The sequence below is a fragment of the Pseudodesulfovibrio sp. S3 genome, from assembly GCF_004025585.1.
Lineage (GTDB): Bacteria > Desulfobacterota > Desulfovibrionia > Desulfovibrionales > Desulfovibrionaceae > Pseudodesulfovibrio.
In genome coordinates this window covers 114,844-170,541 of record NZ_QTZO01000001.1, presented here as the reverse complement: position 1 = coordinate 170,541, position 55,698 = coordinate 114,844, and the positions used below count along the sequence as shown (strand labels likewise).

The following is a 55,698-nucleotide window of genomic DNA, read 5'->3' as shown; positions in this document are numbered from 1 at the left end:
GACCTGGTTGATCCTGGCAATGAGGTCATCAATCTGAATGGGTTTTATCAGGTAATTGCATCCGGCCGCACAACCGGCCTTGAAATCCGCCTCGGAACCATGACCGGAAAGGAATATGAACTTCATGTCCGGGTGTTGGGAAGAAAGGCGCTCCATGAGATCCAATCCACTCAATCGAGGCATTTTCATGTCGAGCACCGCAACGGCGTAGTCGGTCCGGGAAGCCATTTCCAGGGCCGCCTCGCCGTTGTCCGTCCAATCCGCATCCACCCCGCGAAATTCGAGGCGTTCCGCCATTGCGGAAACCAGTTCCACTTCGTCGTCAACCAGAAGTACTTTCATATCGCTCAAGCCTCTTTAGAACCCTTCAGGGGCATTGTGATGGTAAAAACCGTTCCTTTGCCTACTTCGCTCTCAACGGCCATGGTACCGCCCAGCTCTTCGACCAGCCCATAGGTGATGGAAAGGCCGAGGCCTGTACCACCACTCTTTTTCTTGGTGGAAAAGAACGGATCGAATATACGCTTGATATCCGCTTCCGGTATGCCGCACCCGTCATCCTGCACAGCAAAAACCAGCTTGCCGTCGGTGACTTCACGAGCGGAGATGTAGAGATGTCCACCGTCACTCATGGCCTGAAACGCATTGTTGACCAAGTTGAGAAATATCTGTTGCAACTTGCCCCGATCAGAGACGAACGCGGGCAGATTCTCCGGAATATCCATAGTGATGGCAATGCTGCGATACTCCGCTTCCTTGCGCAAAAAATCCACGACCTCGTTCGCCAACTCCTTGAATTCGATGGAATCCATTTCTACGTCGATATGACGGGCAAAACTCAGAAGCCGCTTGGTGATCTTGCCGCAACGGGAAACCGAATTGATGATGGACCGGATGTTTGCCAGCAGCCGCTCGTCGTGGGCGTACTCCTGCTTGTAGACAAACAGATCATTTATGAGCCCGGCCTTTTCATTGATAATGGCCAGCGGGTTGTTGATCTCATGAGCCACACCAGCCGCCAATCGCCCGATGGAGGCCATGCGGTTGGTGTGCTCCATCCGATGCAGGGTCCGCGCCCTGGTCTGGTCGGCGATATAAATCTTGTTGACCATGTATGTGGCCACCCCGACAATCACAACCAGGATAAGTGCGATGCTGACCAGCATGATCCACAGCAACTCCATCCTGATTGTTTGCAGAGGCTTCATCAATTCCTCTGTATCCTTGACCACGAGGACGATATACGGAGTGTCCTTTATATAGGCGTATCCAACGGTATAATCAGTACCGCCATTGCCCGGCACCTGCTGGACGCTGGTTTTTTCCGAATAAGACGGGATAGCCAGGTCCACCTTGGTCAACAGCGTACCGTGCTGTTTTGACGGGGTCTGGATGATACCGTTTCGATCCACCATGAAGGCATCGCCACCGCCCGGCAGATCTATTGAAGTGAGCATGGAATTGAACTGCCCGGTATCCAGCGTTGCCCTGAGCACGAAATCCTGACCTGTCCGCGCGTCAAGAACCTTTCGGGCAACGATCAGATGCGGCTCGTCCCGGAAACCGAGAAAAACGCTGCTGATATACGTACCGTGCTCCAGGGAATCCCGAAACCACTCCTGCTCGCTGTAGTCGCGCCCCAGAAGGTCGTAAGGTCCGATATAGGCGATCTGCTGCCCATGGTCATTGATAATCCCGATGTCCACAAATCCCCCGAAACTGGTTTTCAGGGAAGCCAGGATATTGGTGAGATTATCGGAATCATGCAAGCCCTCGATGCCCTCGTGCTCAGCCAGAAATTCCAGTGCCTTGGTCCGCTCTTCCAAATAGTACGCAACCGATCGGCGCGTGTTGGACGTGGTACGAGCCGTGCGCAGAAGATTTTCCGACTCAAGGGAATGCCGGGTGACGTTGTAATCGATGAAAGCCATCACCGTCAGCGGAATCAATGCCACCACAGCCAGCAGGGCTATGGCGAGACGCCAGATGCGATGATAGTTGAACAGGTCTTTGCCTGTAGCGCCGTTGGATTCGGTGTCCCAAAACTGCGGCCTGATCTTTTCCATTAACGACATGACGTCACCCGGCTTCCGTACTTACGAGTTGGAGCGGATTTTTTCGTTGGCATCCTTGAGCGCCTTGCTCAGGACGTCGATATCCACAGGCTTGTGCAGGTAGGCAAATGCGCCGAGATCCATACACACCTTGCGATCTTCTTCCGAACCGTGACCGGTCAGAATGATAACCTCGATATTCGGATGCTCGCTCTTGACCCTGCGCAGAACCTCGATACCGTCGATACCGGGCATCTTGAGGTCGAGGATCATCACTTCAGGTTCGTCATCCCGCACCAGATTCAGAGCGGACTCTCCATCGTAGACCACGGCGGAACCCATGTCACGCATCATCAAACGCTCTGACAGGGTCTGGACGAATTCACGCTCGTCATCCACCAGCAAGACCTTGGACGGGATGTCGAAGTCCATTTTGCGGTAGATGTCATTTTGGTGGAATCCTTTGCCCACGCCGGTCTTCACCTCAAGGACGCCATCGATACCGGCCACGATATCGGCCAGATCCTTCTCCAGCTTTTCCAGCAGGAGCACGTGCTTGTTGATGGTCAAGGTGACAGTGCCCTTTTTGGCGGAGACCACCACATTGTGCCCCTCACCGGCCAGAACCGTCCCGACCCTGGCGGCCAGGAGAAAGTCCTGAACCTTGGCACGGGATGCATCGGTCACCTGCACGGCGGTGTTGGCGAGCTGCTCGATGATAAGGTCGGCGCTCTTCTCCACACCTGAGCTGCCCACGGGGACAATGAGGTCATAGAGCTTCCTGGCCCAGGGGTCCTTTTCCCCCTTCAGGGCGGCAACCCAGACGGAACGATCCTCGTCATCCTTGTGGATGATCTTGAGGGCATGCTTTTCGGCATAGCCTTCGGTCTTTTCCGCCACGGCCAGACGCTCTTTCATGCTGGAGATGAGGCAGACCTTGAGGATGTGATCGATATCAGGAGAAGGCAGCTGCGAAGCAAAACCGGAAAACAGCAGCTTATCCTGATCAACAAGCTTCCGGGCCATGGCCAGACGCAGCCAGGCAATGGCCCTTTCCTTGTCATGGCTGAACGTGTTGAAAACAGAGGTCTTGGCCTGGAAGGCACGAGCAATTTTCGATTCGGCAAGGCCTGAGAGTGCCGCGGCATCGGCCACGATTTCCTGATCAGTGACCAGCCGGTACCCCGTGGAATCCAGGACGCGCTTGACGACTACTCCTGCTTCGGAAAACAGGCCGTTGAATATGGTGATTACAGACATGATTACTCCCTATCTACGCCCTAAGCGAGGCGGCAAACAGTGGTAAGAGGACAATTATCTTCCTCGCCGTCCTTGTGTGCGCTCTCATGAGTGGCACAAATGGCGGCCTCCATTGTCGGGTAGATGTGATCCCGACCGATCTTCTCCAGCAGGTGGGTGCGTTCGAGCACAGCCATGACCGACTCATTCACGCCACACAGGGATATGTCAAGCCCGCTGGAACGAACCCGGTCCACGATCAGGGACAGGGCTTCCTCGCCCGAAGCATCCATGTCGTTGATACCGCTGGCCACAAGAATGATGTGCCGGAGCTTGTCGTTACCCATCATCCGCTCGGTGATCTTGTCTTCCAGGAAGCTCGCATTGGCAAAGAACAACGGTCCGTCAAAACGAACCAGAGCCACATGCTGGCACTCTTTCATTCCGAAGGCCGTTGCATCGCGCAGGGACTGGTCGGCGGTTCTGGACAGATTGGCGATACGGGGACGCATTGACTTGTACAGGAACACGGCCAGGGAAAGCGCCACACCAACCATGATACCCTTGTCCAGATGCGGCGCAAAGGCCAACGTGCAGATAAAGGAAAGTATGGAAATGGCACCGTCATACCACTGGGCCTTCCAGGCATGGATGAAACCGGAAGCGTTGATCAGACCTATGACGGCCATCATGATGACGGCGGCGAGTACGGCCTGGGGCAAATGGTAGAGCAGCGGCGTGAAGAACATCAGGACGATGACCACCATGAGCGAAGTGAAAACGCTGGACAGGCCGGTGACGGCACCCGCCTGGAGGTTGACCGCCGAACGGGAAAACGAACCGGATGCAGGATAGCTCTTGCCGCAGGCGCCGAGCATGTTGGCCAAACCCTGACCAATGAGTTCCTGGTTGGGATCGAGGCGCTGCCCGGTCTTGGCTGCCATGGCCTTGGCAATGGAAATGGCCTCCATGAAACCAAGCAAGGAGATGATCGCGGCGAACGGGAGCAGATGGAGCATTACCTTGAAATCAAGGGGAGGAGCGGAAATGGCAGGGATGCCTGAAGGCACCGTTCCCACCACGGCCCCGCCGCCCATCATCTTCAAGGCAGAGGTGTCGATCCGTGCATTCCCGACCTTCAAGCGCCAGGTCCGGCCATCGGTGCTCATGCCTGCCGGGACCATGCCCGATTCATAAAATGCCAGATTGCCGTCGGACTGTTCCACTCCCTCGAACAGGATGTCACGGAGTTGCGAGCGCAGGTCATGGGCCTGCAATTTGAGCCGGGCAATCTTGACGTTGACGACGCTGAGGTCGTGCTGCACGTCGAGTACACCCACGGCGTCCTTGGCGGACTTGACCTCTTCCATCTGCTTGCCGAGGGCGGCACGTTCAATGCCCATTTCGTCAATACCCGTGATGGTGCTGTTGAAAGCGGCAATGGTCTCATGCACGACCGGAGAATGGATGGCATCCAACACGACCTTGGCGTCGTGGTTGAAGCCAAAGCCCCATGACAGCGAAGTGGTCACGACCACGGCCACCAACACGTTGGGAATCCGGGGATTGATACGTTTGAGCACGATCATGATGCCGAAGGCGAGTACCCCCATGCCCAGCGAAGGCCAGTGGGTATAGTGCATCGCACTCTCGACCACACGCATGATGGTCTCATAATGATGCTCCGCGCTGTCCACGTACACGCCGAACATCTTGGAGAACTGGGACGAAGCAATGATGATGGCGGCCGCGTTGGTGAAGCCGTTGACCACCGGATGGGACAGGAAATTGACAACCAGGCCGAGCTTGAGCACGCCGAGCAGGAACTGGAACATTCCCACCATGAGCGCAAGCAGGATGGCATACGCGATGTACCCTTCACTGCCGGCGGTGGCCAGAGGCTCCAGGGAGGCAGCGGTCATGAGCGACACCACTGCCACCGGACCGGTGGCCAACTGACGGCTGGAGCCGAACAGCGCGGCTACGAGAGGGGGAAGAAACGACGCATACAGACCGTAGTAAGCGGGCATTCCGGCCAACTGTGCGTACGCCATTGATTGCGGGATGAGCACAAGGGCAACGGTCAGCCCCGAAATGGCGTCAGCACGAAGTGCCGCCCCATTGTACCCCTTGAACCAGTCAATGAAAGGGAATATTTTTGAAAGCATCCAACCTCTTCCTTCATGGAGCCTGCAACATTTTGCGGCACATCTGCATCAAATCGTTGAACAGTGCACCAGCATCGTACAGATTGTAGTTTTTGAACCGAACCAAACCATCTGCCATGGTAAACAGGATGAGCGCCGATTTCCGGGGATGAATGTTCGCATCAATGGAACCGTCTTTCTGCCCTGCCACAACCGCCTTCTCGAAATTATCCACGAGGCAGTTGTAGATGTCCTCCAGGTTATCTCTGAACTCCGGATTCGATTCGGAGAACTTGTAGAGAAAGTGCCTTTGCAGGAGCAGGAACTTGTCTTCCATCAAGCCGGCCAGGTAGAGATAGAATGAGATGACCTCCTCCGCCATCTCAAGACCTGAATTGAACGGCCTGTTCTCGAAGAACCGTTCGAACTGGTCCACTATATCGTCCCTGGTCTTTTCCAGTATCGCCAGCAGGAGCCCTTCCTTGCTCTTGAAGTGATAGAAAATCGTCCCCTCGGCCGCCCCGGTGAGCCGGGCCAATTCCTGCCCGGATGTCTCCGCAAACCCCTTATGCGCAAACATAAACGAGGCAACCTTGAGTATGGAATCCTTCTTCTTCATGCTGACAATCCTTCATTTCCGAAAACCGAGTACTCACTCAGTTTTCTTGCTTATAATTGCTAATAGGCTTTAATGTCAAAATAAACCGTAAAACTGAGTGTATACTCAGTTTTTTCATCGATCAATATATAATTATTGAAAAAATGCAGTCAGCTGACCACGGTTGAGAAAGAAAAAATGAAAAAAAAGCCCTGTCCGGTCGAGACCGGACAGGGCGCTGAAGTGGAACATGTCAAAACCTAGCTCAACCAGTCGTCATCCTCCTCAATGGGGGCAAAACCACGGCGAATGGTGTTTTCACAGACCAACCGGGGGTCAAGGAACTGGAGCAGGTAATCCGGGCCACCGGCCTTGGAACCCACACCGGACATCTTGAAACCGCCGAAGGCATGTCGTTCGACCAAGGCACCCACAGAAGGCTTGTTCAGGTAGAGGTTACCCACCCGGAATTCCTTGTAGGCCCGTTCAAGATGATGCGGGCTGCGGGAATAAATGGCCCCGGTCAGGGCGAACTTGGTGGAGTTGGCGATATCGAGTGCCTCATCCATATCACTGGCACGCATGACAACGAGCACCGGACCGAACACTTCTTCCTGAGCGATACGGTGCTCTTTGGTGATGCCGTCCACAATGGTCAAAGGCACGAAGCAGCCGCCCGTGGCCTTGAGATCGTCGGACACCTCGCGCTTGACCAGCAGGTTGCCCTCTTCCTCGGCAATCTTGACGTAGCGCATGACGTTTTCCTGGGCCGCCCTGTCCACCACCGGCCCCATGTAGTTGGCCGGGTTCTCGGAAGGTCCGAGCTTGACCGACTTGGCAGCCTCGGTCAGTCTATCGACAAAACGGTCGTAAATGGAATCGAGAACGATGACCCGCGAACAGGCCGAGCACTTCTGTCCCTGGAAACCGAAAGCGGCATACAACACGCCGAGTACGGCTTCGTCGAGATCGGCATCGTCATCGATAATGGTGGCGTTCTTGCCTCCCATCTCGGCAATGACCTGCTTGCACTGCATCTGACCCGGCTGCACCTTGGCGGCACGTTCCTGAATGCGCAGGCCCACTTCCATGGAGCCGGTGAACGCAATGACCGAGACATCCGGGTGATCCACGAGATGATCACCCATGACCGCCCCCCGGCCCGGACAGTAGTTAAACACGCCGTCAGGCAGCCCAGCGGCCTTCCACATGTCCACCATCCCGCGTCCAACGCAGGAGGAAATGCCCGCGGGCTTGTAAACCACAGGGCAGCCGGAAACAATGGCGGCGGAAACCATGCCCACGGAAATGGCCAGGGGGAAGTTCCACGGGGCGATGACCGCGGCCACGCCCTTGCCCTGGTAGAAGAGCTGACTCATCTCGCCGGGAGCACGGCCCATGCGGCGGGGAGCACCCAGCCGGATCATCTCGCGGGCATAGTATTCCAGGAAATCAATGGCCTCGGCCACGTCGGCGTGGGCCTGGTCCCACTGCTTGCCCACTTCCAACACCTGGAGCGCGGACAAATCGTATATGTTGTCTTTAAGATATTGGGACGCCTTGAGCAGGGCCTCGGCACGCTCCCGAGGTGCAACGTCGCGCCAGGAGAGATAGGCTTCCGACGCCGCCTCTATGGCCCGGTCCACCTCACCCACACCCGCCTGACACACGGAACCGACAATCTCTGACGGGTCGGCCGGATTGTAGGAATCCAAAGTGTCGCCGGTGACGACATCCCGGCCGTTGATGAACAAAGGAATCTGTCCGCCCATGGCAGCACGGACCTTGGCGATGGATGCGGGAAAAGCCTGGCGTTCGGCCTCGATGGTGAAATCAACGGCCGGGAAGTTGGAAAAACGGGGCAGCCCGTCCGTCTTTGCCTCTTCAGGCACACACTTGCCTTCCAACTGCCGCCTGAGAGTGATCTCGGGGTTCTCCAAAAGGCGATCCATATCCGCCTCATCGGCAAAGGTTTGCTTGAGGAAGGACTCGTTGGCCGTATTCTCAAGCAAGCGGCGGACAAGATAGGCCATGCCGGGCAGCAGGTCGCCATAGGGGCAGTAGAGCCGGACGCGCTTGGCCACGTTCTTGAGCCCCTTGCGCACGGGTTCGGCCATGCCGTAAAGCACCTGGAACTCATACCGCTCCTCAGGCACGTTCAGGGCCGCAGCCGTTTCCATGACCGCAGCGATGGTGCGGATGTTATGCGAGGCGCAGGCGAAATGGCAGATATCCGAATTTTCGAGGATGTACCTGGAAACCCGCTCATAGGCCATGTCGGATTCGGGTTTGTGCGTCCAGACCGGCACGGACCAATCGTTCTGCTTGGCAATGACGGTCTCGTAGTCCCAGTACGCCCCCTTGACCAGACGGATTGACACCGGAAGGCTCTTCTCCCGGGCCCAGGAGATGAAATCGTGAACATCGTCATCCACGCTGCGCAGATAGGCCTGGAACACGATGCCCAAATGAGGATAGTCGGGATATTTCGTGCGCAGTCGTTTGTACAACTCGACAGTGGCTTCCTTGTACTTGAGTGACTCCATGTCGATGCACATGAACCCGCCCATCTCCATAACCTTCTTATATATGGGTTCGATGCTGGCCAGCATGCCTGTGGCCGTACCGTCCAGGTCAACGGGCTTGGACTGGGAATAGAATGCGGACGGCTTGACCGCCACATTGACCTTGGGCGCATGGCCCCAGTCCAGTTCGTTGGCCCCATCATCGAGCGGCTTCCACTTGCCCATTTCGTTCTGTATGGCGTCCAAGACCTCAAGATAGCCATCCCGGTAGGCGGCCGATTCCACCTCGGACACCGTGGCTTCACCCAGAAGGTCGAGAACGAAAGAGAACCCTTCCTTACGTAACTTCTTGATTCCCTTGACAGCTTCTTTGGCCTCTTGGCCGATAATGAACTGACGGGCCATGGATTCGATGTTGGAACGGATGGTCCTGTTCAGAACCTTGGCCACCAGTCCGCCGCCTATTTTGGTCTTGGTGGCTCCCCATTTCAGGACATCCGGGATGTTGGAATCCTCTGTTGCGAAATATTCTTCGATATGGCGGGAAAGTGATTCCGATGTATTAAGGTACGGAAGAACATCAACGAATCTGAACATTTGGACCTTGAAATCATCGTTTTTCATGGCCCAATCCATGACTTTCCCAGTCCACCAGCCTTTATTGAAAACCGAAGGAGATTCGCCGGAAATGGACGTAAAAAACTCCCTGCCCCGAGTTATGATGCTCGGGTCCAGGGAGGTCGTGTTTGTGGACATCTGTGACTCCTTTAATTCTATTCGTTTTCGTGGGGTAGAGGTATGACCCGTGATTCCTTCACCGTGGTCAACACTATGGTGGAATTGGTATCCCGGACCGGCCCGATGGTCCCAAATCTTGCCAGAGTCGCCTGCAGGGCTTCCGTGTCTTCAACTCGGACCTTCACAAGATAGGAATCCCGCCCTGCCGTGTAATGCACTTCAAGAACTTCCGGGAATTCAGCCAACTTCTGTCCGACTTCGGTGGCCCCAACGCCTTCCTCCACCCGAATGGATGTGAAGGCGGTCAGCCCCCTGCCCAAAGCTTTATGGTTGACAATACACTCATAGCCTTTGATGATGTCGGTCTTCTTCAGCTTGCGCACGCGTTCCAGCACCGCCGAAGGAGCCTTGCCGACTTTTCGGGCCACTTCTGCATTGGAAACCTTGCCGTCTTCCTGAAGTATCTTCAGGATTTCCAAGTCCAACTTGTCAATCTTTCTGTTATTCATGGAATAAAGAAATAATATTCTTTTTCAATTCTGTCAACCACCGCCGGCATCAATGTGAGAAACCCGCACAAGCTCCTTTTCATTTCTCAAATCCTCAGATAATCTGACAATTCGACGAGTTTTGGCCAAGAGCCACACAAAGCCTGATAAAACTCCTATTGAAGGGCCACAAACAGACCGGTCAAATGACAGACGCACAAATATCCATTTCGCCCCAGGGCAACAGCCTGCACGTGGCCCTTTCCGGCCGCCTGGACGCAGCAGGCACGGCCGCCATATGGTCCGCTGCGGTCAAAGGCGTCAGTGCAGCCCCGTTCACTGCCCTTACGGCCGATTGTAGCGGCGTCACCTACATGGACGGTTCCGGAGTGGCCCTGCTCGTCAAGCTCAGAAAAATGGCCGCGCAAAAGAACTCGGCCATGACCCTGGCCAACCTGCGCGAAAAAGACAGTCAACTTGTCGGCCTGACATGGAATATCGATCTGCCTGAGTGGCAGACCTCCAAAGAGCGGCGAGGATTGGCAACGGCCTTGGGCGAAATGACCAACGAACTGTGGCTGGGCATTCGTGCCATGGTCGCCTTTGTGGGCGAATCCACACTCCTGCTGGGTCAGGCGCTGCTACATCCGGGTCAGGTGCGCTGGAAGGACGTTGTGCTCTCCTGCATCAACGTGGGAGTCGAGTCCCTGTTCATCATCGCCCTGATCGGATTTCTCATGGGATTGATCATGTCCTTTCAATCCGCCATCAGCCTGCAGCGGTTCGGCGGCGAAATTTTCGTACCCAACATGCTCGGTCTGGTCATGTTCCGCGAAATGGGCCCCCTTGTGACTTCAATTCTCCTGGCCGCGCGGTCCGGTTCCGCCTTTGCCGCCGAAATCGGCACCATGAAGATCAACGAGGAACTGGACGCCCTGACCACCATGGGGCTGTCCCCCATGCGTTTTCTGGTAGTGCCGAAACTCCTGGCCACCATGATGGTCATTCCGCTGATGACCATGTTCTTCAATCTGGCCAGCCTGGTCGGCGGAGCCGTGGTCATGCTCTCCCTGGGATATCCGCTGGTCACCTTCACTTCGCGCGTTTTCTCCTACCTCACCCTGACTGATTTCTGGGGCGGCATGGCCAAGGCACTGGTCTTCAGCTTCCTGGTGGCCGGAGTCGGCTGCCTTCGCGGGATGCAGACCCGATCAGGAGCCAGCGCAGTCGGCCTGTCCACCACCAGCGCCGTTGTTTCGGGCATCATCCTCATCGCCTTTGCCGATGGCTTATTTGCCATGGCTTTCTATTATATAGGGATATAAAGGCAAAGAGGCATGACAAACACCACCCCCATCATAAGCGTGAGAAACCTCACCTGCGGCTACGACGACACCGTGGTGGTGGAGGACGTCAGCTTCGACGTCCACAGGGGTGAGGTCTTCATCATCCTTGGCGGTTCCGGCTGCGGAAAATCCACCCTGCTCAAGAACATGATCGGCCTGATACAACCCATGGCGGGACAGGTCTTCTTCGGCACGGAAGACCTGACCATGGCCGATGGCAGACAGCGGAACGATATCATCAGGCAATTCGGAGTCATGTATCAGATGGGTGCCCTGTTCGGGTCCATGTCCCTGCTGCAAAACGTCATGCTGCCGCTGGAAGAGTTCACCAACCTGCCCAAAGAAGCCATGTCCATCATAGCCAAATCCAAATTGGCCATGGTGGATCTGGAAAACGCCGCCTACAAGATGCCTTCGGCCCTTTCCGGGGGCATGAAGAAGCGGGCAGCCATCGCCCGAGCCATGGCCCTGGATCCCGACATTCTCTTCCTGGACGAACCGGGTGCAGGTCTGGACCCCATATCCAGCGCAGCACTCGATGAACTGATTCTCGACCTGGCCAAGAATCTGGGCATCACGTTTGTCATCGTCACCCATGAATTGGAAAGCATTTACAAAATAGCGGATCGGGTTATCATGCTCGACAAGGAAGTCAAATCCATCGTAGCCGAAGGCGACCCCCTTGAACTCAGGGATACTTCGGACAACCTGTTTGTCAGGCGATTCTTCCTCCGCCAGCCGAACATCGGGAAGCCGGGCTTTGACCAGGACGGACAGCCGACAACGTAAGGATTTTGAATGATAAGAAAAAATGATTATTTCAAATTAGGCGCCTTCATTATCCTGGGTACTTCCATGCTCCTGGCGGTCATCGTCATCCTCGGTGCAGGGCGATTTTTCGAAACCACCTATCCTCTGGAAACCTACTTTGACGAATCCGTCAACGGCTTGGCCGTGGGATCTCCGGTCAAGCTGCGCGGCGTTGCAGTGGGCCGGGTGGCGGAAATCAACTTCGTGTCCAACATATACCACCAGGCCAAAAGCGACGAAGCCCGCTATGTTTATGTCAGATGCGAAATCACCCCGAACCTTTTCGAGAACATCGCGGAAAAGACTTTTGGCGCTCACGTTGAGAACGAAGTAAAACGAGGCCTGCGTATGCGCCCCACTTCGCTGGGACTCACGGGCCAACTCTTTCTGAATACCGTATACGAAGACCCGAATACCAACCCGCCGCTGCCCATAGATTGGAAACCGAAATCAGCCTATATCCCATCAGTGCCCTCCACCTTGAGCCGTGTGGAGGCAGCCATCACCACCATCAGCAAGACCCTGAGCGGCCTGAAACAGGAAGACCTCGAATCCATCATCTCCGATGTGAAGGACATCGTTAACACCATCAACGGCTTCATGAAGACCGAAGGTGGCCGCGAAGCAGGAGACCGCCTGATCGGCATACTTGGGGAGACCCGCACGCTCCTGGCAAGAACCAACCAACTCCTTGCCGACCCGGCAACGGAACGGATCATCCCGGAAACAGCCTCAGCCATAGCGACCGTCAACCGCATCGCCACGGAATCGGAAAGCGACATCATCGCTGCAATACGAGAGACCAAAGAGGCCATGACCAGCTTCAAGCAGGCCTCGGAAGTCCTCGGCAGGACTCTGGCAGATCCGCGCATGGACAAGGCCCTGGGGGAAATCGCCCCCACCCTGGAAAACATATCCAAAGCATCTGCTGACCTGACCGCCGCCGTGGCCAAAGTCCACAACCTGGCCAACCGCCTGAACGGCGTTGTGGCATCCGAAGAGGCGAACATCCACTCCATTATCGAGGATACCCGCGAAGTCATGCAGAATGTCAAGGAACTCACGGGCGATGCCAAACGGTATCCATCCGGCATGCTTTTCGGCACTCCGCCGACCAAACCCAGTCCCGAAACCAGGTAGCGGGGTCATCCACCATGAAACGACAACACATCCTCATAGCAATCCTGACCGTGGCATTGAGCACTGCTGCCTGCGTCAAGTTGGGCGGAAAACCTCTGGATAAACGATATTTCCAGATTACCCCCGTGCGCACGGCCGAAAAAAACACCGTTCCCGAGGACTTCGTGCTCAAGGTCCGCCGACTCTCCATCTCCGACATCTACAACACTCGCGAGCTGGTCTACCGAGGGCCTGAGGGGCGCATCGATTCAGACTTCTACAACATGTTCTTTGTCACCCCCGGCAACATGCTGACCACGGAACTGCGCACCTGGCTTCGCGATTCCGGTCTCTTCTCGCACATTATCGAACCGGGCAGCATGATCGTGCCTGACCTGACCCTGGAGGGGGTGGTCAACGCCCTGTACGGCGACTACTCCGGCCCTGCCCCGACAGCCGTGGTGGAAATGCAGTTCTTCGCGGTGGATGAATCCACTGCTGAAAACGTCATCGTCTTCTCCAACACCTATTCAAAACGCATCCCCATTGCCGAACCTGACCCCCAATCCCTGGTCCAGGCCATGACCCAAGGCGTCCAGGCCATCTTCACAGAACTCGAAAACGATCTGGCCACAGCGCCACTCAGGAAATAATGGTCAAGAAGAACAGTACATACCATCCGGCTGAATTCGACGAGGTGGACGAGCGCCCCAGCCGCTCCCAACTCAAACGCGATATGCATGAACTGCAAAAGCTCGGAACCGATCTGGCGAATCTGGGCGATGCCGTCGTCAAAGATGCGAACCTGCCCCCTGAAGTGGAAAAGGCTCTGCTGCTCATAAAAAAGATCACCAAACACGAGGCTGCTCGGCGGCACATGCAATACGTGGGCAAGCTCATGCGCACCTTCGACACCAGTCATGTCCGGGAAATTGTGGAGGCCGCCCAACAGGGGCATTCCCTCAAGACCGCCGAATTCCACCGTCTCGAAATCATTCGTGACAGGCTGGTTAACGGCGATGACGATCTGTTGCAGGAATTGTTCGAAGCCAACCCGGAGGAAGGCCAGCGCATAAGACAGCTCACCCTGAATGCTCGGCGGGAAAAAGCCGGCAACAAGCCCTCCAAGAGCGCCCGCGCCCTTTTCAAACTGCTCCGCTACCTGCCTCCCATTCCGGAAAAATAATCGCCCAGCCCCTTGACGTGGGCGACAAGGGAATTATCTTCAGGACCACCATATATAAACGACGGCCTGCCGCTGGCCCCAAGGAGATACAATGGTTATTCATGAATACGCCGGAATTGTCACGGAACTGCCGGACAGAAACTGCCCTCATTGCAACCAGGTCATGGATGCGTGGCTCACGCCCCCCGAGACCTGCTGGGGCGTCATTCTGGTCTGCAACAACAACAACTGCCCGCACTATCTCGGTTCGGAACAGGACATCATAAACAAACGGGATGATTCCCATCTGGGCTGCCGCTACGCAGAAGACCCGGGCAACGGTTTCAAACCCGTCAACATCCTTGCCGTCTGTCCCCACTAGAAGGGATATTTCATAGAACACCGTAAAGAGGGTTCCGCAAAAGCGGAACCCTCTTTACGTATGCGGCACCGGCACGGCAAATCAACTTCATCCAATTATATGATGCCATATGCAGTTCCCATGCAGACTGAACGGTGTTAGACAGGCCAAGACGTTTACAAAGGAAACCCGCATGGCATTGGTTGAAGGAAAAACAAAGGCATTACTGGCGCTTTGGGCTGCTGTCCTGCTCTGGTCCAGCTCGTTCATAGCGCTCAAATTCGCCTTTCAGAAATTCGACCCCATGGTGGTCATCTTCGGACGCATGTTCGTGGCCAGCCTCGGCTTCATGCTCGTCTTCAAGACCCTGAGACACATCGACTACCGGCCCGGCGACTGGAAGCTGCTCGCCTTCATGGGCATCTGCGAACCGGGCTTCTACTTCATTTTCGAGGCCCTCTCCCTCTCTTACACTGACGCATCCCAAGCCGGCATGATCTGCGCCCTGCTGCCGCTCATGGTGGCGGTGGCCGCCCGCCTGACCCTGAATGAGCCACTGACCAAGCGCACGGTCGCCGGTTTCGGACTGGCCATCGTGGGGGCGGTCGTACTGTCCGCCGTAGCTGAATCCACGGAAACCGCCTCCAACCCCGTGCTCGGCAACTTCCTCGAATTTCTGGCCATGATCTGTGCCTGCGGCTACATGATCGCCTTCAAGAAGCTCTCACCGCGCTATAATCCGTGGTTTCTGACCATGATCCAGGCGTTCATAGGAGCCGTGTTCTACTTCCCGCTGCTCTTCCTGCCATCCACCACGCTGCCGACCACGATCGATCTGGCCGGTCTGGCCACCATATTCTATCTGGGCATCTTCGTGACCATCTTCGCATACGGCATGTACAACTACGGCATGTCCAAGATCTCCGCCGGACAGGCCTCTTCCTTCATCAACCTCATCCCGGTGATCACCCTGATCATGGGGATGGTCATACTTGGCGAGAGGCTCAACTGGATGCAGTACGCCGCCTCCGCCCTGGTGATCGCCGGGGTATTCATCAGCCAAGACAGAGCGCCCAGGAAAAGACAACCCGCCTAAAGAGTAATAAAGATGTCTTTGCGGGTACACCCTGCCTCGGACAAAAGCCCCATCACGGCTTCGACCCCAGCATCTCCCACATCCAGGCTGTAGTCGGTGACGAACGTCTCGATGTGCCTGCGAATAACCGCTTCATCCATCTCCTGGGCATGTTTTCGGACATACTCCCGCCCAAGACCGGGATTGGCGCGGGCCGCCAGCAAACTTTGACGGATGGCCTTGTTCATGCTCCTGGCAACGTCCTCGCCCAGAGAACGTTTGACCGCAATGGCACCCAGCGGAAGCGGCAAACCGGTATACGCCTCCCACCACGCCCCGAGATCCAGGATTCGGACCAACCCGCTTTCCCCAAAGGTAAACCGCCCTTCATGGATGACCACGCCCGCTCCTGCCGCACCGGCTTCAACAGCGGGCATGACCTGGTCAAAGACCATTTCCACCGTGTCCACAGTGATTCCGGCCTCGCGACAGCACATTCCAAACAACAGGTTTGCCGTGGTCCTGCGACCGGGGATAGCCACTTTTCCGCCATCCAGGGATTCCAGGGAGCGCTGCTCCCCAGCCACCAGGATCGGCCCTACGCCGTAGCCCATGGCCCCGCCCGCCCGCAAAAGCACATAGTCGTCCAGAATGCCCGCAGCGGCGGCCACGGACACCTTGACCACGTCCAGAGCGCCGGAACCGGCCATGGCATTGAGTTCCTCCACATCGGCCAGGGTGACGGACAGCCCTCCGGGCCAGTCCACCAGGCCAGAAGCCAGAGCATGAAATATGAAGGTGTCGTTGGGACAGGGAGAATAACCGAGGGTGAGCGTATCTGACATTATATCTCTCTATAATATTTATCTTTCAGCACCAGCTTGACAGGAAGACAAAGCGGCTATAAACATGGTGACCACCTGGTCACCACTAACGGAACCAGCTACAAAGAGCAAGCCCGTACCATGACGCACAACAACAAGACCTTCGAAAACCTGCCCGAGGAAAAACAGCAACGCGTCCTGGCCGAGGCCACACGGGAATTTGCAGACCACGGGTATCACCAGGCGAGCGTCAACCGCATTGTCGACCGCCTCGGCATCGCCAAGGGATCGCTGTTCAAGTATTTCGGCAACAAGCAGGGATTGTTCGAGCACATCTTCGGCCACGCCGTGGCCCAATTCAAGAAACCTCTCAAGGAAATCCGCGACACGCCGGGGCACGATTTTTTTGAACGCATTGAACAGAGCTTTATCGCCGGCTGCAAGTTCGTGGACGCGCATCCGCACATCTATCGCATCTACCTGAAAATGCTGTTCAACGAAAACTTCCCTTTACGCGAACGCTTCCTCGGCGAAATCCGAGGGGCGCTGGCCAGATTTCTCCGGCAACTCGTCGAAGACGGCATCAAGGCAGGGCATCTGCCAGAAGGCCTGAATGTTGATATGGCCGTCTTCAACCTGCATGCCATCCTGGACCGGTTTCTCCAGGGGCACGCCGTTCCCTCACTGGACCCGGGCCTGGAACCCGCCCATCTTTCACTCTCGGAAAAAGCCCTTGGCCTGACGAATTTCCTTCGACACGGCCTGACCGAAGCATCCTGTTAGGAGATCTTCCATGAATCTGTTCAAAAGCGACTATTTCGACAACATGGGTCTGGCAGACATCCGCGCCAAGGTCGAAACCGGCGAGCGGCTGTCTTTCGAAGACGGCGTACGACTCTTTGAATGCCCCGAGCCGCTGGCGGTGGGCGCGCTGGCCCATCGGATGCGTGCCCGGCTTCACGGCGACAAGGCATTCTATGTGATCAACCAGCACGTCAACTATACCAACATCTGCGTCAACGGCTGCACCTTCTGCGCCTACCAGCGCGAGGACGGTCAGGACGGCGGTTTCGTGCTCGAAGCGGACGACGTCATCGCCAAGATCGATTCGACCTCCCTGACCCCACGGGAAATCCACATCGTGGGCGGCTGTCACCCCCGGCTGGGCCTGGACTATTTCGAACACCTCATGCAGGCCGTCAAGAAACGCCTGCCCGAAGTGGTGCTCAAATGCTTTACCGCCGTGGAAATCGCCCATTTCGCCCGCCTGGAGGGAGTGCCCACCAAGGAAGTCCTGACCCGGCTGAACCAGTCCGGCCTGGACATGCTGCCCGGTGGCGGCGCAGAAATATTCAATCCCGAGATACGAAAGCAGATATGTCCGCGCAAATCCACGGCCGATGAATGGCTGGCCGTACACGAAGAGGCACATGCTCTCGGCATGAAGACCAACTGCACCATGCTCTTCGGCCACATCGAATCCATCCGGGACCGCGTCGATCACCTGATCCGGCTGCGCGAATCCCAGGATCGGGGGCACGGATACACCTGTTTCATCCCCCTGCCCTTTCTGACCGAAAACAGTCGGCTGGCCATCGAAAATCCGCTGACGGGCCTGGAAAAGCTGCAAACCATAGCCATAAGCCGCCTCATGCTCGACAACATCCCGCACATCAAGGCGTATTGGGTGATGCTCGGCGTCAAGCTGGCTCAGGCCGCCCTCAAATTCGGCGCCGATGATTTCGACGGCACCGTGGTGGAGGAAAAGATCGGTCACGAGGCCGGGGCCACCTCGGATCAGGGCATGACCCGCAACGATCTCAAGGAAATGATCCGCGGCTGCGGTTGCACCCCGATTGAACGCGACGGCTTTTTCAACGAGATGTAAAGAATCCCGCAGCCCCCATCCCCTTCTTCTCCTGAACTTTTCAGGCCGCATTATCGCGGATGGGCAGACGATCACGAAATGAACCAGACGAGTAGCACATGAGTAAGCTTGATACAATTTTTTCAAAGATTCTGGATGGCGGGCGCATTGATTTTGAAGAAGCCATGACCGTCTATGCCGAAGCTGAATTCCATGATCTCGGCCATCTCGCACACCAGGTCCGCCTGCAAAAACACCCGGAGCCGGTAGTCACCTACGTGGTGGACAGGAACATCAACTATTCCAACATATGCGTGTGCTGCTGCAAATTTTGCGCGTTCTACCGGGAACCCGGCCAGGCTGAAGGCTATGTCCTCAGCTTCGAGGAGATCGGCCGGAAAATCCAAGAGACCCTCTCGCTGGGCGGCACCCAGATCCTCATGCAGGGCGGCCATCACCCCGACCTTCCCCTGACCTGGTACGAAGACCTGCTCCGATTCATCAAGACCAATTACCCGATCCACATCCACGCTTTTTCTCCGCCGGAAGTTGTTTTCTGGAGCGAAAAGGAACGTATCCCGGTTTCCGAGGTCTTGGAACGGTTGCGCGCCGCAGGTCTGGATTCCATTCCCGGCGGTGGAGCGGAAATCCTGGTGGACGCGGTCCGCACCGAGGTGGCACCCAACAAATGTCCCACCGCCCAATGGCTGGGCGTTATGGAAGAAGCGCACCGCCAGGGCATGCGGACCACGGCGACAATGATGTTCGGACACGTGGAGACACCGGCCCAACGCCTGGAACACTTGTTCCGCGTTCGAGACGTCCAGGACCGCACCGGCGGATTCACGGCCTTCATACCCTGGACCTTCCAGCCAGACCACACCGAATTGCCCCATTGCCGCAAACTGACCAGCGTGGAATACCTGCGAACCCTGGCCGTATCGCGACTGGTACTGGACAACGTGGACAACATCCAGGTCTCCTGGGTGACCATGGGACCGGAAATCGCCCAGTTGGCCCTCTATTTCGGCGGCAACGACTTCGGATCCACCATGATCGAGGAAAACGTGGTCAAGGCCGCTGGCGTAGCCTTCCGGCTGTCACGCGAGGATATCCATCGGCTGGTCAAAACCGCCGGTTTCACTCCCAGACAACGAACCATGAACTATACGCTTATGGAGGCGGAATAATGCCCCTTCGCCTTGGGAAAATAGGGTATCTCAACGTGTTGCCCATTTATCATCCGCTGGAAACAGGCCTCATAGAGAACGATTTCGCAATTTCATCCGGTCCGCCCTCGGAACTCAACCGGCTCATGGATGACGGTCTGCTCGATCTGTCTGCCGCTTCCAGTATCGAATATGCTCGCCACCCGGAAAAATATTACCTCATTCCCGACATAGCTATCGGCAGTCGGGGGCCGGTGCAAAGCGTACTCCTTCTGTGCCGCCGTCCCATGGAAAAACTGTCGGGCACGACCATCCTGGTCAGCGCACAGACGCATACCTCTGCGGCCCTGCTCCGAATTTTACTGACAAAGCACTGGAAAATACGAACAGATTTCACCACAGGAAACGCATCCCTTGCCCTGAAAAACGGCGAACGCCCCGAAGCCATCCTGGCCATCGGCGACGAAGCGCTGAACCTGCGCTACCATCCCGATTATCCGCACCGGATAGATCTGGGAGAAGCGTGGCGGGAATTGACCGGACTGCCATTCATCTTCGGCGTCTGGCTTGTACAGCGAAATAGCTGGATCAGGAACCGGGCTGCACTTGAAAAAGGAGTTTGCCAACTTCAGCAAGGCAAGCGATGGGGCGTGGATCACATGAGCGAAGTCTGTGTCATGGCAGCGGAAGAAAGCTGCCTGAACGATGAGGAGATGTGCTCCTACTTCGACGGATTGGTCTATGATTTCGGTGAAGAAGAACAAAGGGGATTGAAGGTTTTCTATGAAAACCTCCTTGAGTCCGGACTCATCAAGCAAGTGCCCAGACTCGAATTCATCCCCTGATCAGAACGCCTACTGGTGGAACCCGATAAAGGCCTTGAGGGCCGGGAACATGTACCGTCCGCCGTGATGAATGAGATAGAACTGGCGATCCCCTTCCAAAGCAGGAACATTCAACTGTTTCACCTCACCGCTGGACAAAAGAGGCTGTGCGGCCAACCGAGAGGTAAAGCAGACACCAACCTTGTTGGCGGCATGGGCCAGACTTTCGCAGGTGCCTTCCACTCGACAGCGGATATTAAGGCTTTGCAAGGAATGCCCGGCCAGAGCGAGTTCTCTCTCCAACACCAGACGCGTTGCCGAACCTTTTATTCGCATGACCCAAGGCAGTTGAATGAGTTTATCCAACTCAATGGGGTCATCTCCGACCGGTAGCCACGACGCGTCAGGCGCCGCCACCACGATGGTCTTGTCTTTGACAAGCAGCTTGGAAACCAACTCATCTTCTTCCGGCTTCTTGCCGACAATGCCCACCGGCCAGTCGCCACAGGCAACACGTTTTATCACTTCAGCCGAGTCAGCGGTATGCACCGTAAAGGACACATCAGGATATCGCGTGGAAAAATCAGCCAAAAGCGCGGGCAAAATGCTGTGCGAGGGAATAGTACTGCACCCTATCTGCAACTCTCCCACGACCCGATCCCTGAGCATCTCAATGGATGCCTTGGCCTGTTCAAGGTTACGGAATATAGTGACCATGCTCTTGTACAGGACTTCTCCGGCTTGGGTAGGCAGAACCTTGCGTCCCAATCGATCAAAGAGCCTCACTCCCAATTCATCTTCAAGATTGGCGACATGAGAACTGATAGTGGGCTGCGAAAGGAACATGGCTTCGCCTGCTTTGGAAAAACTCTGCAGTTCAAATACCTTGCAAAACGCTTCAAGCTTTCTGATGTCCATAAGACCAATCCATTAGATTTATTTTTTCAATAGATAAAGCCAAAAAAAGGGCAGGCTCAAGGCCTGCCCTTTTCAATTTATTCTGCGTCGGTTTCGCTCTTGGGAGCAGCCTTCTTGGCAGGTTTCTTTTCTGCCTCGTCAGCCTTCTCAACGGCTTTCTTGGCAGGAGCCTTCTTGGCAGGCTTCTTGTCATCCTTCTTGGCTTCGGCCTTCTTGGGAGTGTCCTTCTTGGACTCTTCCTTAGCCGGAGCTTCAGGTGCGACGACCTCGGAGGCCTTCTTGGTCAACTCTATGATGACCATGGGAGCGCAGTCACCCTTACGGGGCAGTGCCAGCTTGATGATGCGGGTGTAGCCACCCTGGCCGCCCTCGAAACGGGGACCAATTTCATCAAAAAGACGCTGTACCATCTGGTGGCTGCCAAGAACCTTGTAAGCCTGACGGCGTGTATGCAGATCGTTGCGCAGAGCCAGGGTAATCAGCTTGTCGACAATGCGACGGAGTTCCTTGGCTTTGGGCTCGGTGGTGCGAATCTGTTCGTAGGTCAGGAGCGCGCGGGCCATGTTCTTGAACATGGCGGCACGGTGAGTATTGGACCGATTCAATTTACGGCCGGACTTTCTATGCCTCATTTTTCTCTTTCCTCTTCAACCATTCCTGGTATTTCTTGTCAAAATCCTCGATAGTCATACCAAACTTGAGAGTCATGCTGTCCAAAACGCGACGAATTTCGTCCAGGGACTTGCGACCAAAATTCTTGGTCTTGAGCATGGTCTGCTCGGTCCGCTGTACAAGTTCGCCCACCAATTGGATATTGGCCGCCTTCAAGCAGTTGGTAGCGCGAACAGAGAGTTCGAGCTCATCAATGGACTTGAAAAGATTCGGGTTCAGATCGATGGAGTCGTCTTCTTCTTCCATGGTCTGGGAAGAAAGCTCATCAAAGTTGATGAACACCGAAAGCTGTTCTTTCAGGATTTTGGCGCTGTATGCACAGGCATCCTCAGGGGTGACAGAACCATCGGTCCACACCTCGAGAATGAGTTTATCATAGTTCGTCATCTGGCCAACACGCGCCTGTTCGACGGAATATGCGACCTTCTTGACAGGGGAATAGCTGGCGTCAAGGATCATGGAGCCGATTTCATCGGTCAGTCCCTCATGCATGTCGGCCGGGACGTATCCCTTGCCCATACGGACTTCCAATTCCATCTTCAAAGTGCGGTTCTCAGTCAGCGTGGCAATGAGTTGATCCTTGTTCAGAATGGTAACATTCTGATTTTCCTGAATCATGCCCGCAGTAACCTGCCCCTTCTTGTTGGCTTCGAGGACCAAGCGTTGTGGCTCGTCCGTGGTCATTGCCATGCGAACCTGCTTCAGGTTCAGCACAACTTCGGTCATGTCCTCAAGAACACCAGGCAGCGTGGTGAATTCATGCTGCACTCCTTCAACAGAGGCGGACACGATGGCACAGCCCTGCATGGAGGAGAGAAGAACCCGACGCATGGCGTTGCCGATGGTGGTGGCATAGCCGCGCTCCAAGGGTTCGCAGATGAACTTGCCGTACATTCTGGAGGACTTGGAGTCGCGCACGAGGGACTCGGGCTTGACCAGTTCGCTCCAGTTGCGGGTGTTGATGAGTTTGTCGCCGTTCTCAATAAGCATGTAGTCCCCTATTTACTTGGAGTACAATTCGACAATCAGCTGCTCGTTGATCGGGAACTGGATGTCGTCCCGGCTCGGCATGGCCTTGACCGTGCCCTTGAAGTTGGCGCCGTCGGACTCGAGCCACTCAGGGCAACCGCGGCGGGCGATGACTTCCTGGGCTTCGTTAATCACAGGAACCTTGCGGGCTTCTTCGCGAACTTCGATGACATCCTCGGCCTTGACCTGCATGGACGGAATGTTCACACGACGACCGTTGAGCTTGAAAATACCGTGCAGCACCAGCTGACGAGCCTGGTTGCGCGAGTTGGCAAAGCCAAGACGGTAAATGACGTTATCAAGACGGCGTTCAAGAAGAATCAACAGGTTGTGACCGGTGACACCCTTCATGCCGTCGGCACGCTGGTAGTACATGCGGAACTGGCCTTCGAGCACGCCGTACATGCGGCGGACCTTCTGCTTTTCACGCAGCTGGATGGCGTAATCGGACATCTTGTGACGCATCCGACCGGAATGTCCCGGGGGGTAGGGACGCTTTTCGTAAGCGCACTTATCAGTGTAGCAGCGATCACCTTTGAGGAAGAGCTTTTCTCCCTCGCGGCGGCACAGCTTGCATTTTGCTTGAGTATATCTTGCCACGATAAATCTCCTTAATTAGACCCTGCGGCGTTTAGGCGGACGGCAACCATTGTGGGGAATCGGGGTGATATCCCTGATGAAGGTGACCTTGAAGCCTACATTGTTGATGGCGCGCATGGCGGCCTCACGTCCGGACCCGGGGCCCTTGACGTAAATGCCGACGGTACGCATGCCGGAATCCTGAGCGCGCTTGGCAGCGGACTCAGCAGCCATCTGTGCCGCGAAAGGAGTGGACTTGCGGGAACCCTTGAAGTGAGCGCCTGCAGAAGCCCAACTGACGACATTGCCCTTAACATCCGTGAAAGTCACGATCGTATTATTGAACGTGGCCTTGACATGAGCAATACCGACGGGAATGTTTTTCTTCTCTTTCTTCTTCCCAGAGCGACGGGGTTTAGCCATTGCCTTAATCTCCGTTGAATAAAAGTCTTATAAAACGCCTACGCGCTCACAGGCGCGCCAGCGATAGTCGCGTATCGAACTTATTTCTTCTTACGACCCATAACCGAACGGCGGGGACCCTTGCGGGTACGGGCGTTGGTCTTGGATTTCTGACCGCGAACGGGCAGACCGCGACGATGACGCAGGCCGCGGTAGCAGCCGATGTCCATCAGACGTTTGATGTTGGTGGTGATCTCACGACGGAGGTCACCCTCAACCTTGTAATTGTTTTCGATCTCGAGACGAATCTGGCTGACTTCATCGGCAGTAAGATCGTCGCTGTTCGTCGTCCAATTCACATTGGTCGTTTCGAGAATCTGCAGGGCCATGGTCCGGCCGATGCCGTAAATGTAGGTCAGCGCAACATCGATGCGCTTGTTCTTCGGCAGATCAACACCAGCAATACGTGCCATAGTTTTTACCCTCTATCCTTGACGCTGCTTATGCCTGGGGTTCTCACAGATCACCCGCAGGACGCCGTTGCGCCTGATTACTTTGCACTTGGAACACATTTTCTTAACAGAAGGTCTGACTTTCATGACCATCTCCAATTTCTAAATAACAATAATGCCCAGACCCCCTACTCGGGGGTGGCCTTTTAAACGAAGCTGTGTTTAATACAGCGTTTCCCGACAAAGAGCAAGTCCAAATATGCCATCTCCGTGGCGCACTATTCAGACAGACTCAATATCCTCGGTCCGTCGGAGGTAATGGCAATGGTGTGCTCAAAGTGAGCAGACAGCTTCCTGTCCTTTGTCACCGCTGTCCATTTGTCCTCCAGGACTTCAACTTCGTAGCTCCCAACCGTGACCATCGGCTCAATGGCAAGCACCATGCCGGCTTTAAGAGGAATGCCGGGAATGCCCTTGGGGACGAAGTTTGGGATCTCCGGTTTCTCATGAAGATGAGAACCTATCCCGTGCCCTACAAAACGACGAACTATACCGAAGCCGAACCCTTCAACGTATGACTGTATTGCCGCGGAGATGTCATACAGGTTGTTACCGGGTTTGGCCTGTTCGATACCCTTATACAGAGACTCACGGGTCACATCCATGAGTTTTCTTGCTTCATCGGAAACCTCTCCTACACCAAAGGTGCGGGCGGAGTCACCATAAAAACCGTTATACACGACACCCATGTCAAAACTGACGATATCGCCCTTTTCCAGAATGCGCTCCTTGGAGGGAAAGCCGTGCACAATCTCTTCATTCACAGAACAACACAGGGCAAAGGGAAATCCCTGATACCCGAGAAATGCCGGACGCACATCGTACTCGTCGCACCGGGCCCGGCAGATCTCCTCGAAAAGCATGGTCGATACGCCTGGTTTGACGCTGGCTCCGAGCTCATCGAGTATTCGAGAAACAATACGATTGGCCTCACGTATGAGGCCAATCTCTTTATCGTTCTTAAGGAAGACGCCCCTGAACTTTTTCAAGACTAGCGCCTGCCTTTCAGCTTGTTGCCTTTGCCCATCAAGCCCTCGTACTGACGAGAGATCATGTAGGACTCGATCTGTCCCATGAAGTCCATGGCAACGCCGACAACGATCAGCAACGAAGTGCCGCCGAAGTAAAACGGTACGCTGAACTTGCTGATCAGAATCATGGGCAGCACACAGACCGCAGACACATAGAAGGCGCCCCACAGGGTGATGCGGGCCAGAACCTTATCAATGTATTCGCGGGTGCTGTTGCCCGGACGGATGCCCGGGATGAAGCCGCCCTGCTTCTGAATATTCTCCGCAATTCCCTTGGGATCAAACATGATCGCCGTGTAGAAATAGCAGAAGAAGATAATGATACCTATGAACAATATATTGTACAAAATGGTATCAGGACTCATCATGGACGAGAAGTCCTGCAGATACTCGTTGTTCGAGAACTGAGCGAGCGTTGCAGGGAACATCAGGATGCTTGATGCAAAGATCGGCGGAATAACACCGGCGGTGTTGATCTTGAGCGGCAGATGTGTGGTCTGCCCGCCGAACATGCGTCGGCCCTGCTGACGCTTGGCATAATGGATCGGAATCCGACGCTGCCCCCGCTCCATGAACACGATAAACGCCAGGGTGGCGACCATCACGATAAGGAGAAAGAGCAGGATGAACAGGGTGATCTCGCCCACGGTCATCAGCTGCACTGTGTTGATCACGGCAGCGGGAAGGCCTGCGATGATACCTGCGTAGATGATGAGCGAGATACCGTTTCCGATCCCTTTTTCAGTCATTTGTTCGCCCAGCCACATCAGGAAGACGGTTCCGGCGGTCAGGGTCAAGATGGTCATCACCTTGAATCCTATGCCGGAGAACAGCACCATGGGCGCGCCCGTGGGGCTGCTCATGGACTCAAGACCCGTGGCAATGGCAAAGCCCTGCACGATGGTAATGAGCACTGTCCCGTACCTGGTGTACTGGGTGATCTTCTTGCGTCCGGCCTCGCCTTCTTCTTTCTGAAGACGTTTCAGCTCAGGGCTGACCACAGTCAGAAGCTGAAGGATGATCGAGGCCGATATGTACGGCATGATACCCAGAGCGAAGATGGACATTTTGCTGAGTCCACCGCCCGAGAACATGTCAAATACGCCGAAGAGGGTGTTTTGCGCCTGAGCAAAAAACTCAGTAAGCGCAGCACTATCGACGCCGGGAATAGGTATGTGAATGCCCATCCGGTAGACAGCGAGCAGTGCGAACGTCCAGAGCAGCTTGTTACGCAACTCCGGCAACCGGGCAATATTATCAACTCCTGACATCGTCTAAGTACCCTTCCGAACTATAGAGAGTTAAGCCTCAAGGGCCTTGGCGGTACCACCGGCCTTAGCAATCTTGTCAGCAGCGGTCACACTGAAGCGATGCGCTTCGATGGTCACAGCCTTCAAGACATCACCAGTACCGAGGATCTTGACCGCAGCGCCTTTCTTGACAACGCCACGATCATACATGTCGGCCAGGGTGATTTCGTCCTTGCCTTCAAACATGGCAATCAGACGACCCACGTTCACGGCTTCGTATTCTTCGCGGAAGAGGTTCTTGAAACCGCGCTTGGGCAGACGACGGGCAAGGGGCATCTGGCCACCCTCGAAACCGGGGCGGACCCCGCCACCGGCACGGGCGTTCTGCCCCTTATGACCCTTACCGGCGGTCTTGCCGGTGCCGGAGCCGGAGCCACGGCCTATGCGCTTGCGATTCTTGTATTCTTCCGGGAAGGCGTAGAGTTCATGAAGTCTCATGATTCGATAACCTCCACCAGGTGTCTGACCTTATAGATCATGCCACGGATGACAGGATTGTCATCGTGCTCTTTAACATGATTGATCTTGTGCAGACCCAGAGCTGCCAGGGTCTTGACCTGGTCGGGCTTGCACGCAATCTTGCTTTTTATCTGTTTTACTTTAATCACGGCGATATCCTTTACTTTCTGGGAGTGGAAACCGGAACGCCACGCAGGGCGGACACTTGTTCTGCACTCCGCAGGGATTCCAGACCAGCCATGGTGGCACGCAGCACGTTGTGCGGATTATTGGTGCCGATAGCTTTGGTCAGGATGTCATGGACGCCTACGGCTTCCATGATCGCACGAACGGGACCACCGGCGATAATACCGGTACCACGGCTTGCAGGCTTGAGCATGACGCGGCCTGCACCGAAGTGCCCCAGAACCTCATACGGAAGGGTTCCATCCAGCAGAGGAACATTGATCATGTTCTTCTTGGCGCGCTCGGACGCCTTGCGAATGGCTTCAGGCACTTCATTGGCCTTGCCCAGCCCGTATCCGACTCCACCTTCACCGTCACCGACGACCACCAGGCAGCTGAAGCTGAAACGGCGGCCACCTTTGACAACCTTGGCGACGCGATTGAGGTAGACGATTTTTTCAATCAATCCACTTTCATTTTGTTCCATTTTACTTTCCTAGCTGACTAGAATTTCAGCCCGCCTTCGCGGGCGCCGTCGGCAAGGGCTTTGACCTTGCCGTGATAGATGTATCCATTACGATCGAAGACGCAGGTCTCGATCTTCTTGGCCAGGGCGACTTCGGCAATAGCCTTGCCCACCTTGGTTGCAGAGTCCTTGTTTGCCTTCAGAGTCTCGCCGTCCTTATTCAGCACCTGAGTGCTGGCGGAAGCGAGAGTCACTCCGTTCACATCATCGACCAACTGTGCATAGAGATGCTGGTTGGAACGATACACCACCAGGCGGGGCCTGGCTTCTGTGCCGGAGATCTTTTTCCTGATGCGGGGCTTGCGACGAAGCCTCTGTTCATTCTTGCTTTTGCTCATGACATATACCCCTACTTACCGGACTTACCAGCCTTGCGGCGGATCAATTCGTCAATGTACTTGATGCCTTTGCCCTTGTAGGGTTCCGGCGGACGTACGCGGCGAATCTGAGCCGCAATTTCACCGACAAGCTGTTTGTCGATGCCTTCGATAGTCAGCTTGGAGCCTTCTGCCTTGGCCGCGAGGCCAGCGGGCAGATCGAACTCTACCGGGTGGGAGAACCCGACGTTGAGCACAACTTTCTGGCCCTGAACGGACACCTTGTATCCAACACCGATGACTTCCAGGGTCTTTGCAAACCCCTTGGTTACGCCGTCGACGCAGTTGGCGAGCAGAGACCTACGGAGGCCATGCTGACCGCGTGCTTCGCGGGAGTCATCAACACGGGAAACATACACCTTGCCATCCTCAATCTTATACTCGACGGCCGGATCGACCGGAGTATTCAAGGTCCCCTTGGGGCCCTTGACCTGGATTTCGGAGGCTCCGACAGACACCTCAACCCCCGAAGGGATATCGATGGGATTCTTTCCTATACGAGACATAACGGAACCTCTTTACCAGATTTCGCAGAGCAGCTCGCCGCCGACGTTGGCCTCTTTGGCCTTGGCGCCTTCGAGCAGCCCTTTGGAGGTGGACACGATACAAATACCGATGCCGTTCTGGACTCGGGGGATATCAGAAGCACCTACATACACGCGGCGACCGGGCTTGCTGACCTTTTTCAGGCCAGTAACGATCGGTTTTCCGTCAGTGTACTTGAGTGTAATACTGATGTCCCTGTCCTCGACAGCGTAGTCGGTGATATAACCTTCTTCCTTCAGGATACCCGCGATGGAAGATTTCATCTTGGAAACAGGCACGGCGACATCTGTGTGATAAGCACCATACGCATTCCGAATGCGGGTCAACATGTCGGCTACAGGATCAACAACAGCCATTTCAATTCTCCTTAATTACCAGCTCGCCTTGCGGACGCCAGGAAGTTCCCCGGCGAGAGCCTTGTTACGGAAGCAAATACGACAAATGCCGTAGTGCCTCAGAAAAGCCCGAGGACGGCCACAAATCGGACAACGATTGTAACCACGTACCTTGAACTTGGGTGTGCGGCGTGCCTTAACACGTAAGCTTGTTTTGGCCACTTTCCGTCCTCCTACTTTTTAAAGGGCATGCCAAGGAGATCAAGCAGGGTCTTGCCTTCCTTGTCGGTCTTGGCAGTGGTGCATACGGTCACGTTCATGCCCTTCACTAACTCAACCTTATCGATGTCAAGCTCAGGGAAGATGGTGTGTTCCTTGATGCCCATGGTGAAGTTGCCACGACCGTCGAAACCGCGATCGGGAACTCCGCGAAAGTCGCGGACACGGGGCAGAGCGAAACTCACGAGCTTGTCATAAAAGTCCCACATTGCATCGCCGCGCAAGGTAACACGGGTACCGACAGGCATGCCTTCGCGCAGCTTGAACTGGGCGATGGACTTCTTTGCCAGGGTGACGACGGCCTTCTGGCCGGCGATGGCGGTCAATTCCGCGGCAGCGGCATCGATGAGCTTGCTATTCTGGCTAGCTTCACCGAGTCCGATGTTCAGGGAGATCTTCACCAGTCTGGGAATCTCCATGGACGAGGAATAGCCGTACTCCTTCTGGAGTTCGGGGACAACCTTTTCATTATATTCTTTTTCGAGACGTGTCATACTGATACCTATTTGAAGGTTTCGTTGCACTTCTTGCAGAAGCGCACCTTCTTGCCGTCTTCAGTCTTCTTGTACCCTACCCGCGTGGGCTTGGTGCATGCATCGCATACTACGGCCACATTGGATACATGGATAGGGGCTTCCTTCTCGATAATACCGCCGGGCTGCTGGGCGTAGGGGTTGGCTTTGGTGTGGCGCTGGACCATGTTCACCTTCTCAACCAGGACTTTGTCCTGCTTCTTGAGAATCTTCAACACCTTACCGATCTTACCCTTGTCTTTCCCGGCGATGACCATGACCTTGTCGTCTTTGCGAATTTTAGTCTTCATCATCTAATCCTTACAGGACCTCGGGAGCGAGGGATACGATCTTCATAAAACCGGCAGCACGCAACTCACGAGCGACGGGACCGAAGATACGGGTACCGACAGGCTCCATGTTGTTGTTAAGCAGCACGGCGGAATTGTTGTCGAACTTGATGAAAGAACCGTCGGGACGACCGAGTTCCTTCTTGGTGCGAACGACAACCGCCTTCATAACCGAACCCTTCTTCACTTTGGAATGGGGCATGGCTTCTTTGATGGACACTACGATAATATCTCCGACGCTGGCATAACGGCGCTTGGAACCACCAAGAACCTTGATGCACAGGACCTGCTTGGCCCCGGAGTTGTCAGCCACGTCGAGTCTGGATTCAACTTGTATCATGTTTCCTCCTAACCCTTAAACGGCCTTTTCGAGGATCTGAACCAGATGCCAGCGCTTGCGCCGGGAAATGGGCCTCGATTCGACAATCTGCACCTTATCGCCAACACCGCAATCGTTGGCCGGATCATGGGCCATGAACTTCTTGCGGCGGCGGATGTACTTCTTCAGCAGCGGATGCTTCACCAGGGTCTCGACGCGGACGACAATAGTCTTGTCAGCCTTGTCGGAGATCACCAGGCCGGTGAGCACGCGCTTGTTGCCTTGGTATTTAAACTCAGCCATTTCTTACGCTCCCTGTCGTTCCCGCTGAATAGTCAGGATACGGGCGATGGTCTTTTTGACGCCGGAGAGGGCCGTGGTATTCTCGAGCTGAGCAGTCGCATGCTTAAAACGCATGGAGAACAGCTCTTTCTGAGACTCGGACAGCTTCTCTGTCAGCTTGGCGTCATCCAGTTCACGAAGTTCCTTGGAAGTCATCTTAGAGACCCTCCTTCACAACGATGGATGTTTTGATCGGCAGCTTGTAGGAGGCACGCTTGAGGGCTTCCTTTGCAAGCTCGATGTCAACACCCTTGACTTCGTACATGATACGACCCGGTTTCACCGGTGCAACCCAGCCGTCGGGTGCACCTTTACCCTTACCCATGCGGACTTCCGCGGGCTTGGAGGTGACGGGGAAATCAGGGAAGATGCGAATCCAGACCTTTCCGCCGCGCTTGATGTGACGCATGATGGCGACACGAGCGGACTCAATCTGCTGGTTTGTGATCTTTCCGTGCTCCAATGCCTTCAAGCCGATATCGCCGAAGGACACTATGTTACCCCGTTGGGCCTTGCCTCTGAGGCGGCCTTTCTGCCGCTTTCTGAATTTTACTCTTTTTGGAGCAAGCATTACTGTTGTACCTCTTTGTCCAGAATCTCACCCTTGAAGATCCAGACCTTGACTCCGATCACGCCGTAGGTGGTGGCCGCCTCGGCAAAACCGTAGTCGATGTCGGCACGGAGAGTGTGCAAAGGCACACGCCCATCACGGTACCACTCGCCGCGTGCGATTTCGGCGCCAGCCAGGCGACCTGCACACGCAACTTTAATACCCTCGGCACCGAATTTCCTGGCAAGGCCCACCGTACGCTTCATGGCACGGCGGAAGGCAATTCGACGTTCGAGCTGCTGGGCAATACTCTCAGCTACGAGCTGAGCTTCAACCTCCGGTCGACGGATCTCGTTGACCTCAATGGTGAATTCAGTTTGAAACTTGTTGCGCAACTCTTCACGCAACTTTTCTATCTCTACACCCTTACGACCGATGACAATACCGGGACGCGCGGTGTGGATGATCAGGCGAATCTTGCCGCCGGCCCGTTCGATTTCGATACGGGATACGCCGGCTTGAAACAGTTTTTTCTTAACGAACTTGCGGACCTGGTCGTCCTGAAGAACGAACGCAGGGTAATCCTTTTTGCTGTACCAGCGGGACAACCAATTCTTGTTATACCCCAGACGAAAACCGTAAGGATGTACTTTCTGTCCCATACTACTGTTCCTTCACTACTATGGTAATGTGACTGGTACGCTTCCTGATGCGATAAGCGCGGCCCATGGCACGCGGCTGGATACGCTTCCAGGTAGGACCTTCGTTGACCATGACCGTATCAACGATCAGGGAATCGACATCGACTCCGGGCATCTGTTCCGCGTTGGAAACAGCGGAATAAAGCACTTTTCTCAAAATCTCGGCAGACTTCTTGGGAGTGAACCGAAGGATGTTGAGCGCGTCTTCCACATTCTTGCCCTTGATTATATCGGCAACAATGCGGGTTTTGCGCGGAGACACACGAATGAACTTTGCTACTGCTTTGGCTTCCATGATGTACTCCCCCTACTTCTTTTTGTCGGCAACGTGGCCGAAATAAGTACGGGTCGGGGAAAATTCACCCAGCTTGTGTCCGACCATGTTTTCGGTCACGAACACGGGGATGAATTTCCGGCCATTATGGACAGCGAAAGTCATACCGACCATCTCGGGGACGATCGTGGAACGACGGGACCAGGTCTTGATCACGCGGCGATCCTGATTTTCAGCAGCCACTTGAATTTTCTTGATCAGGTGACCGTCAAGGAACGGGCCCTTTTTAAGAGATCTAGGCATTCTTTATACTCCTACTTCTGGCCGCGGCGTTTGACGATGAGCTTCGAGGAAGCCTTCTTCTTGTTCCGGGTCTTGTAACCCTTGGCCGGGGTACCCCACGGGGACACCGGATGGCGACCGCCGGAACTACGACCCTCACCACCACCCAGCGGGTGATCGATCGGGTTCATTGCCACACCACGAACCTTCGGGCGACGGCCAAGCCAACGATTACGTCCGGCCTTACCGATCTTGATGTTCTCATGATGAATATTGCCAACCTGTCCGACAGTGGCGCAACAGGCGGCCAGGACCTTGCGGACCTCACCGGAGGGCATGCGCAAGAGCGCATATTTGCCTTCCTTGGCGATCAACTGTGCATAGGTACCGGCTGCACGGCAGAACTGACCACCCTTTCCGGGATACAGTTCGATGTTGTGCACGATGGTACCGGTCGGAACCTGGGTCAGGGCCATGGCGTTGCCGGGCTTGATGTCGGCACCTTCGCCAGCGACGATCATATCGCCCTGGTTCAGGCCGACAGGAGCCAGGATATAGCGCTTGTCGCCGTCCACATAGTGGAGCAAGGCGATGCGGGCGCTGCGGTTCGGATCGTACTCGATTTCGGCGACCTTGGCAGGCACACCGAACTTGTTACGCTTGAAATCGATAAGACGGTACAGGGATTTGCACCCGCCACCACGACGGCGCATGGTGACACGACCATTGTTATTGCGACCGGCCTTCTTGGACAGACCCTTGGTCAGGGATTTCTCGGGAGTGGTCCTGGTGATCTCCGCAAAATCGGAGATCGTCTGGAACCGGCGTCCCGGAGAAGTAGGCTTCAGCTTACGGGTTGCCATGGTTTACACTCCTTCGAATATTTCGATTTTGTCGCCGGCAGCAAGCTTGACGTAGGCCTTCTTGTAACCGGGGATACGACCACCGGTGGCACGGCCCATCTTCATGCGCGGCATGGCTTTCTTGCGAACGATATTCACAGACTCGACTTTGACGCCAAAGGCTGCTTCTACGGCCTTCTTCACCTCGACCTTATTGGAATCGGGATGGACGTAAAAAGAGACGTGATTGGATTGCTCCTTAGCCTCGTTGGCCTTTTCAGAGACCACAGGCTTGAGCAGAATTTTAGCGTAATCCATTACTTCAACCTCTCTTGAACGTCTTGGGCGGCGGCCTCGAGCATGATCAGCTCGGGGTAAAGCAGCACGTCGTAAACATTCAGCTTGTCGGCTTCGATAACCTTGATATGGGGCATATTCCGTGCGGAAAGCTCCAGGTTCTTGTCAGCGTTCTTGGCGACAATCAGGGTCTTGGTCATGCCGAGCTTTTCTGCGATTTGCGCAAAGGCTTTGGTCTTGATCTCGGAGAGATCGATGGTGTTGACAACCGTCATCTTCGCTTCGGAGACGCGGGAAGACAGTGCCATTCTCAAAGCCAGCTTGCGAACCTTCTTGTTTACCTTGATGTCGTAATCGCGAGGCTGCGGGCCGAAGGTGACGGCACCACCGCGCCACAGGGGCGAACGGTTGGAACCTGCACGAGCACGGCCGGTGCCCTTCTGACGCCAAGGTTTGCGACCACCGCCGGACTTCATGGAACGGGTCTTGGTGGCGTGGGTTCCCTGACGATGAGACGCGCGCTGAGCGCGGACTACCTGGTTGAGGATTTCGGGCATGATTTCTACCTCGAAAACCTCAGGGGCCAGCTCAAAGTCGCCCACTTTCACATTATTCTGATCTACAACTTGAATTTTTGCCATGACGTATACCTCTTAGCCGTTCTTGCGGATCATCACGAGGCCGTTGTTGGGGCCGGGCACTTGGCCCTTGACCAGGAGGACATTGTCCTCGGGCCTGACATCGACGATTTCCACGTTGCTCAAGGTCACGCGTGCGTTACCCATTTGACCGGGCATCTTCTTGCCCTTCCAAACACGGCCGGGGAAAGTCGCGTTACCGACGGAACCGGGAACACGATGCACCTTTTCGGCACCATGGGAAGCGCGGGAGCCAGCGAAGTTATGACGCTTCATGACACCCTGGAAACCCTTACCCTTGGAGGTACCGGTAACTTTGACCTTTTCACCGGCGGCAAAGATGTCGACGGTAATTTCCTGGCCCAGCTCATACCCTTCGATCAACTCAAGAGGAAACTCCTTGAGGTGACGGTAGAGAGCGTCGCCAGCTTTGGCCATGTGGCCTTTCAGCGGCTTGTTCACCTTGCGTTCGGGGACGGAGTCGTAACCGAGTTGCAGGGCGTTGTAGCCTTCCTTGTCCATGGTCTTGATCTGCATGACCGCACAGGGTCCTGCTTCAATGACGGTCACGGGACAGATGGTACCATCATCCGTGAATATGCGTGTCATGCCCAGCTTTTTGCCAAGCAATCCGAGAGTCTTAGCCATAACTATACTCCTAGAGCTTGATCTCGACGTCCACACCGGCGGGCAAGGAAAGCTTGCCCAGGGCATCAACCGTCTGCTGAGTGGGTTCAAGAATATCCAAAAGACGCTTGTGAATACGCATCTCGAACTGCTCACGAGACTTCTTGTCAACGTGAACAGATTTCTGGACAGTGGTACGATGTATGTCGGTGGGCAGCGGCACAGGACCGGCAATTGCCGCACCGGTATTCCGGGCAGTGTCAACGATTTCGCTGACAGCCTTGTCCAGAATACGGTAATCGTATGATCTCAATTTAATTCTGATGCGATCGCTCGCCATCGAAGCAGCCATAGTGCTTTCTCCTCAAAGGATTTATCTTTACTAGCGCCTCAAATGAAAAAGGCACTGAACGTTGCAGCGGTCGGGTTATCTACACCCGTCCCGCCGCACTGTCAAGCAAAGGGAAAATCCTCGGCTCTACGTTAATCTTTTCCGTTCATCATTTCTTCGGCCAAGCTGTTCGGCAACCTTTCATAGTGGTCGAACTGCATGGTGAACGTCGCCCTACCTTGAGTCTTCGAACGAAGATCCGTGGCGTATCCGAACATCTCGGACAGGGGAACGAAGCACCGGATGACCTGGACGCCGGTGCGGGCTTCCATTTCGCCCACACGACCGCGGCGGCCGTTCAAATCGCCCATGACATCACCAAGGTAATCCTCGGGGGTCACGACTTCCACCGACATGATCGGCTCGAGAAGGACCGGCTTGGCGCCGCGACAGGCTTCCTTGATAGCCAGAGAACCGGCAATGTAGAAGGCTTGTTCGCTGGAGTCGACTTCATGGTAGGAGCCGAACACGAGCTTGACCTTCACATCGACCACCGGGAATCCGGCGATGATGCCGTTCTTCATGGCGTCCTGAATGCCTTTGTCAACAGCGGGAATGTATTCCTTGGGAATCACGCCGCCCTTGATTTCGTCCGCGAACTCGTAACCCTTCTCAGGATTAGGTTCGACTTCCAGGACAACATGGCCGTACTGGCCTCGGCCACCAGACTGTTTCGCATGTTTGACATCAACCTTTTTCGAAGCGGAAATGGTCTCTCGATACGCAACGCGGGGTGCGCCCACGTTGGCGTTCACGTTGAACTCCCGGAGGAGGCGGTCAACGATGATTTCGAGGTGCAACTCACCCATTCCGGCGATAAGGGTCTGTCCGGTCTCTTCGTCACCCTTGACGCGGAAAGACGGATCTTCCTTGGCAAGCTTGACAAGAGCAGCGGACAGAGCGTCACGGTCTGCCTTGGTCTTGGGTTCGATAGCCACTTCGATGACCGGTTCCGGGATGTCCAGGGACTCGAGCACAACAGCGTGCTTGAGGTCGGTCATGGTATCGCCGGTGGCTACGTATTTGAGGCCGACGGCAGCGACGATATCGCCAGCGTACGCCTCTTTTATTTCTTCACGCTTGTTGGCGTGCATTTTCAGAAGTCGACCGATGCGCTCTTTCTTGCCGGTAGCCGCATTCATCACGGTGGCGCCGGACTCTATCTTGCCCGAGTAGAGGCGCAGGAAGGTCAGGTGACCGACGAACGGGTCGGTCATGAGCTTGAAGGCCAGGGCGGCCAGGGGCTTGGTGTCATCGCAGGGGCATTCGATTTCTTCCTGTGTGTCAGGATCGATACCCTTCATGACCACAACGTCCAGCGGGCTGGGCAGGTAATCCACAACAGCGTCGAGCAGCTGCTGGACGCCCTTGTTGCGGAAAGCGGTGCCGCAGAGCACCGGGCAGATGGTCAGGCTGTTGGTGGCCTTGCGCACCCCCTCTCGCAGTTCATCAGGAGTCAGTTCCTCCTCGTTCATGAACTTTTCAAGAAGCGTTTCATCTTCCTCGGCAATGGCTTCGATCATCTCCGCACGCATCAGTTCATACTGATCCTGCAGATTGGCGGGCACATCGGTGGTGGTGAAGCTGGTCCCGTGGTCAACGCTATCGAATATATAGGCCTTGCCCTCGATAAGGTCGACAACGCCTTCGAAGTCATCCTCGGCGCCAATGGGCAACTGCAGAGGAACAGCCTTTGCGCCCAGGCGGGTCTTCATCATTTCAACACAACGGAAGAAATCCGCACCGATGCGGTCCATCTTGTTGACAAAGGCCATGCGGGGCACGCGGTATCGATCGGCCTGACGCCACACGGTTTCGGACTGGGGCTCAACGCCTGCCACGGAGTCGAAGACGGCGATTGCGCCGTCAAGCACGCGCAGGGCACGCTCGACTTCCATGGTGAAGTCCACGTGGCCCGGGGTATCGATGATGTTGATACGATAGTCACGCCAAAAGCAGGTAGTCGCAGCAGACGTAATCGTGATGCCGCGTTCCTGCTCCTGAACCATCCAGTCCATGGTGGCTTCGCCGTCATGGACTTCACCGATCTTGTGGGACACACCGGTGTAGAACAGAATTCGCTCTGTAGTGGTAGTCTTGCCCGCATCAATGTGGGCCATGATACCAATATTTCGCTGTTTATCTCTAGGTACTTTTCTCGCCACTTTATTACTCCGTGACTACCAGCGGTAGTGAGCGAAAGCCTTGTTGGCTTCGGCCATCTTGTGGGTATCTTCGCGCTTCTTAACGGCGCCGCCACGGTTATTAAAAGCATCCATGAGTTCGCCGGACAGACGCGCAACCATGCCCTTCTCACCGCGACCGCGCGAATAGGCGATCAGCCAGCGGATGGCCAGAGCGGTCTGACGGTCGGGACGGACTTCCATGGGCACCTGGTAGGTGGCACCACCGACACGGCGGGACTTGACTTCCAGGGCGGGACGGATGTTGTCCAGACACCTCTCGAAGGCCCTCAAGGGATCTTCGTTGGTCTTGTTGGCCAGGATTTCGATAGCCTGGTAGAAAATTCTTTCAGCGGTACTCTTCTTACCGTCCAGCATCAGGCGGTTGATGAAGCGAGTGATGAGTTTGCTGCCGTATACTGGATCCGGCAGGATCTGCCGTTTGACGACAGGACCTTTACGAGGCATTTTTTTCTCCTTGGTTTTTCGGCCGGGGGGATATTATTTCGGGCAGCCTCCGCCCTACTTTGTCATCCCACCCCGGGCATTGCGAAAAAGCTATAACCTATTTAGGACGCTTGGTGCCGTACTTGGAACGGCCGCGACGACGATCATCAACACCAGAGGTATCGAGGGTACCGCGGACGATGTGGTAACGGACACCGGGAAGGTCTTTTACACGACCGCCACGGATCAGAACCACGGAGTGTTCCTGCAGGTTATGGCCTTCACCGCCGATGTAGGCAGTGACTTCCATGCCGTTGGTCAGGCGGACACGAGCAACCTTACGAAGCGCGGAGTTCGGCTTCTTGGGGGTCGTGGTGTACACCCTGGTGCAAACACCACGGCGCTGAGGGCATTCCATCAGGGCCGGGGTCTTTCTCCGTTTGGGCTGAGCTACGCGGCCTTTACGGATCAACTGGTTAATGGTGGGCATTCATCCTCCAATCATTAGTTAATAGATTACCCACGCGCAAAACTTGCGCAAAGAGGACCGCAAGTACTTCATTATCTCGGGCATTGTCAAGGGATTTTGCCTGAACTCAACGCGTACTTTGCGGCTTCCTGGGCCAAAAAAATTGGAGAGACCGGGTCTCTCCAATTTTTCCAATCAGTTATATACAAGACAGCCGTGTTATAATCTTGGCGGACTTACGTCAGGGACATATCCACCAACAACGGATTCTCTTCCAGGTCCTCAAGGAACTTGTCCGGTCGTTCAAGCTGGTCGGGCACGGTGATCTCGGCATCCGTGTACTTGCGGAAACCGGTACCGGCAGGCACCAACCGACCGACAATTACGTTCTCTTTAAGACCGCGCAGATAGTCGCACTTGCCCTTCAGGGATGCCTCGGTCAGGACCTTGGTGGTCTCCTGGAACGAAGCGGCCGAGATGAAGGAGTCCGTGGACAGCGAAGCCTGGGTGATACCCAGAACCAGGGTCTCGGCCACAGCGGGAGAACCGCCTTCGGCCACGACCTTGTTGTTCTCCTCCATGAACCGCATCTTGTCCACCTGCTCTCCGATGAGGAACGAAGTTGAGCCGGGGTTCAGGATGGAGACCTTCTTGAGCATCTGACGAACGATGATCTCGATGTGCTTGTCGTTGATGTTGACGCCCTGGAATCGGTACACGTCCTGGATCTCTTCGACCAGATAGCGGGCCAGATGCTTCTCGCCCTTGATGCGCAGGATGTCGTGCAGTTCCGGGGAACCTTCAGTGAGCAGATCACCGGCTTCCACAAAGTCGGACTCCTGGACCGTGATGTGCTTGCCCTTGGGAATGAGGAACTCTTTGACATCGCCGGTTTCCGGGGTGACCACGACCTTGCGCTTGCCCTTGGTCTCGGGACCGAAGGTAACGATGCCGTCGATGGAGGAGACAACGCCCAAATCCTTGGGCTTGCGCACCTCGAACAGCTCGGCAACCCTCGGCAGACCACCGACGATGTCTTTGGTCTTGGAGGATTCACGGGGCTTACGTGCGATGACGTCACCGGCACGAACCGTGTCGCCGTCCTTGACCATCAGAATCGCACCCACGGGCATGGCGAAGTTGGCATCGATATCGGTGCCGGGCCTGTGCACAGGTGTACCGTCTTCACCCAGCAGCGTGACTGCCGGACGGAAGTTGGTGGTACGGTATTCCATGATGGTGTAGGACGCCTTGGAGGTACGATCCTCCTGGACGGTCTTGCCTTCTATGATGTCCTTGAACTTGATGACACCGGCCGCATCGACAATGAACGGTTCCATGTACGGATCCCATTCGGCCAGGGCGGTACCTTTCTTGATGTCCTGTCCTTCCTCGACCAGCAGACGTGCGCCGGACGGCAGTACGTATTTTTCACGTTCACGGCCCTGCTCGTCCACGATGCCCACCTGGCAGCTCTTTCCAAGCACCATTTTGTGCCCTTCGGAGTTGACGACGGTGCGCATGCGGGAGCAGACCACGCGGCCATAGTGCTGGGACTCGATGGAGGAGGATTCGATTTCCTTGGATGCAGTACCACCGATGTGGAAGGTACGCATGGTCAACTGGGTACCGGGCTCGCCGATGGACTGGGCGGCGATGATGCCGACCGTCTCACCCACGTTGACCAGGTGCCCGCGGGCCAGATCGCGCCCATAGCAACGGGCGCAGACGCCCTGCTTGGCTTTGCAGGTCAGACCGGAGCGGATGATGATGGAATTGACGCCGGACTGGTCCAGCTTCTGGGCATATTTCTCATCAATGACCGTATTGGCCGGGATAACCAGTTCGCCGGAATCCTCATCATAGGTGTCGAACATGGTCACGCGACCCTGGACACGTTCGGCCAGTCGCTGCTTGATCTCGCCGCCCTTGATGTAGTGAGTCAGTTCCAGTCCGTCCACAGTGCCGCAATCAATTTCGGATATGGTCACGTCCTGGACAACGTCCACGAGACGGCGGGTCAGATACCCGGAGTTCGCGGTCTTGAGCGCGGTGTCTGCCAGGCCCTTTCGAGCGCCGTGGGTGGAGATGAAGTACTGGAGGACGGAGAGACCTTCACGGAAGCTCGCCGTAATGGGCGTCTCGATGATCTCGCCCGAAGGCTTGGCCATGAGACCGCGCATACCGGCCAACTGACGCATCTGGTCCTGGTTGCCTCGAGCACCGGAGGTGGCCATCATATAGATGGGGTTGAAGCTGGAGTTCACCTCGGTGTTGCCGGTCTTGGGATCGGTCAGCACGTCGGTGGACATTTCACGCATCATCTCGTTGGAGATGTCGTTGGTGACCTTGGTCCAGACGTCAACAATCTTGTTGTATTTCTCGGTACGGGTAATGATGCCGTCCTGGAACTGGTTCTCGATTTCGTCCACTTCGGCGTTGGCGGTGGCCAGCAACGGAGCCTTGGCATCGGGAATCTTGAGGTCCTTGACGCCGATGGTCACACCGGCGCGGGTCGCGTATTCGTAACCCAGATCCTTGATCCGGTCGCACAGGATGACCGTGGCCTTGGTGCCTGCCAGACGGTAGGCGCCGGTGACCAGGGCAGCGATATTCTTCTTGTTGAGAACGCAGTTGACCAGATCGAAAGGCACCTTTTCGGGCAGCAACTCGGAAACAATGATGCGGCCGGTGGTGGTCTCGACGATCTCGCCCTCAATACGCACCTTGATGCGTGCGTGGATACCGACGACGCCGAAGTCATGGGCGGAGATGACCTCTGCCGGATCGGAGAAGATCATGCCCTCGCCCTTCTCGAAGGAACGCGGCGTGGTCAGGTAGTACAACCCGAGGACGATGTCCTGGGACGGGTTGATGATGGGCGCGCCGTTGGACGGGCTCAGGATGTTGTTGGAGCTCATCATGAGCACGCGGCATTCGATCTGCGCCTCCACGGAGAGAGGCACGTGCACGGCCATCTGGTCACCGTCGAAGTCCGCGTTGTAGGCGGAACACACGAGCGGGTGCAACTGAATGGCCTTGCCCTCGACAAGCAACGGCTCAAAGGCCTGGATGCCGAGACGGTGCAGCGTCGGTGCGCGGTTGAGCATGATCGGGTATTCGCGGACCACGTCTTCCAGGATATCCCAGACGACCAGATCTTCGCGCTCGACCATTTTCTTGGCTGATTTGATGGTGGTGGCGATTTCGCGTTTTTCAAGCTCGGAATAGATGAACGGCTTGAACAGCTCCAACGCCATCTTCTTGGGCAGGCCGCATTGATGCAGTTTCAGCTTGGGACCGACAACGATGACGGAACGGCCGGAGTAATCGACGCGCTTGCCCAGAAGGTTCTGGCGGAAACGGCCCTGCTTGCCCTTGATCATGTCTGACAAGGACTTCAGCGGACGGCCATTGGTGCCGGTGATGGCGCGGCCGCGGCGGCCGTTGTCGAACAATGCGTCAACGGCTTCCTGCAACATGCGCTTTTCATTGCGGATGATGATCTCGGGCGCGCCCAACTCCAACAGTCTCTTCAGACGGTTGTTGCGGTTGATGACGCGGCGATAGAGATCGTTCAGATCCGAGGTGGCGAAACGGCCGCCATCCAGGGGAACCAACGGGCGCAGTTCAGGCGGGATGATGGGAATCACTTCCAGGATCATCCACTCCGGCTTGTTGCCGGATTCGAGGAAGGCCTCGACAATCTTCAACCGCTTGGTGATTTTCTTTTTCTTGGTCTGGGACCGGGTGGTCTGAGACTCCTCGCGCAGTTCGGCACGCAGGGTCGGCAGATCCAGGGCCTGCAACATGGTGCGGACGGTCTCCGCACCCATACCAACAGTCAGGGCATCCTCACCAAAGTGGTCGATGACCTGGAAGTATTGGTCCTCACTGACTACCTGATGCGTCTTGAGCGGGGTTTCGCCCGGATCAAGCACGATGAAGGAATCAAAATAGAGCACCTTCTCCAGATCGGCCATGGTGATGTCCAGCAGGGTGCCGATCTTGGAAGGCAGGGTCTTCAAGAACCAGATATGTGCAACAGGCGCGGCCAGTTCGATATGCCCCATGCGCTCGCGACGGACCTTGGAGGCAATAACCTCAACGCCGCATTTTTCGCAGACAATGCCGCGATGCTTCATGCGCTTGTACTTGCCGCAGTTGCACTCGTAGTCCTTCACCGGGCCGAAGATCTTGGCGCAAAACAGGCCATCGCGCTCCGGCTTGAAGGTCCGGTAGTTGATGGTTTCCGGTTTCTTGACCTCGCCGAAAGACCACTCGCGAATGGTCTCGGGCGCAGCAATGGATATCTGGATAGCCTTGAGGTTTCGCCCTTGGGCGGCGGCGTTCGGCGCTCCACGCAATGTGAACAGATCGTCCAATGTCATGGATATCCCCTATCGTAAAAAGTTATTTCATGCCCGGCCGACCAATTCGGATCGGCCGGGCCTATTACCTTGTACCAGTCAGGGTCTAGTCAACCAGCGGCTTGTAAGGTGCCGGAGCTGCAAAACCCTGCTGTGCGGGACGTTTGCGGTCTTCATAGTGCAGGGTCACGTCCAGACCCAGCGACATCAATTCCTTGACCAGGACGTTGAAGGATTCCGGCAAGCCGGCTTCCAGGAAGTTGTCGCCCTTGACGATTTTTTCGTACATCTTCACGCGGCCCTGCACATCGTCGGACTTGACGGTGAGGAATTCCTGCAGAAGATAGGCGGCGCCGTAGGCCTCGAGGGCCCAGACTTCCATCTCACCCAGACGCTGGCCACCGAACTGGGCTTTACCGCCCAGAGGCTGCTGCGTGACGAGAGAGTACGGGCCGGTGGACCGGGCGTGGATCTTCTCGTCGACCAGGTGGTGCAACTTCAATATATACATGATGCCCACGGTGACACGACTGTGGAACGGTTCGCCGGTGCGGCCGTCAAACAGGATGAACTTACCGTCGGATGCGAGACCGGCCTTTTCCAACCAGCCCCATATGCCCTCTTCGTTGGCACCGTCAAAAACGGGCGTCTTGGCGACGATACCGTTCTTCAGCTTCTTGGCAGCATCCACGAATTCCTCGTCGGACAACGTATCGATCAGATCGCTTATTTCCGACGTGGCAAGGATGTCCTTGACATCCCTGCGGATGTCCTTGACGGCCTTGCCGCTGTCTTCGAGCATGGCCTGGACCTGCTGACCGAGCTTGCGGCCGGCCATGCCCAGGTGCGTTTCCATGATCTGCCCGATATTCATACGGGAGGGAACGCCCAGGGGGTTCAGGACGATGTCCATGGGGGTGCCGTCTTCAAAGAACGGCATGTCTTCCTCAGGGAGAATGCAGGAGACAACACCCTTGTTACCATGACGACCGGCCATCTTGTCACCCACGGAGAGCTTGCGCTTCACCGCGACGTAAACCTTGACCATCTTGATGACGCCCGGAGGCAGATCGTCACCTTCGGTGACTTTCTCCCGCTTGATGTCATAGATGTTCTTTATGAAGGCTATATGCTGTTCGTAATCGGCCACGATCAACTTGAGTTGGTCGTTGGCTTCACGATCAAAGAGACCGATCAGCTTCTTGACCGGAACCGAGTCCAGGGCCTCACGGTCAACGACCTCACCGGTCTTGATGACCGTGATCTTCTTGGAGTTGACCAAATCCTTCTTGAGCTTGCCACCCTTGACGGCTTCCCACACCTTTTCGCGGACAGCGTCGGTCAGGGCGGCGATATGCTTTTGTTCCTTGACGTCAAATGCGGCAAGTTCAGCATCCTCAATGGCCTTGGTACGGTCATCCTTGTCACCGGAGCGACGGTTGAAGACCTTGACGTCAACGATGGTACCGGAAATCCCCGGCGGCACCTTCAGGGAGGTGTTCTTCACATCGCGCGCCTTGTCACCGAAGATGGCCCGGAGCAACTTCTCTTCCGGAGTCAGCTGGGTCTCGCCCTTGGGCGTGATCTTGCCGACCATGATGTCGTCGGGCTTGATGCGGGCGCCGATGCGGATGATACCGCATTCGTCCAGGTTCCGCAGCATTTCCTCGGACACGTTGGAGATGTCACGGGTGACTTCTTCGGGTCCGAGCTTGGTATCACGGGCGACCAGTTCAAACTCCTCGATATGGATGGAGGTGTAGACGTCTTCCTTGACCATACGCTCGGAGATGAGGATGGAGTCCTCGAAGTTGAATCCGCACCAGGGCATGAAGGCCACGAGCAGGTTCTTGCCCAGGGCGAGTTCGCCATGGTCAATGCCCGGACCGTCCGCCAGGACCGCGCCCTTGAGGACACGTTGCCCGACCTGGACGCGCGGCGTCTGGCCGAAGCAGGAGTTCTGGTTGGACTTGTGCCACTTCTGCAGTTCGTAATGCTTGGCCCCGCCGGAGTTCCGGTAGCGGCCCTTGTCGTAATTGATAATGATGCGCTCGGCGTCCACATAATGGACAACGCCATCCTCTTCGGCCAGGACACAGGCACCCGAGTCGCGGGCGACAGGGCCTTCCATGCCGGTACCGACGAGCGGCTCCTCGGCTTGCAGCAAAGGAACGGCCTGACGCATCATGTTGGAACCCATGAGCGCACGGTTGGCGTCATCGTGTTCCAGGAAGGGAATCAGCGCGGCTGAGATGGAAACCGTCTGGCTCGGGCTGATGTCCATGCAGGTGATCTCTTCGGCTGCGGTCAGCTGAACATCGCCTGCCAGACGCGCATTGACGCGCGGATTGACGAAGACGCCGTTGGCATCCAGGGGAGCGTTGGCCTGGGCCACCACTTCCTTGGCTTCCTTGGAGGCATCCATATAGGTGATTTCGTCGGTGATCTTCTTGTCCACCACCTTACGGTACGGGGTCTCGATGAACCCGTAGTCGTTAACCTTGGCATAAGTGGTCAGAGAGACGATCAGACCGATGTTCGGTCCTTCAGGCGTCTCAATGGGACAGATGCGTCCATAGTGCGAAGTATGCACATCACGCACTTCGAAGCCCGCACGTTCGCGAGTCAGGCCGCCGGGTCCCAATGCGGAAAGACGGCGTTTGTGCGTGACTTCGGAAAGCGGGTTGGTCTGATCCATGAACTGGCTGAGCTGAGAGGTTCCGAAGAACTCCTTGAGTACGGCTGCAACCGGTTTGGGGTTGATCAGGTCATGCGGCATCAGGGTGGCAACTTCCTGCAGGGACATGCGTTCCTTGATGGCGCGTTCCATACGGACAAGGCCGATGCGATACTGGTTCTCTACCAGTTCGCCCACAGGGCGCACACGACGGTTGCCCAAGTGGTCGATATCGTCGGCAGGACCGTGGGAATCCTTGAGCCGCATCAGTTCCTTGACCGCCAGGAGGATATCCTCGTTGGTCAAGGTGCGCACGCCCAGGTCCACTTCCTGATTCAGACGGGAGTTGAGCTTGTAACGGCCCACGCTGGACAGGTCATAGTAGTCCGAGGAACGGAACAAGTTCTCGAAGAAGTTGGATGCGATCTCGGGCGTGGGCGGGGAGCTGGGACGCAACCGGCGATAGATTTCGATCTGCGCGGTTTCCAGATCCGTGGTCTTGTCCAGGAGCAGGGTGTCGCGAAGGGCAGAGGAAACGTCCATGCCGCGGGTGTGCAGCACGTCCAGATCCTTGACCTTGGCATCACGAAGCCTTTCAATCAGTTCCACGGTCAGTTCGTCGGCCGCCTCGGCAATCACCTCGCCGTTCTTGTCGACCATGTCGCGAGCCAGGAACAGGCCCACCAGGGAGTCAGGGTCGATCTCGATGGCCTTGACTTCATTGCGGACGAGCTTTTTCCACGCGCCCTTGGTGATGTCCGCGCCCTTCTTGACCAGGACCTTGTCGTCGACCTTGATGTCGACATAGGCCACTTCCTTGCGGAATTGGTCCGCCACGACCTTTCGCTGCACCTTGTTCTTGAGCAAGGTGTAGGATTCGATGTCGTAGAAGTAATCGAGAATGTCGACACGAGACAGTCCCATGGCCTTGAGCAGTATGGTAACGGGCATCTTGCGGCGGCGGTCTATGCGCACGTACAGGATGTCCTTGTGGTCAAAATCAAAATCCAACCAGGAGCCGCGCATGGGAATGATGCGGCTGGAATACAGCACCTTGCGGCTGGAGTGGGTCTTGCCGGAATCATGCTCGAAGATGATGCCGGGTGAACGCTGCAACTGGTTGACAATTACGCGTTCGGTACCGTTGATGACATAGGTTCCCTTTTCGGTCATCAACGGGAGTGTCCCGAAGTAAATGTCCTGCTCCTTGATATCTCGAATCGTGCGGTTGTCAGTCTCTTCGTCAACGTCAAAAACTACGAGACGGACGGTGATACGGATGGGCGTCTCATAGGTCAAACCCTTGGAGATGCACTCATCGACGTCGTATTTTGGTTCGCCGATTTCATAGGAAACGAAATCAAGGCTAGCGGTCTTGTTGAAATCTTCAATGGGAAAAACGGACCTGAACACACCCTCGAGTCCAAAATCACCACGGCTGGAAGGCGGAGTATCCACCTGGAGGAAACGATTGTACGAATCCACCTGGAGTTCCAGCAGGTGCGGGATGGGGAGCGTGTTGACGATATTGCCGAATTTTTTTCTCAGTTGACCCATTGTACCCTCATGCATGAGCGGTTGATGGTTGGGGCGCGGGGCTTATGGGAAGCCCTTACCCTCTGTCGACGCATCGGCCTATGAACGCGACCGGTGCGATAATTGGGTAGATAAGCTGTAGCCGGAACCAAAACCCCGGCACACCGACGAGGAGCAGACTTTCATCATACAGCGTGAAAACCCAAAAGCGTAAGGCGATTTAACCAGTATAATACATACAGAGCAAAGAGCGCAACGCCCTTATTACGAGGGCGAGCGCTCTTCGCTTTGTTAGCTTAAAGTGCTGAAGTTACTTAACTTCAACTTCGGCGCCAGCTTCTTGAAGCTGCTTGGCGGCCTCGTCAGCCTCATCCTTGGAAACGCCTTCCTTGATTGCCTTGGGGGCTTCGTCGACAACTGCCTTGGCTTCTTTCAGGCCCAGGCCGGTGAGGGCGCGGACAGCCTTGATGACGGCGATCTTGTTGCCACCGGCATTGGTCAGCACAACGTTGAATTCGGTCTGCTCTTCATCGGCAGCAGCTTCGCCGCCGGCAGCGGGAGCCATCATCATGGCAGCGGCCGGAGCGGCAGCTTCCACGCCGAAGACTTCTTCCAGCTCTTTGATGAATGCGGAAAGCTCCAGGACGGTCATGTTGCCAATGAATTCGACAACCTGTTCTTTGGTGATATCAGCCATTGTAAATCTCCTTAAAATTGATTCGCTTTGAACCTGTTTTTACGCAGCTTCTTTCTGTTCCTTGATTGCGGTCAAGGCGTACAGGAACTTGCGTTCGATGTTTGCGAACAAGCACACGAAATTGCGGGGTACTGCCTGCATAGTGCCGAGTACGGAACTCAAGAGCTCAGGCTTGCTGGGCATCTTGGAAAGTTCCTTTACTGCATCGCTGTCAAGAAACTGGCCTTCCAGAGTACCGAAACGCAGGGCGAACTTCTTGTTCGTCTTTGCGTAGTCGGCCAACGCCTTGGCAAGGGCGACGGGATCGTCGTACCCAAGCGCAATAGCGCAGTTCTCTTTAAGGTGTTCGCTCAATTCACCGTGATCGGTATCCTTGAGAGCCAACCGGGCCAGGGTATTCTTGACGACTTGGTAGTCGACGCCGACTTCAAAGCACTTGGAGCGCAATTTGGTGATTTCCTCGACGGAAATCCCCTTGAAATCGGTGACGACGGCGATGCTGGCGCGCGAAGCTTTTTCGTGCAGCTGCTCGATGATCTGGGCCTTTTCTTGCCTGTTCATCTACCACTCCTCGTCGTTCGGCCCGGAAAGCAGGTCAAAGCTTTGTCTGAGCAGGATATTAAGGGATCACAGCCCCACCTGCCGTCTCTGACTCAACCTTCCGTGCAATTATCTACAGGACTTCCAAGAGGAAGTCCGGCATTCCAATACTGTTAAACTTCCAGGAATTTCCGGATGGTCAAGGGATCAACCTTGACACCAGGTCCCATGGTGGACGAAACAGCCATCGCCTTCATGTACGTTCCCTTCGCAGAGGAAGGTTTGAGACGCATGACGGTGTCCAGCAGCGCCCTGAGATTCTCAAGGAGCTTTTCCGGGCCAAAGGAGACCTTACCAATGGGGGCGTGCAGCACACCGGCCTTGTCAACCTTGAACTCGACCTTACCGGCCTTGAGTTCGGTGACGGCCTTGGCCACATCCATGGTCACGGTGCCGGTCTTGGCGTTGGGCATCATGCCACGGGGTCCGAGCACACGACCGATCTTACCGACCACGGCCATCATGTCAGGGGTGGCGACAGCCTTGTCGAAATCCAACCAGCCGCCCTGGATCTTCTCGACCAGTTCGTCGGAACCGTAGAAATCGGCACCGGCTTCCTTGGCCTCATTTTCCTTTTCACCCTTACAGAAGACAGCGACACGTATGTCTTTGCCAAGCCCATTGGGCAGGCTGACAGCGCCACGGATCATCTGATCGGAATACTTGGGATCCACGCCGAGGTTGATGGCGACATCAACGGTCTCGTCGAACTTGGCAAAGGCTGCTGCGACAGCGGCCTTCACGCCCTCTTCGACATCAACACGCAAAGCGATATCACGGTCACCAACAGCGTTGCGGTATTTTTTTCCATGCTTAGGCATTTTTATTTCCTCACTAACCCTTGACTTCGATACCCATGCTGCGGGCTGTACCCTCAATCTGAAGCATGGCGTGTTCGAGATCATTGGCATTCAAATCAACCATCTTCAGTTCGGCGATCTCCTTGAGCTGAGCCTTGGTGACCTTGCCGACTTTTTCCTTGTTGGGTTCACTGGAGCCCTTTTCCAGCTTGGCTGCCTTGAGCAACAGTACGGCCGCCGGAGGGGTCTTGGTGATAAAATCGAAGGAACGGTCTGCATACACGGTGATGACCACCGGGATGATGAGACCTTTCTGGTCCTGTGTCCTGGCGTTGAACGCCTTGCAGAATTCCATGATGTTCACGCCGTGCTGACCCAAAGCCGGACCGACCGGCGGGGAGGGGTTTGCACTGCCAGCGGGAATCTGCAGTTTAATCTTTCCTAATTCTTTCTTGGCCATTGTATTCCTCGATGAGAAATTTCGCTGTTAGCGACAATATGGGCTATCCCTTGTCCACCTGGACAAAATCCAGCTCCACTGGAGTCTGACGCCCGAAGATAGAGACGGATACTTTGAGTTTACCCTTGTCGTAATTGACTTCTTCCACAACACCGTTGAAGCCGCTGAATGGGCCGTCGATGACCCTCACCTCGTCACCTCGTTCGAAATTGAACTTGGGACGGGGTTTCTCCTGGCGGCTTTCCATCATGTTGAGGATATTCTCCGCCTCACTATCACGCATGGGGGTCGGACGGTTCTTACCGCCAACGAATCCGGTCACACGCGGAATGGACTGGATGAGATGCCAGGAATCATCAGTCAGAATCATCTTGATCATGATGTATCCAGGATAGAACTTGCGTGTAGACGTCTTGCGCTCACCCTTGACCATTTCGACGATCTTTTCGGTGGGCATGACGACCTCTTCAATGAGGCCCTTGTCCTGTCCTGTGCGCATCATCTCGCGGACGGTCTGTTCGACACGCTGCTCAAATCCAGAGTAGGTGTGAACGATGTACCAGCGGGTGCGAGGTGCAGCTTGTTCCAATGTGGCATCCATGTTGTGTTCCAGCCTTTGCAGGTAGCTTTGGTCCTAGGAGAGGATGGTCTCGACGATCTTGGAGAACGCGAGATCAACCACACCCAGATAAAGAGCGATGACCACGGAAACGACCAGCACGGCGATGCACGTGGTGACAGTTTCCTTGCGGGTCGGCCAGACCACTTTCTTGATCTCGACCTTGGACTCCTCAAAGAATTCCAGGAATTCCTTGATCTTGCCCATCGGCCCGGCTGCCAGACTCTGTGTGGCCTGCTTTTCAGCGGCCTTCTTGCCTTTCTTTTTGGCCATATCTCTTTTCCCAAATTATTGAGCGGTTGGGCGGGGCCTTGCTGTTTAGGGCAAGACCCCGCACCGCTTTCAAAGACTCATATTGGCAGGGGTAGAGGGATTCGAACCCCCAACATCCGGTTTTGGAGACCGGCGTTCTAGCCGTTGGAACTATACCCCTGCACTATCGAAACTACTTGGACTCTTTGTGGACAGTGTGTTTCTTGTCCCAAGGACAATACTTCTTCACTTCCAGGCGACCGGTAGTATTCTTCTTGTTCTTCTGCGTTGCGTAATTCTTACGCTTGCACTCGGTGCACTGCAGCTGAATATTGATTCGCATGATTACTCCACGATCTCGGTGACAACACCGGCGCCGACGGTACGGCCACCTTCGCGAATAGCGAAGCGCAGACCGACTTCCATGGCGATGGGGTGAATCATCTCGACGTTGAAAGTGGCGTTATCGCCGGGCATGACCATCTCGACGCCCTCTTCCAGGGTAACCACACCGGTGATGTCAGTGGTACGGAAGTAGAACTGCGGACGGTAGCCGGAGAAGAACGGGGTGTGACGGCCACCTTCGTCTTTGGAGAGGACGTAGACCTCGGCCTTGAACTTGGTGTGCGGGTTGATGGATTTGGGCTTGGCAGCAACCTGGCCGCGTTCCACTTCTTCACGCTTCACGCCGCGGATCAGGAGACCGACGTTGTCACCGGCCTGGCCCTGGTCGAGCAGCTTGCGGAACATCTCGACACCGGTGCAGGTGGTCTTGATGGTGTCCTTGATGCCGACGATTTCAAGCTCTTCACCGACCTTGATGATACCGCGCTCCACACGACCGGTGATAACGGTACCACGACCGGAAATGGAGAAGACGTCCTCGACGGGCATCAGGAAGGGCATGTCGATGTCGCGCTGCGGCTCGGGGATGTAGGAGTCGCAAGCTTCCAGCAGATCAAGAACGGGCTTGGCAGCAGGATCGTTGATGTCATCGCATTCCAGGGCCTTCAGGGCGGAACCCTGGATGACCGGAATGTCGTCGCCGGGGAATTCGTACTTGGAAAGCAGCTCGCGGATTTCGAGTTCGACCAGTTCGAGCAACTCTTCGTCGTCGACCATGTCGCATTTGTTCATGAAGACGACCATGGCGGGCACGCCGACCTGACGGGCAAGCAGGATGTGCTCACGGGTCTGGGGCATGGGACCGTCGGTGGCTGCGCAGACCAGAATAGCGCCGTCCATCTGGGCGGCACCGGTGATCATGTTCTTGATGTAGTCGGCGTGACCGGGGCAGTCCACGTGGGCGTAGTGGCGATTGTTGGTCTCGTACTCGACGTGGGCGGTGGCGATGGTGATGCCGCGCTCTTTCTCCTCGGGAGCCTTGTCGATCTGATCGAAAGCGACGTATTCGCCGTGACCGGCCATGTGAGCCAGTTTGGTGATGGCAGCGGTCAGAGTGGTCTTACCATGGTCGATGTGACCGATGGTGCCGATGTTAACGTGAGGCTTGCTACGTTCAAATTTAGCTTTACCCATTTCAATAACCCCCTGGATCAATAAAGTTATGTAGGTTTCTATTTCTAAATACTTGCTGACAAGTCAATACAAACAAAAAAAACGCCTATGAAGCTCATGACCGGATTTGAACCTGGACTTCATCCTTAACCAAGGATGCACTCTGCCGACTGAGCTACGCGAACCAATTGCTCACGCTGTATTTATTTATGATGATGGATGGAGGGACGGCTAAAAATGGAGCGGGAAACGGGACTCGAACCCGCAACCCTCAGCTTGGAAGGCTGATGCTCTAGCCATTGAGCTATTCCCGCTCACTCCCTGTAGTCCATCAGCAGTCTCTCGGACCGGCCTCCTACAGCGTGATTCAAAAAAATGGTGGTGGGGGGAGGATTTGAACCTCCGAAGGCGTACGCCGACAGATTTACAGTCTGTTCCCTTTGGCCACTCGGGAACCCCACCATTAATATCATATGGAGCTGGCGATGGGACTTGAACCCGCAACCTGCTGATTACAAATCAGCTGCTCTACCAATTGAGCTACGCCAGCTCACTGGGAACGAAGTCTATATACGCCGCTATTTCAAAAATCAAGAGTTTTCAACGACCTTTTTTCCCGAACTCGGGTTGGAGCCGCCTTGCGCTTGAAGACGGGCCGGTGTAATGATAAAAGCAGTTGTTTGTCAACCCTGATCCTGTTTTTTTTTAAATTATTTCCCAATGCACACACGCCTCAACAGACTCGAATTACCGCATCGGCCCTGATCATGCGCATACTTTCGGCCAGGCCGCAACCCATTCCGCAACTGCACTGTGTACATTCAGAGTCAAAACCAATGACACGCAAACCACACACACGCCCCTTTGCACCTCGGCACTTCGCGACCGTCGGCACTTCGTAGTCGAAAGCCGGGACAGCCCCCCCCATTTCCCTTTGACTCCCTTCCTTGGAGTTCGTATGAGCTTCCCACCATGACGACATTTTCAATTACCCCTGATTCCCCGTGGCTTGCCCCGCTGGCCGGTTACTCGGATCTCCCCTTCCGGATTCTGGCCAAGAAAAACGGCTGCAAAGTGGCCTGCTCCGAGATGATTTCCGTCAAAGGCATGGCTTTCAAGAATGCGGGGACACGCCGCCTGCTGGCCACCTGCCCAGAAGACGATCCCATGGTTCTCCAGCTCTTCGGTTCCGAAGCCGACTATTTCCAACCAGTCATGGAAAAGCTGGTGTCCATGGGGTATCGGAACTTCGACCTCAACGCCGGCTGCCCGGTACGCAAGGTCCTCAAATCCGGCTCCGGCGTGCAGCTCATGCAAGATCTCGACAAGCTGGTGAACCTCGCCTCCATCATGGTGGAGAAAGCGGCCGAACATCCCCAGGGCGGCCGGGTCGGCGTCAAATTCCGCCTGGGCTTCAACAAGGGTGAAGAAGTCTTCATCGACCTGGCAAAACGGCTTCAAGACGTCGGTGTGAATTGGGTCACGCTGCACCCGAGGTACGGCAAACAGATGTTCGCCGGAACGGCGGACTGGTCCAAACTCGCGGAACTGAAAAAAGCCGTATCCATACCCGTGATCGGGTCAGGCGACCTGTTCACGGCTGAAGACGGGCTTCGTTGCGTTGAGGAAACCGGCATTGACACCATCATGTTCGCACGAGGCGCACTCTACGATCCCTCCATTTTCGCCAGGTACGTGGCCCTGCGCCAGGGGACTGCCCTTCCGGCCCGTGACGGCACATCCTTGGCCGCCATCATCCTCGAACATATCCGACTCACCCGTGAATACGAAGGCGATGGTCGGTCCTTCCGCAAGATTCGCTCCATCATTCCCCGCTACGCCAAGGGACTCAGAGGTATTCGAACCCTGCGCGGCTCACTGCTGCAATGCAAGACATGGGAAATCCTGGAACAGACTGTCGGGGCCATAGCAGAGATGGAACCCGCTGAAACGGACGCGGAAACCTCCCCGGTTGACGTAATTCACCAATAACGTTTACAACGGCCCAGTCGTCCTTAATCATTTCGTACCTTTGACAAGGAAACGGTAGTGCCATGGCCACTGAGTCGACCGACATCCTGCTTGAAGCGGGCACCAATGAACTTGAAATCGTTGAGTTCTATCTGGAAGAAGAGCCCAAATCCGGAGACATGGAACTGAATCAGGAAGTCCACCCCGTCGAAGGCGCTCTCAAGCCGAGCCGCAAGGGATACTACGGCGTCAACGTCGCCAAGGTTCTTGAAATCATTCGAATGCCGCAAGTCACCGAGATGCCGGAAGTTTCACACCAAGCAGTGCTCGGAGCCTTCAACTTGCGGTCCCGCATCATCCCCCTGCTCGATCTGTCCATCTGGCTCAAGAAGAAGCGTGTTGAAAACGAACCGCCCAAGGTCATCGTCACCGAATTCAACCAGGTCACCTCCGCCTTCATGGTCTCCGGGGTGACCCGCATCCACCGTATTTCCTGGGAAGACGTCGACGCCCCCAACAAATATGTTTCCGCCCTGTCCTCCGACTCCATCACCGGCGTGGTAAAATTCGACGACCGCATCGTGTTCATCCTCGACCTGGAACGCATTGTCTCGGAACTCAATCCTGACATGCGGCTCAAGTTCGATGACAACGTGATCTTCGACGGCAACAGCGGCTACAAGGCCCTGATCGCCGACGACTCGCCGCTCATCCGCGAAATGATCCGCGACATGCTCGGCCAGGCCGGATTTCAGGTGGAAAAGACCAACAACGGAAGAGAGTGCTGGGACCGTCTGCAAGAAATCAAAAAACTGGCGCTCGACGACAACCGCCCTGTCACAGACTATGTGCAGGTCGTCGTATCGGACATAGAGATGCCCATGATGGACGGCCACCACCTGTGCAAACGCATCAAGGAAGACCCCGCGCTGAAGGACCTGCCCGTCATCCTCTTTTCCTCGCTCATCACGGAAAAACTCCGCCACCGGGGTGAGACCGTAGGCGCGGACGACCAGGTGTCCAAGCCCGAGATCACCTACCTTGCCCAACGCGCCGCCTCGCTCATCGAATCCCGCAAGGCCGAAGCAAGGATTGCCGGATAGGCGGCAAGCGCTTCCAAACCGCATAACGGCATTATGTAGGAAACGCACAAAATAAATAATATCAAGTCAGTACAACGTAGAAGGTCCCTTTGCAGGATGCAAGGGGACCTTTCGCTTTTTTGCTGGGTTATGCACCCCCTGGTGAACACACTAATCGTATGACTCCTTAAACAAAAGAGATGTCAACAATTTCCGAAGTCATAGTACCCCCGGCAAAGCCGGGGGCTTGAGTTTGTGAGCCACTCAAAGTGGCTTTAAGAACCGCCTAAAGGCGGAATTTCAATTGTTCTATCCGCTTGTCTTCGTGCTCTTGCTTACGGATGTATTCTCTTATCACCTTTTCGTCCCGACCCACTGTCGTGACATAATAACCACGCGCCCA

The 55,698-nt window shown here is 55.6% G+C and carries 65 protein-coding genes and 4 tRNA genes (2 of these 69 cut by a window edge); 13 read left to right on the top strand and 56 right to left on the bottom strand.

Features of this window, described 5'->3' with window-relative positions:
• The 7 genes from DWB63_RS00885 to DWB63_RS00855 all read right to left on the bottom strand — a co-directional run.
• A protein-coding gene (locus tag DWB63_RS00885) for a response regulator (protein ID WP_128326914.1) crosses the window boundary here: on the bottom strand, nt 1–342 show its 5' portion. The gene continues 9 nt to the left of window position 1, outside the view; only the first 342 of its 351 coding nucleotides appear in the window; the start codon lies at nt 340–342; the stop codon falls past the left edge of the window.
• A gap of 5 nt (nt 343–347) precedes the next feature.
• The gene (locus DWB63_RS00880) at nt 348–2,075 is read right to left on the bottom strand and encodes a PAS domain-containing sensor histidine kinase (protein ID WP_128326913.1); all 1,728 of its coding nucleotides are present in this window, start codon (nt 2,073–2,075) and stop codon (nt 348–350) included.
• Between the two features lie 21 nt (nt 2,076–2,096).
• A complete protein-coding gene (locus DWB63_RS00875; protein ID WP_128326912.1) occupies nt 2,097–3,314 on the bottom strand; it encodes a response regulator in 1,218 nt (405 codons plus the stop codon).
• A 20-nt stretch (nt 3,315–3,334) separates the two neighbouring features.
• A complete protein-coding gene (locus DWB63_RS00870) occupies nt 3,335–5,461 on the bottom strand; it encodes a SulP family inorganic anion transporter (protein ID WP_128326911.1) in 2,127 nt (708 codons plus the stop codon).
• Nucleotides 5,462–5,474: 13 nt separating this feature from the next.
• The gene (locus tag DWB63_RS00865; RefSeq protein WP_128326910.1) at nt 5,475–6,059 is read right to left on the bottom strand and encodes a TetR/AcrR family transcriptional regulator; all 585 of its coding nucleotides are present in this window, start codon (nt 6,057–6,059) and stop codon (nt 5,475–5,477) included.
• Nucleotides 6,060–6,298: 239 nt separating this feature from the next.
• A complete protein-coding gene (locus DWB63_RS00860) occupies nt 6,299–9,319 on the bottom strand; it encodes a proline dehydrogenase family protein (RefSeq protein ID WP_128326909.1) in 3,021 nt (1,006 codons plus the stop codon).
• Nucleotides 9,320–9,336: 17 nt separating this feature from the next.
• Nucleotides 9,337–9,810 carry an Lrp/AsnC family transcriptional regulator gene (locus tag DWB63_RS00855; RefSeq protein WP_128326908.1) on the bottom strand — a complete coding sequence of 158 codons (474 nt, stop codon included), beginning with the start codon at nt 9,808–9,810 and terminating at the stop codon, nt 9,337–9,339.
• 185 nt (nt 9,811–9,995) lie between these two features.
• On the opposite strand from DWB63_RS00855, the gene DWB63_RS00850 reads away from it, so the two are divergent.
• The 7 genes from DWB63_RS00850 to DWB63_RS00820 all read left to right on the top strand — a co-directional run bounded on the left by DWB63_RS00850 (nt 9,996) and on the right by DWB63_RS00820 (nt 15,686).
• The gene (locus DWB63_RS00850; RefSeq protein WP_128326907.1) at nt 9,996–11,114 is read left to right on the top strand and encodes an ABC transporter permease; all 1,119 of its coding nucleotides are present in this window, start codon (nt 9,996–9,998) and stop codon (nt 11,112–11,114) included.
• Between the two features lie 12 nt (nt 11,115–11,126).
• Nucleotides 11,127–11,924, top strand: a complete 798-nt coding sequence (locus tag DWB63_RS00845; protein WP_128326906.1) for an ATP-binding cassette domain-containing protein — start codon at nt 11,127–11,129, stop codon at nt 11,922–11,924.
• 9 nt (nt 11,925–11,933) lie between these two features.
• Entirely contained in the window at nt 11,934–13,085 is a 1,152-nt protein-coding gene (locus DWB63_RS00840; protein ID WP_128326905.1) for an MlaD family protein, read from the top strand.
• A 14-nt stretch (nt 13,086–13,099) separates the two neighbouring features.
• Complete coding sequence (locus DWB63_RS00835) at nt 13,100–13,717, top strand: ABC-type transport auxiliary lipoprotein family protein (RefSeq protein WP_128326904.1); 618 nt, start codon at nt 13,100–13,102, stop codon at nt 13,715–13,717.
• Nucleotides 13,717–14,250: a ribosome biogenesis factor YjgA gene (gene yjgA, locus DWB63_RS00830; RefSeq protein WP_128326903.1), complete on the top strand. Its 534-nt coding sequence runs from the start codon at nt 13,717–13,719 to the stop codon at nt 14,248–14,250. Before DWB63_RS00835 ends, yjgA begins: the two co-directional genes overlap by 1 nt.
• 91 nt (nt 14,251–14,341) lie before the next feature.
• On the top strand, nt 14,342–14,611 hold the full coding sequence (locus tag DWB63_RS00825; RefSeq protein WP_128326902.1) for a hypothetical protein: 270 nt from the start codon (nt 14,342–14,344) through the stop codon (nt 14,609–14,611).
• Nucleotides 14,612–14,783: 172 nt separating this feature from the next.
• On the top strand, nt 14,784–15,686 hold the full coding sequence (locus tag DWB63_RS00820) for a DMT family transporter (RefSeq protein ID WP_128326901.1): 903 nt from the start codon (nt 14,784–14,786) through the stop codon (nt 15,684–15,686).
• Here the strand turns inward: DWB63_RS00820 and DWB63_RS00815 are convergent.
• The gene (locus tag DWB63_RS00815; protein WP_128326900.1) at nt 15,683–16,510 is read right to left on the bottom strand and encodes a 1,4-dihydroxy-6-naphthoate synthase; all 828 of its coding nucleotides are present in this window, start codon (nt 16,508–16,510) and stop codon (nt 15,683–15,685) included. The genes DWB63_RS00820 and DWB63_RS00815 overlap by 4 nt on opposite strands.
• A gap of 36 nt (nt 16,511–16,546) precedes the next feature.
• On the opposite strand from DWB63_RS00815, the gene DWB63_RS00810 reads away from it, so the two are divergent.
• From DWB63_RS00810 to DWB63_RS00795, 4 genes are all read left to right on the top strand, one after another.
• Nucleotides 16,547–17,272, top strand: coding sequence for a TetR/AcrR family transcriptional regulator (locus tag DWB63_RS00810; protein WP_241648526.1), 726 nt, complete (start codon nt 16,547–16,549; stop codon nt 17,270–17,272).
• 10 nt (nt 17,273–17,282) lie between these two features.
• The gene (gene mqnE, locus DWB63_RS00805) at nt 17,283–18,377 is read left to right on the top strand and encodes an aminofutalosine synthase MqnE (RefSeq protein WP_128326898.1); all 1,095 of its coding nucleotides are present in this window, start codon (nt 17,283–17,285) and stop codon (nt 18,375–18,377) included.
• Between the two features lie 98 nt (nt 18,378–18,475).
• On the top strand, nt 18,476–19,546 hold the full coding sequence (gene mqnC, locus DWB63_RS00800) for a cyclic dehypoxanthinyl futalosine synthase (RefSeq protein ID WP_128326897.1): 1,071 nt from the start codon (nt 18,476–18,478) through the stop codon (nt 19,544–19,546).
• Nucleotides 19,546–20,370, top strand: coding sequence for a menaquinone biosynthesis protein (locus DWB63_RS00795; protein ID WP_128326896.1), 825 nt, complete (start codon nt 19,546–19,548; stop codon nt 20,368–20,370). The genes mqnC and DWB63_RS00795 overlap by 1 nt, the downstream gene beginning before the upstream one ends.
• A gap of 9 nt (nt 20,371–20,379) precedes the next feature.
• Here the strand turns inward: DWB63_RS00795 and DWB63_RS00790 are convergent, their stop codons facing one another.
• From DWB63_RS00790 to DWB63_RS00560, 47 genes are all read right to left on the bottom strand, one after another.
• On the bottom strand, nt 20,380–21,267 hold the full coding sequence (locus DWB63_RS00790) for a selenium metabolism-associated LysR family transcriptional regulator (protein ID WP_128326895.1): 888 nt from the start codon (nt 21,265–21,267) through the stop codon (nt 20,380–20,382).
• 77 nt (nt 21,268–21,344) lie between these two features.
• Complete coding sequence (gene rplQ, locus DWB63_RS00785; RefSeq protein WP_128326894.1) at nt 21,345–21,899, bottom strand: 50S ribosomal protein L17; 555 nt, start codon at nt 21,897–21,899, stop codon at nt 21,345–21,347.
• Complete coding sequence (locus tag DWB63_RS00780; RefSeq protein WP_128326893.1) at nt 21,889–22,929, bottom strand: DNA-directed RNA polymerase subunit alpha; 1,041 nt, start codon at nt 22,927–22,929, stop codon at nt 21,889–21,891. Before DWB63_RS00780 ends, rplQ begins: the two co-directional genes overlap by 11 nt.
• Before the next feature lie 12 nt (nt 22,930–22,941).
• A complete protein-coding gene (gene rpsD / locus DWB63_RS00775) occupies nt 22,942–23,568 on the bottom strand; it encodes a 30S ribosomal protein S4 (RefSeq protein ID WP_128326892.1) in 627 nt (208 codons plus the stop codon).
• Between the two features lie 15 nt (nt 23,569–23,583).
• Nucleotides 23,584–23,970, bottom strand: a complete 387-nt coding sequence (gene rpsK, locus DWB63_RS00770) for a 30S ribosomal protein S11 (protein ID WP_128326891.1) — start codon at nt 23,968–23,970, stop codon at nt 23,584–23,586.
• Nucleotides 23,971–24,050: 80 nt separating this feature from the next.
• Nucleotides 24,051–24,422: a 30S ribosomal protein S13 gene (rpsM, locus tag DWB63_RS00765; protein WP_128326890.1), complete on the bottom strand. Its 372-nt coding sequence runs from the start codon at nt 24,420–24,422 to the stop codon at nt 24,051–24,053.
• 12 nt (nt 24,423–24,434) lie between these two features.
• Nucleotides 24,435–24,548: a 50S ribosomal protein L36 gene (rpmJ, locus tag DWB63_RS00760; RefSeq protein ID WP_014324049.1), complete on the bottom strand. Its 114-nt coding sequence runs from the start codon at nt 24,546–24,548 to the stop codon at nt 24,435–24,437.
• A 131-nt stretch (nt 24,549–24,679) separates the two neighbouring features.
• The gene (gene map, locus DWB63_RS00755; protein WP_128326889.1) at nt 24,680–25,450 is read right to left on the bottom strand and encodes a type I methionyl aminopeptidase; all 771 of its coding nucleotides are present in this window, start codon (nt 25,448–25,450) and stop codon (nt 24,680–24,682) included.
• A gap of 2 nt (nt 25,451–25,452) precedes the next feature.
• Complete coding sequence (gene secY, locus DWB63_RS00750; protein ID WP_128326888.1) at nt 25,453–26,763, bottom strand: preprotein translocase subunit SecY; 1,311 nt, start codon at nt 26,761–26,763, stop codon at nt 25,453–25,455.
• A gap of 30 nt (nt 26,764–26,793) precedes the next feature.
• Nucleotides 26,794–27,240, bottom strand: a complete 447-nt coding sequence (gene rplO / locus DWB63_RS00745; protein WP_128326887.1) for a 50S ribosomal protein L15 — start codon at nt 27,238–27,240, stop codon at nt 26,794–26,796.
• The gene (rpmD, locus tag DWB63_RS00740) at nt 27,237–27,410 is read right to left on the bottom strand and encodes a 50S ribosomal protein L30 (RefSeq protein ID WP_206613110.1); all 174 of its coding nucleotides are present in this window, start codon (nt 27,408–27,410) and stop codon (nt 27,237–27,239) included. Before rpmD ends, rplO begins: the two co-directional genes overlap by 4 nt.
• 11 nt (nt 27,411–27,421) lie before the next feature.
• Nucleotides 27,422–27,913, bottom strand: coding sequence for a 30S ribosomal protein S5 (rpsE, locus tag DWB63_RS00735; protein WP_128326885.1), 492 nt, complete (start codon nt 27,911–27,913; stop codon nt 27,422–27,424).
• Nucleotides 27,914–27,930: 17 nt separating this feature from the next.
• Entirely contained in the window at nt 27,931–28,290 is a 360-nt protein-coding gene (rplR, locus tag DWB63_RS00730; protein WP_128326884.1) for a 50S ribosomal protein L18, read from the bottom strand.
• Nucleotides 28,291–28,301: 11 nt separating this feature from the next.
• Entirely contained in the window at nt 28,302–28,835 is a 534-nt protein-coding gene (rplF, locus tag DWB63_RS00725) for a 50S ribosomal protein L6 (RefSeq protein WP_128326883.1), read from the bottom strand.
• A gap of 12 nt (nt 28,836–28,847) precedes the next feature.
• Complete coding sequence (gene rpsH, locus DWB63_RS00720) at nt 28,848–29,231, bottom strand: 30S ribosomal protein S8 (RefSeq protein WP_128326882.1); 384 nt, start codon at nt 29,229–29,231, stop codon at nt 28,848–28,850.
• Between the two features lie 15 nt (nt 29,232–29,246).
• Nucleotides 29,247–29,432 (bottom strand): type Z 30S ribosomal protein S14, encoded by a 186-nt coding sequence (locus tag DWB63_RS00715; RefSeq protein ID WP_128326881.1) that lies wholly within the window; start codon nt 29,430–29,432, stop codon nt 29,247–29,249.
• Nucleotides 29,433–29,443: 11 nt separating this feature from the next.
• On the bottom strand, nt 29,444–29,983 hold the full coding sequence (rplE, locus tag DWB63_RS00710) for a 50S ribosomal protein L5 (RefSeq protein ID WP_128326880.1): 540 nt from the start codon (nt 29,981–29,983) through the stop codon (nt 29,444–29,446).
• Between the two features lie 8 nt (nt 29,984–29,991).
• Nucleotides 29,992–30,315: a 50S ribosomal protein L24 gene (gene rplX / locus DWB63_RS00705; protein ID WP_128326879.1), complete on the bottom strand. Its 324-nt coding sequence runs from the start codon at nt 30,313–30,315 to the stop codon at nt 29,992–29,994.
• Nucleotides 30,316–30,322: 7 nt separating this feature from the next.
• Nucleotides 30,323–30,691: a 50S ribosomal protein L14 gene (rplN, locus tag DWB63_RS00700; protein WP_128326878.1), complete on the bottom strand. Its 369-nt coding sequence runs from the start codon at nt 30,689–30,691 to the stop codon at nt 30,323–30,325.
• Nucleotides 30,692–30,706: 15 nt separating this feature from the next.
• On the bottom strand, nt 30,707–30,973 hold the full coding sequence (gene rpsQ, locus DWB63_RS00695; RefSeq protein ID WP_128326877.1) for a 30S ribosomal protein S17: 267 nt from the start codon (nt 30,971–30,973) through the stop codon (nt 30,707–30,709).
• A 3-nt stretch (nt 30,974–30,976) separates the two neighbouring features.
• Nucleotides 30,977–31,168 (bottom strand): 50S ribosomal protein L29, encoded by a 192-nt coding sequence (rpmC, locus tag DWB63_RS00690; RefSeq protein WP_128326876.1) that lies wholly within the window; start codon nt 31,166–31,168, stop codon nt 30,977–30,979.
• 1 nt (nt 31,169) lies between these two features.
• Nucleotides 31,170–31,583, bottom strand: a complete 414-nt coding sequence (gene rplP, locus DWB63_RS00685; RefSeq protein WP_128326875.1) for a 50S ribosomal protein L16 — start codon at nt 31,581–31,583, stop codon at nt 31,170–31,172.
• Nucleotides 31,583–32,224 (bottom strand): 30S ribosomal protein S3, encoded by a 642-nt coding sequence (rpsC, locus tag DWB63_RS00680; RefSeq protein ID WP_128326874.1) that lies wholly within the window; start codon nt 32,222–32,224, stop codon nt 31,583–31,585. Before rpsC ends, rplP begins: the two co-directional genes overlap by 1 nt.
• 1 nt (nt 32,225) lies before the next feature.
• Nucleotides 32,226–32,558, bottom strand: a complete 333-nt coding sequence (gene rplV / locus DWB63_RS00675; protein WP_128326873.1) for a 50S ribosomal protein L22 — start codon at nt 32,556–32,558, stop codon at nt 32,226–32,228.
• Nucleotides 32,559–32,570: 12 nt separating this feature from the next.
• Entirely contained in the window at nt 32,571–32,840 is a 270-nt protein-coding gene (rpsS, locus tag DWB63_RS00670; protein WP_014324031.1) for a 30S ribosomal protein S19, read from the bottom strand.
• Between the two features lie 11 nt (nt 32,841–32,851).
• Nucleotides 32,852–33,682 (bottom strand): 50S ribosomal protein L2, encoded by an 831-nt coding sequence (gene rplB / locus DWB63_RS00665; RefSeq protein WP_128326872.1) that lies wholly within the window; start codon nt 33,680–33,682, stop codon nt 32,852–32,854.
• Between the two features lie 3 nt (nt 33,683–33,685).
• Nucleotides 33,686–33,979 carry a 50S ribosomal protein L23 gene (rplW, locus tag DWB63_RS00660; protein WP_128326871.1) on the bottom strand — a complete coding sequence of 98 codons (294 nt, stop codon included), beginning with the start codon at nt 33,977–33,979 and terminating at the stop codon, nt 33,686–33,688.
• On the bottom strand, nt 33,979–34,599 hold the full coding sequence (rplD, locus tag DWB63_RS00655) for a 50S ribosomal protein L4 (protein ID WP_128326870.1): 621 nt from the start codon (nt 34,597–34,599) through the stop codon (nt 33,979–33,981). Before rplD ends, rplW begins: the two co-directional genes overlap by 1 nt.
• A 12-nt stretch (nt 34,600–34,611) precedes the next feature.
• Nucleotides 34,612–35,244 carry a 50S ribosomal protein L3 gene (gene rplC, locus DWB63_RS00650; RefSeq protein ID WP_128326869.1) on the bottom strand — a complete coding sequence of 211 codons (633 nt, stop codon included), beginning with the start codon at nt 35,242–35,244 and terminating at the stop codon, nt 34,612–34,614.
• 10 nt (nt 35,245–35,254) lie between these two features.
• Entirely contained in the window at nt 35,255–35,575 is a 321-nt protein-coding gene (gene rpsJ, locus DWB63_RS00645) for a 30S ribosomal protein S10 (RefSeq protein WP_128326868.1), read from the bottom strand.
• Nucleotides 35,576–35,706: 131 nt separating this feature from the next.
• On the bottom strand, nt 35,707–37,779 hold the full coding sequence (fusA, locus tag DWB63_RS00640) for an elongation factor G (RefSeq protein WP_128326867.1): 2,073 nt from the start codon (nt 37,777–37,779) through the stop codon (nt 35,707–35,709).
• A 15-nt stretch (nt 37,780–37,794) separates the two neighbouring features.
• Entirely contained in the window at nt 37,795–38,265 is a 471-nt protein-coding gene (rpsG, locus tag DWB63_RS00635; RefSeq protein WP_128326866.1) for a 30S ribosomal protein S7, read from the bottom strand.
• Between the two features lie 97 nt (nt 38,266–38,362).
• A complete protein-coding gene (rpsL, locus tag DWB63_RS00630; protein WP_128326865.1) occupies nt 38,363–38,734 on the bottom strand; it encodes a 30S ribosomal protein S12 in 372 nt (123 codons plus the stop codon).
• Nucleotides 38,735–38,949: 215 nt separating this feature from the next.
• A complete protein-coding gene (gene rpoC, locus DWB63_RS00625; protein WP_128326864.1) occupies nt 38,950–43,104 on the bottom strand; it encodes a DNA-directed RNA polymerase subunit beta' in 4,155 nt (1,384 codons plus the stop codon).
• An 85-nt stretch (nt 43,105–43,189) separates the two neighbouring features.
• Entirely contained in the window at nt 43,190–47,317 is a 4,128-nt protein-coding gene (gene rpoB / locus DWB63_RS00620) for a DNA-directed RNA polymerase subunit beta (protein ID WP_128326863.1), read from the bottom strand.
• Between the two features lie 289 nt (nt 47,318–47,606).
• Nucleotides 47,607–47,993, bottom strand: a complete 387-nt coding sequence (gene rplL / locus DWB63_RS00615) for a 50S ribosomal protein L7/L12 (protein ID WP_128326862.1) — start codon at nt 47,991–47,993, stop codon at nt 47,607–47,609.
• 39 nt (nt 47,994–48,032) lie between these two features.
• Nucleotides 48,033–48,554, bottom strand: coding sequence for a 50S ribosomal protein L10 (gene rplJ / locus DWB63_RS00610; RefSeq protein ID WP_128326861.1), 522 nt, complete (start codon nt 48,552–48,554; stop codon nt 48,033–48,035).
• Between the two features lie 152 nt (nt 48,555–48,706).
• Nucleotides 48,707–49,414: a 50S ribosomal protein L1 gene (rplA, locus tag DWB63_RS00605; protein WP_128326860.1), complete on the bottom strand. Its 708-nt coding sequence runs from the start codon at nt 49,412–49,414 to the stop codon at nt 48,707–48,709.
• Between the two features lie 13 nt (nt 49,415–49,427).
• Nucleotides 49,428–49,853 (bottom strand): 50S ribosomal protein L11, encoded by a 426-nt coding sequence (gene rplK, locus DWB63_RS00600; RefSeq protein WP_128326859.1) that lies wholly within the window; start codon nt 49,851–49,853, stop codon nt 49,428–49,430.
• Nucleotides 49,854–49,896: 43 nt separating this feature from the next.
• Nucleotides 49,897–50,454: a transcription termination/antitermination protein NusG gene (gene nusG, locus DWB63_RS00595; protein WP_128326858.1), complete on the bottom strand. Its 558-nt coding sequence runs from the start codon at nt 50,452–50,454 to the stop codon at nt 49,897–49,899.
• A gap of 33 nt (nt 50,455–50,487) precedes the next feature.
• Nucleotides 50,488–50,745 (bottom strand): preprotein translocase subunit SecE, encoded by a 258-nt coding sequence (gene secE, locus DWB63_RS00590; protein ID WP_128326857.1) that lies wholly within the window; start codon nt 50,743–50,745, stop codon nt 50,488–50,490.
• An 83-nt stretch (nt 50,746–50,828) separates the two neighbouring features.
• A tRNA-Trp gene (locus tag DWB63_RS00585) sits at nt 50,829–50,905 on the bottom strand.
• A 12-nt stretch (nt 50,906–50,917) separates the two neighbouring features.
• Complete coding sequence (rpmG, locus tag DWB63_RS00580) at nt 50,918–51,067, bottom strand: 50S ribosomal protein L33 (protein WP_128326856.1); 150 nt, start codon at nt 51,065–51,067, stop codon at nt 50,918–50,920.
• 2 nt (nt 51,068–51,069) lie between these two features.
• On the bottom strand, nt 51,070–52,263 hold the full coding sequence (gene tuf / locus DWB63_RS00575) for an elongation factor Tu (protein WP_128326855.1): 1,194 nt from the start codon (nt 52,261–52,263) through the stop codon (nt 51,070–51,072).
• 217 nt (nt 52,264–52,480) lie between these two features.
• Nucleotides 52,481–52,556, bottom strand: a tRNA-Gly gene (locus DWB63_RS00570).
• Between the two features lie 62 nt (nt 52,557–52,618).
• Nucleotides 52,619–52,704, bottom strand: a tRNA-Tyr gene (locus DWB63_RS00565).
• A gap of 12 nt (nt 52,705–52,716) precedes the next feature.
• Nucleotides 52,717–52,792 (bottom strand) — tRNA-Thr (locus DWB63_RS00560).
• A gap of 422 nt (nt 52,793–53,214) precedes the next feature.
• Between DWB63_RS00560 and DWB63_RS00555 the strand changes: the two genes are divergently transcribed.
• Nucleotides 53,215–54,234 carry a tRNA-dihydrouridine synthase family protein gene (locus DWB63_RS00555; RefSeq protein ID WP_128326854.1) on the top strand — a complete coding sequence of 340 codons (1,020 nt, stop codon included), beginning with the start codon at nt 53,215–53,217 and terminating at the stop codon, nt 54,232–54,234.
• 62 nt (nt 54,235–54,296) lie between these two features.
• Nucleotides 54,297–55,316, top strand: a complete 1,020-nt coding sequence (locus tag DWB63_RS00550) for a chemotaxis protein (protein ID WP_128326853.1) — start codon at nt 54,297–54,299, stop codon at nt 55,314–55,316.
• Nucleotides 55,317–55,581: 265 nt separating this feature from the next.
• Here DWB63_RS00550 and tnpA read toward each other — a convergent pair whose 3' ends face one another.
• Nucleotides 55,582–55,698, bottom strand: the 3' end of a protein-coding gene (tnpA, locus tag DWB63_RS00545; RefSeq protein WP_128326852.1) for an IS200/IS605 family transposase. The gene runs 315 nt beyond the window's last position; only the last 117 of its 432 coding nucleotides appear in the window; its start codon lies off the right edge, out of view — the gene reads right to left on this strand; its stop codon occupies nt 55,582–55,584.

Excerpts from the sequence above, each read along its gene's own strand:
- DWB63_RS00880 (WP_128326913.1), bottom strand. The coding sequence starts at position 2,075 with ATGTCGTTAATGGAAAAGATCAGGCCGCAGTTTTGGGACACCGAATCC.
- DWB63_RS00875 (WP_128326912.1), bottom strand. The coding sequence starts at position 3,314 with ATGTCTGTAATCACCATATTCAACGGCCTGTTTTCCGAAGCAGGAGTA.
- DWB63_RS00870 (WP_128326911.1), bottom strand. The coding sequence starts at position 5,461 with ATGCTTTCAAAAATATTCCCTTTCATTGACTGGTTCAAGGGGTACAAT.
- DWB63_RS00865 (WP_128326910.1), bottom strand. The coding sequence starts at position 6,059 with ATGAAGAAGAAGGATTCCATACTCAAGGTTGCCTCGTTTATGTTTGCG.
- DWB63_RS00860 (WP_128326909.1), bottom strand. The coding sequence starts at position 9,319 with ATGTCCACAAACACGACCTCCCTGGACCCGAGCATCATAACTCGGGGC.
- DWB63_RS00855 (WP_128326908.1), bottom strand. The coding sequence starts at position 9,810 with ATGAATAACAGAAAGATTGACAAGTTGGACTTGGAAATCCTGAAGATA.
- DWB63_RS00850 (WP_128326907.1), top strand. The coding sequence starts at position 9,996 with ATGACAGACGCACAAATATCCATTTCGCCCCAGGGCAACAGCCTGCAC.
- DWB63_RS00845 (WP_128326906.1), top strand. The coding sequence starts at position 11,127 with ATGACAAACACCACCCCCATCATAAGCGTGAGAAACCTCACCTGCGGC.
- DWB63_RS00840 (WP_128326905.1), top strand. The coding sequence starts at position 11,934 with ATGATAAGAAAAAATGATTATTTCAAATTAGGCGCCTTCATTATCCTG.
- DWB63_RS00835 (WP_128326904.1), top strand. The coding sequence starts at position 13,100 with ATGAAACGACAACACATCCTCATAGCAATCCTGACCGTGGCATTGAGC.
- yjgA (WP_128326903.1), top strand. The coding sequence starts at position 13,717 with ATGGTCAAGAAGAACAGTACATACCATCCGGCTGAATTCGACGAGGTG.
- DWB63_RS00825 (WP_128326902.1), top strand. The coding sequence starts at position 14,342 with ATGGTTATTCATGAATACGCCGGAATTGTCACGGAACTGCCGGACAGA.
- DWB63_RS00820 (WP_128326901.1), top strand. The coding sequence starts at position 14,784 with ATGGCATTGGTTGAAGGAAAAACAAAGGCATTACTGGCGCTTTGGGCT.
- DWB63_RS00815 (WP_128326900.1), bottom strand. The coding sequence starts at position 16,510 with ATGTCAGATACGCTCACCCTCGGTTATTCTCCCTGTCCCAACGACACC.
- mqnE (WP_128326898.1), top strand. The coding sequence starts at position 17,283 with ATGAATCTGTTCAAAAGCGACTATTTCGACAACATGGGTCTGGCAGAC.
- mqnC (WP_128326897.1), top strand. The coding sequence starts at position 18,476 with ATGAGTAAGCTTGATACAATTTTTTCAAAGATTCTGGATGGCGGGCGC.
- DWB63_RS00795 (WP_128326896.1), top strand. The coding sequence starts at position 19,546 with ATGCCCCTTCGCCTTGGGAAAATAGGGTATCTCAACGTGTTGCCCATT.
- DWB63_RS00790 (WP_128326895.1), bottom strand. The coding sequence starts at position 21,267 with ATGGACATCAGAAAGCTTGAAGCGTTTTGCAAGGTATTTGAACTGCAG.
- rplQ (WP_128326894.1), bottom strand. The coding sequence starts at position 21,899 with ATGAGGCATAGAAAGTCCGGCCGTAAATTGAATCGGTCCAATACTCAC.
- DWB63_RS00780 (WP_128326893.1), bottom strand. The coding sequence starts at position 22,929 with ATGCTTATTGAGAACGGCGACAAACTCATCAACACCCGCAACTGGAGC.
- rpsK (WP_128326891.1), bottom strand. The coding sequence starts at position 23,970 with ATGGCTAAACCCCGTCGCTCTGGGAAGAAGAAAGAGAAGAAAAACATT.
- rpsM (WP_128326890.1), bottom strand. The coding sequence starts at position 24,422 with ATGGCACGTATTGCTGGTGTTGATCTGCCGAAGAACAAGCGCATCGAT.
- rpmJ (WP_014324049.1), bottom strand. The coding sequence starts at position 24,548 with ATGAAAGTCAGACCTTCTGTTAAGAAAATGTGTTCCAAGTGCAAAGTA.
- secY (WP_128326888.1), bottom strand. The coding sequence starts at position 26,763 with ATGTCAGGAGTTGATAATATTGCCCGGTTGCCGGAGTTGCGTAACAAG.
- rplO (WP_128326887.1), bottom strand. The coding sequence starts at position 27,240 with ATGAGACTTCATGAACTCTACGCCTTCCCGGAAGAATACAAGAATCGC.
- rpsE (WP_128326885.1), bottom strand. The coding sequence starts at position 27,913 with ATGGAACAAAATGAAAGTGGATTGATTGAAAAAATCGTCTACCTCAAT.
- rplR (WP_128326884.1), bottom strand. The coding sequence starts at position 28,290 with ATGAGCAAAAGCAAGAATGAACAGAGGCTTCGTCGCAAGCCCCGCATC.
- rplF (WP_128326883.1), bottom strand. The coding sequence starts at position 28,835 with ATGTCTCGTATAGGAAAGAATCCCATCGATATCCCTTCGGGGGTTGAG.
- rpsH (WP_128326882.1), bottom strand. The coding sequence starts at position 29,231 with ATGGCTGTTGTTGATCCTGTAGCCGACATGTTGACCCGCATTCGGAAT.
- rplE (WP_128326880.1), bottom strand. The coding sequence starts at position 29,983 with ATGACACGTCTCGAAAAAGAATATAATGAAAAGGTTGTCCCCGAACTC.
- rplX (WP_128326879.1), bottom strand. The coding sequence starts at position 30,315 with ATGATGAAGACTAAAATTCGCAAAGACGACAAGGTCATGGTCATCGCC.
- rplN (WP_128326878.1), bottom strand. The coding sequence starts at position 30,691 with ATGATACAAGTTGAATCCAGACTCGACGTGGCTGACAACTCCGGGGCC.
- rpsQ (WP_128326877.1), bottom strand. The coding sequence starts at position 30,973 with ATGGCTGAGTTTAAATACCAAGGCAACAAGCGCGTGCTCACCGGCCTG.
- rpmC (WP_128326876.1), bottom strand. The coding sequence starts at position 31,168 with ATGACTTCCAAGGAACTTCGTGAACTGGATGACGCCAAGCTGACAGAG.
- rplP (WP_128326875.1), bottom strand. The coding sequence starts at position 31,583 with ATGCTTGCTCCAAAAAGAGTAAAATTCAGAAAGCGGCAGAAAGGCCGC.
- rpsC (WP_128326874.1), bottom strand. The coding sequence starts at position 32,224 with ATGGGACAGAAAGTACATCCTTACGGTTTTCGTCTGGGGTATAACAAG.
- rplV (WP_128326873.1), bottom strand. The coding sequence starts at position 32,558 with ATGGAAGCCAAAGCAGTAGCAAAGTTCATTCGTGTGTCTCCGCGCAAA.
- rpsS (WP_014324031.1), bottom strand. The coding sequence starts at position 32,840 with ATGCCTAGATCTCTTAAAAAGGGCCCGTTCCTTGACGGTCACCTGATC.
- rplB (WP_128326872.1), bottom strand. The coding sequence starts at position 33,682 with ATGGCAACCCGTAAGCTGAAGCCTACTTCTCCGGGACGCCGGTTCCAG.
- rplW (WP_128326871.1), bottom strand. The coding sequence starts at position 33,979 with ATGGATTACGCTAAAATTCTGCTCAAGCCTGTGGTCTCTGAAAAGGCC.
- rplD (WP_128326870.1), bottom strand. The coding sequence starts at position 34,599 with ATGGCAAAAATTCAAGTTGTAGATCAGAATAATGTGAAAGTGGGCGAC.
- rplC (WP_128326869.1), bottom strand. The coding sequence starts at position 35,244 with ATGGCTAAGACTCTCGGATTGCTTGGCAAAAAGCTGGGCATGACACGC.
- rpsJ (WP_128326868.1), bottom strand. The coding sequence starts at position 35,575 with ATGGCTGCTTCGATGGCGAGCGATCGCATCAGAATTAAATTGAGATCA.
- rpsG (WP_128326866.1), bottom strand. The coding sequence starts at position 38,265 with ATGCCTCGTAAAGGTCCTGTCGTCAAACGGCAGATCCTGCCGGATCCA.
- rpsL (WP_128326865.1), bottom strand. The coding sequence starts at position 38,734 with ATGCCCACCATTAACCAGTTGATCCGTAAAGGCCGCGTAGCTCAGCCC.
- rpoC (WP_128326864.1), bottom strand. The coding sequence starts at position 43,104 with ATGACATTGGACGATCTGTTCACATTGCGTGGAGCGCCGAACGCCGCC.
- rpoB (WP_128326863.1), bottom strand. The coding sequence starts at position 47,317 with ATGGGTCAACTGAGAAAAAAATTCGGCAATATCGTCAACACGCTCCCC.
- rplL (WP_128326862.1), bottom strand. The coding sequence starts at position 47,993 with ATGGCTGATATCACCAAAGAACAGGTTGTCGAATTCATTGGCAACATG.
- rplJ (WP_128326861.1), bottom strand. The coding sequence starts at position 48,554 with ATGAACAGGCAAGAAAAGGCCCAGATCATCGAGCAGCTGCACGAAAAA.
- rplA (WP_128326860.1), bottom strand. The coding sequence starts at position 49,414 with ATGCCTAAGCATGGAAAAAAATACCGCAACGCTGTTGGTGACCGTGAT.
- rplK (WP_128326859.1), bottom strand. The coding sequence starts at position 49,853 with ATGGCCAAGAAAGAATTAGGAAAGATTAAACTGCAGATTCCCGCTGGC.
- nusG (WP_128326858.1), bottom strand. The coding sequence starts at position 50,454 with ATGGATGCCACATTGGAACAAGCTGCACCTCGCACCCGCTGGTACATC.
- secE (WP_128326857.1), bottom strand. The coding sequence starts at position 50,745 with ATGGCCAAAAAGAAAGGCAAGAAGGCCGCTGAAAAGCAGGCCACACAG.
- rpmG (WP_128326856.1), bottom strand. The coding sequence starts at position 51,067 with ATGCGAATCAATATTCAGCTGCAGTGCACCGAGTGCAAGCGTAAGAAT.
- tuf (WP_128326855.1), bottom strand. The coding sequence starts at position 52,263 with ATGGGTAAAGCTAAATTTGAACGTAGCAAGCCTCACGTTAACATCGGC.
- DWB63_RS00555 (WP_128326854.1), top strand. The coding sequence starts at position 53,215 with ATGACGACATTTTCAATTACCCCTGATTCCCCGTGGCTTGCCCCGCTG.
- DWB63_RS00550 (WP_128326853.1), top strand. The coding sequence starts at position 54,297 with ATGGCCACTGAGTCGACCGACATCCTGCTTGAAGCGGGCACCAATGAA.